This is a genomic window from Streptococcus rupicaprae (genome assembly GCF_040545225.1).
GTDB classification, from domain to species: domain Bacteria; phylum Bacillota; class Bacilli; order Lactobacillales; family Streptococcaceae; genus Streptococcus; species Streptococcus rupicaprae.
On sequence record NZ_JBEPLO010000008.1, the window covers coordinates 1 to 57,671 of the forward strand.

The following is a 57,671-nucleotide window of genomic DNA, read 5'->3' on the forward strand; positions in this document are numbered from 1 at the left end:
TAGGGATAATGGCAAGTAATACTAACGCCTCTTTAAGAGGCGAGTGACGAGTCAAAAGCGGTTAGGCTTGAACAAAGTGAAAGAGAGCAGCATAGGCGCTGGCTGGTGATATGGGCTTATAGCCCCTGTTCAAACCACCCGTCTAACGGGTGGTTATGGTTTTCGGAAGATTTGGGAAATGGTTTAATGAAATCGTGCTAGGTCTTTTAAACGTTCTAGAACAAAAACAAAGACCTAGTAAAAATTGACAAGGTTTCTGATTATTAAATGCTGTTGGAGGTTTATTGGTAATTTATAGTAAGTTGATGAAAAGTTAAGGTATTAAGTTATGGCTAATTCTAGTGATTTCACCTCACCTCAAACAGTTCAATACTACAGCAAAATATGCTATAATACTTAACAGTATGAAAGAGATAATCAAGACTAGGAAGTATGCCATTGTTGACCTAGAGGCTACCTCAACAGGTCCAGATGCCCGGATTATTCAAGTTGGTATCGTGTTGGTTCAAAATGGTCAAGTCCTTGAAACCTATGAAACAGATGTCAATCCCCACGAAGAGCTGACGCCTCATATCAAGGAGTTGACGGGGATTACGGATGAACAATTGCGCCAGGCACCAGTTTTTTCGGAAGTGGCGCGTGATATTTACGAATTGTTGAAAGATGCTGTCTTTGTGGCTCATAATGTTCGATTTGATGGCAATTTATTAGCGGAGCATCTTTTCTTAGAAGGGTTTGAATTGAGGACCCCAAGGGTAGATACGGTTGAACTCAGCCAGATCTTCTTTCCCAGTTTAGAACGCTACAGTTTGGGCCACTTGGCCGATTATTTGGGAATTGAACTTTTGGAAGCCCACACAGCGAACGCAGATGCACTGGCAACAGCCAAGTTATTTATCGCAATTCAAAACAAGATTTTAAGCCTACCCAGAGTGACTGTTCAAAAACTGTTGGCATATGCAGATCACTTGCTCTTTGAAACAGCGCAGGTCATCGAAGAGTTGCTCATCTATACGGACGATTATTTGCCAGAGGGCTATAGGCGTGTATTGGATATTGTTGTGAAGGCTCCGACTTATTATGCGAAGACTCGTCATTTAGCACCAGATTTTGCGCAAAATATTGCCCTACTAGGTTTGGAAGAAAGACAACAACAGCTTGCATTCGCATCGGTGGTTGAAAGTAGTTTGGGAGATTCTAGGGTTACCTTTATTCAAGCACAGACGGGAATAGGCAAGACTTACGGTTACCTTTTGCCTCTTTTAGCCAAAAATCAAGACCGGCAAATCATTGTGGCAGCTCCGACGAAATTGCTCCAAGACCAGATCCTGCAGACAGAAGGGAAAAGCTTAGCCGATGTGTTTCATCTGAATTGCCATAGCCTTAAAGGGTATGAGAATTATATTAAGCTGGATGCCTTTTGGACCAGTCTTTCCCTTGATGAGGATAACCGCCTCCTCAATCGGATTAAGATGCAGATTTTAGTTTGGTTGACTGAGACGGAAACTGGTGATTTAGACGAAATTAAGCAAAAATTTGGGATGTCTGCCTATTTTGATAGCCTGCGTCACGATGGTCATCTGCTGGCGGCCAGCCTTTTTAGAGAAATTGATTTTTGGAAGATTGGCCAGGACAAGGCTAAAGTCAGCCGTTTGATGATTACCAACCACGCTTACCTCCTCAACCGTCTGGTGGACGATCCCTCTTTTGTGGCCGGAAAGGTTTTGGTCATTGATGAGGCTCAGAAATTGCCGATGCAGCTGGAACATTTAAGCAGACGAAAGGCCAACCTTTCTCATTTAGAAGAAGAAATTGAGCAGCGTTTGAAAAGCAGCCCTGACCTACTGACCAGACGCTTGTTAGAAAGTACGGCTTACCATCTTGTACAATTAGCTAGCCAATCAGGTGATATTACCAAAATAGTCAAAGCCTTACGTCAAGATTTAGGCGAACTTGACGCCAGCTTTTTCCCTCAGTTGAGAGAGGTTTTAGACTTGAGGCTGAATCAATTTTGGACTAGTCAGGAAAAATGGGGTGAGGCGGTTGTCCCTTATTTGCATGGGGCCAGCTTATCTCTAGGAAATTTCTATCAATTGTTGCCAGAAGGTACCCAAGTGATGGCGATCAGTGCGACCTTGACCATTAGTCAGCGGGTTGATTTGGCGCAGTTGCTCGGTTTTCCGAAACAAGCTGTGACCTATCATTACTTGCCTCAAGAACTTTCGAGGAATCAGACGGTTTTTATACCAGAAGACTTGCCGGATATCTCTAGTCTTACGGCTGAGTCCTATGCCAAGGTGATCTACCAGCAAATCCTAAGGCTAAGCCAGCTGAACCAGCCCTTGATCGTCCTCTTTACGGCTAATCAGACCTTGTTAGAAGTAGCGGCGCATTTAGAAATGAGCAAGCTGCCATACTTGGCCCAGCATCAGCATGGGACAGCTAGTCAAGTGAAGCGGCGTTTTGAACGCGGGGAGGCTAATATTTTACTAGGTTCTGGTAGCTTCTGGGAGGGAGCGGACTTTGTCCAGCAAGATCAATTGATTCTCTTGGTGACCCGTCTACCATTTGAGAACCCGAACAACCCCTATATCCAAAAACTTAACCAGTATTTAAGAGCAGAAGGACTGAAACCCTTTGATGATTATCATCTTCCCCTGACCATGCTTAAGCTTAAGCAGGCCTTGGGACGGACCCAGCGCCGCAAGGATCAGCAGTCAGCAGTTGTCCTTATGGATAGAAGGGTCTTAACCAAAGCTTACGGTCAGTCAATACAATCCTTCTTAGAAGCTATTTGCCCCTTAGAAGTGTTACCGTCAAGTGACTTGCCAGAGAGAATTGGGGCTTATTTGGCATCGGAATTGGAAGAAAGGAGCTTGTCATGACGCGTTTCAGAGGATTTATTCTTTGTTTTCTAGTGGCCCTGCCAGCGTGGGTGTTAGGTCAGATGTTTCCTTTAGTGGGGGCACCCGTCATCGCCATGATACTGGGGATGGTCCTTGGCCTAATCCATAAGAACCGTCAACTGACCCAAGCAGGAATTGCCTTTACTTCGAAAACCATCTTGCAGCTGGCAGTTGTCTTATTGGGCTTTAGCCTGAATGTCAACCAGGTGCTGGTGGTGGGTAAGGCATCTTTACCTGTCATTCTAACAACGGTTTTAACGGCCTTAGGAGTGGCTTTTCTCCTTAAAACTCTTTTTAACTTGGATACGACAAAATCTATTCTAATAGGGGTAGGTTCCTCCATTTGTGGTGGCTCAGCGATTGCAGCGACTGCACCAGTCATTGAAGCCGAAGAAGCAGCAGTAGCTCAAGCTATTTCCGTGATCTTTTTCTTTAATCTTTTAGCAGCTTTGCTATTTCCAAGCTTAGGGCAAGTATTGGGGCTTTCAAATGAAGGCTTTGCCTTGTTTGCGGGAACAGCAGTTAATGACACGTCATCTGTTACAGCGACAGCCTCTGCTTGGGATGCCATCCATCATAGTCAGATTTTGGAGCAGGCAACGATTGTGAAATTGACGCGAACCTTGGCCATTATTCCCATAACCCTCGGCCTGTCTTTCTACCATAATCGCCAAAAAGATCGTGCGAGTTCCAAGGTCCAGTTCAAACGGATTGTCCCATCTTTCTTACTTTATTTTCTAGCTGCGTCCTTAGTAGTGACCTTGTGGAGTAGTTTAGGGCTGGATCTTAGTTTTTTTCAATCCTTGAAAACCTTGTCTAAATTTTTTATTGTCATGGCTATGGCAGGCATTGGCTTAAACACTGATCTTAGAAAATTGTTAAAAACTGGAGGCCAGGCCTTCGGTTTAGGTGCTACCTGTTGGCTTGCGGTTATCTTGACTACTTTGGTCATGCAGTCTTTGTTGGGAATGTGGTAGGAGACCGAATTGTTAGATCGCAGAATAACGGGATTGATATCCCCTTGCCTTCACGAAATAGAAAAAATGCTTATGACTAGAAGTTGGTTATAGGCCTTTTTTCATGCGTTTGGCGTGGATTAGAGTCGGGCAAAATAGACTGGATCTTCACAATCTGTTATAATAAAAGGTATTGAAAACAGCGCTTGGGCAGTTGGTCTAAGCCCTAAAAAGGAAAGTAAGTATGATTTATCTTGATAACAGTGCTACGACAAAACCTTTTCCAGAAGTTCTCAAGACCTATCGGGAAGTTTCGGAAAAAATTTGGGGAAATCCCAGTTCCCTGCACCATCTAGGAACCCAAGCTAGCCGTATCTTAGAAGCTTCTCGGAAACAAATAGCAGAACTGATTGGAAAACTGCCTGAAGAAATTTTCTTCACCTCTGGTGGTACAGAAGGCAATAACTGGGTTTTAAAGGGCGTTGCCTTTGAAAAACAGGCTCATGGCAATCACATCATCATCTCAGCTATTGAACATCCCTCTGTCAAAGAAACGGCCCAGTGGCTGAGTCAGCAGGGCTTTGTGGTAGATCTTGCTCCAGTGACTAAAGCGGGTTTTGTTGATGTGGAGGAATTGGCCAAGCTAATCAAGCCAGAGACGATTCTAGTTTCTATCATGGCGGTCAATAATGAAATTGGCGCCATCCAGCCTATTGAGGCTATTTCATCCCTGTTAATGGATAAACCGACCATCAGTTTTCATGTGGATGGGGTTCAGGCCTTGGGCAAGATTCCAACGGAGACTTACTTGACTGAGCGCGTCGATTTTGCAACCTTCTCCAGTCATAAATTCCATGGGGTTCGCGGAGTTGGTTTTATCTATAAGAAGCGCGGGAAGAAAATTGCTCCCCTCCTTCATGGAGGTGGCCAGGAGGCTGATTTACGGTCGACTACAGAAAATGTCGCTGGCATCGCAGCAACAGCCAAGGCTCTTCGTCTCACCATGCAAGAGTCAGAGCGGGTCAGTCAAGGGCAACAGGCCCTTAGAGACAGCTTGATAACTGCTTTAAAAACCTATCCAGACCTACTACTATTTTCTGGTCAAGAAGGTTTTGCCCCTCATATCCTAACCTTTGGCTTGAAAAATATCCGTGGGGAAGTAGTTGTCCATGCCTTTGAAAGCCACCAAATCTATATATCAACAACAAGTGCCTGTTCGTCACGAGCTGGCCATGCAGCAGGTACCTTGATTGCCATGGGAGTTCCGACTAAGGAAGCTCAGACAGCTGTCCGTCTTAGCCTGGGTTCAGAGACGGATGCTAGTCAGATCGAGCAGTTCTTGACCATTCTTAAGCAAATTGATAAGCAAACACAGAAAGTGAGATAAGATGCAGTACTCAGAAATTTTAATTCGCTACGGAGAGTTGTCCACCAAGGGAAAGAACCGCATGCGCTTTATCGGTCGCCTTCGACGCAACATCGAAGCTGTCTTGGAGACCTTTCCGCAAGTCAACATCTATACAGACCGTGACCGTGGCCATGTTTACCTTAATGGCGCAGATTATCGCGAGGTTTCCGCAGCCCTTGCCAAGGTTTTTGGGATCCAGACGTATTCCCCCTCCTATAAGATTGAAAAATCAATCCCAGCTCTGAAAGAAGCTGTTCAGACCATCATGCGTGGCGTATACCAAGAAGGGATGACCTTCAAAGTCGTGACCAAGCGCAGCGACCATCGCTTCGAAATGGATTCGGTCGAGCTCAACCATTTCCTAGGAGATGCTGTCTTTCAGGTTTTACCTGGGATTAAGGCCCAGATGAAGGGAGCAGATGTTGTTCTGCGAGTGGAAATCCGTGAAGATGCGGCCTATATTTCCCATGAAACACTTAGAGGAGCGGGCGGTCTACCGGTTGGGATTTCTGGCAAGGGAATGTTAATGTTGTCCGGCGGAATCGATTCTCCAGTTGCTGGCTATCTGGCGCTCAAACGTGGGGTCGATATTGAGGCGGTGCATTTTGCCAGTCCACCTTACACGAGCCCAGGAGCTCTTAAAAAGGCCCATGATTTAACCCGTAAGTTAACCCGGTTTGGTGGCAATATTCAATTTATCGAAGTGCCCTTCACAGAGATTCAAGAAGAAATTAAGGATAAGGCGCCTGAAGCCTATTTGATGACCTTGACTCGCCGCTTTATGATGCGGATTACTGATCGGATTCGTGAGATCCGTGGTGGCCTCGTTATCATCAATGGGGAAAGTCTGGGCCAGGTCGCTAGTCAGACCTTGGAGTCTATGCAGGCCATCAATGCCGTTACCCATACGCCTGTTATCCGTCCTGTTGTGACCATGGATAAGTTGGAAATCATTGATATTGCCCAAGAAATTGACACTTTTGACATTTCAATCCAGCCTTTCGAAGATTGTTGTACCATCTTTGCGCCGGATCGTCCAAAAACCAATCCGAAAATCAAGAATGTCGAGCAGTACGAAGCACGTCTGGATGTGGAAGGCTTGGTGGAACGCGCAGTAGCAGGTATTATGGTCACAGAAATTACGCCAATAGATACAGAAAATGATGAAGTGGACCAGTTGATTGAGGATTTGTTATAAAAGATACTAGTAGGGAAGGAGACGGAATGCAAAAAGAGATATTTCACTCAAAGAAGGTAGTGCCTGGAACTCTCTTATATATTGAGACCAAGACCTTGTACGAAAGCAGTTTTCCAGCTATCGAACAGGTGGATTTTGACTGGATGACCGATCAAGCCAGCAAGGGCTTAGCAGAGCACAGGGCCTATTTTGACGGAGAGGCCTTTTGTGGTTTTACCATTAGCCTCGTATCTGAAAGGGCTGTCTACCTCCTCTTTTTAGCGGTAGATCCTCATCACCACTCCAAGGGCTATGGCTCTAAGATTTTAAGGGAAATGGCAGAGCAGGCAAAAGGACGCCCCTTGTATCTATCCATTGAGCCCTTAGATGTAACGGCCAGCAATTATGCCCAGCGGATGAGACGGCTATCCTTTTATGAGCGGAATGCCTACAGTCTGACAGACTATCTTTACTATGAAGACCAAGAAGCCTACCAAGTCATGACCACTCAACCTCAAGCACCGATTGAGGATTTTGTAGAGCTAGCCATGAGAGTAGAAGGCTCGGGCATGGCCATCCGTGTTGCCCAACAAGAAAAATGAGAATCCACGAATTTCACCTACCCTAAAAACAACCTTCCCGTCAGTAAAAAAATAAAAGAGTATGAGAAAAATCACGGTAAATTCTCAAACTAAGTTCCGTAGACTCTGACAGTGGAAGTTAGTTTGATAAAAATGGTCAACACCAGTGGAAATCCGTGTCAGGGTAAGTTCCACTGATTTTTATAAGGGTTGATTTTATCGCTTTTTTGTCCCAATTTAGTTGACAAAAAGGGCGCACAAAATCGTCTCATCTGAAAGCGTTTCAGATTAAGTCCCGCTATGGTGGAAGTTAGTCTGAGACGTTTGAAAGGTTTCCCCGCGCTCTAATCCCAGTTGAATATCATTGCGGTCTGATAGGGTAAGGTGTTTGTGTTTTGTCATAGTAAGGACTCGTTTCTAACGCAAACGTCTCAGACTTAATTCCACCATAAAAATCCGTTTTAGACCAACTTCCGCTTCGGAAACGAAAGTGGAACTTACTTTGGGAAATTACCTGAGAAAATCAAAGTGGTTTTTACTTGCTATTTGCCAGAAAAAGTAGTAAAATAGTGGAGTTGACTTAATGCACTTCTGTGCAACCGCACGAAAATCGTTTTAAGCAGTCTATGACTCACGATACAAGGCGAGTCTTCACAAGAGGATTTCCTCTAAAAAATATTAAATAGGAGGTGCATCATGAGCACATACGCAATTATCAAAACTGGCGGTAAACAAGTTAAAGTTGAAGCTGGTCAAGCAATCTACGTTGAAAAATTGGACCTCGAAGCTGGACAAGAAGTCACTTTTGATGAAGTAGTTCTTGTTGGTGGTGACAAAACAGTTGTGGGTACACCACTTGTTTCAGGTGCAACAGTAGTTGGTACGGTTGAAAAACAAGGCAAGCAAAAGAAAGTTGTTACTTTCAAGTACAAGCCTAAAAAAGGTAGCCACCGCAAACAAGGTCACCGTCAACCATACACTAAAGTTGTCATCAACGCTATCAACGCTTAATTGGGCTTAGCACATGATTCTGGCCCAATTTACTCGCAAGGCCGATGGCCAATTGCAGAGCGTTCAAGTGAGCGGTCATGCAGGGAGTGGACCTTATGGCTACGATATTGTGTGTGCAGCAGTTTCGACACTGGCGATCAATTTTATCAATTCTTTGGTAGAACTGGCTAGGGTAGAAGCAGACGTCCAACTAGACGAGCTAGATGGTGGATTTCTTAGGGTGACGCTTCCAAGTCACCTGGAAGAACCAACTAGTCAGAAGGTTCAACTCTTGTTCGAATCATTCTTACTAGGCATGTCAAACCTGAGCGACCATTCATCTGAATTTGTGAAAACTCAGGTTACAGAAACACTCAACGGAGGAAAAACTAATGATTCAATTAAATCTTGCTAACTTGCAATTGTTCGCCCACAAAAAAGGTGGCGGTTCAACATCAAACGGTCGTGATTCACAAGCAAAACGTCTTGGCGCTAAAGCAGCAGACGGTCAAACAGTATCTGGTGGTTCAATTCTTTACCGCCAACGTGGTACTAAAATCCATCCAGGTCTTAACGTAGGCCGTGGTGGTGACGATACTCTCTTTGCAAAAGTTGAAGGTGTTGTACGTTTTGAACGCAAAGGTCGCGACAAGAAACAAGTATCTGTTTACCCAATTGCGAAATAATCATGAAAAAAGGCCTGCTTATGGAGGCTTTTTTGATAGTTTGAAGTTATTTTGATATATTTATAGGTATATCATGGGGTTACAAAACGAGGGGAGTGATGTTCTATAATCAGCCGATAGGAGAGGCGTTGCTGGATGATTATGTCGGAAAACCTATCGACCTAAGGTTTTTAACAGGTCAATATTGTTTTAACAGGTCAATATTGTAGGGTAGAAAAATTGCAGGCCAAGGATCATTTGGAGGATCTGCAGCCTTTTATGTTTATGAACCTGTAGAGGAGGATTTGACCTATTTATCTCTATCGCCTTTTGAAAATCTTGAGGATTTTAAAACTTATCTGGAGAAGTGCCAAGAATCTGAAGACCCCTATTATTTAGTAATTCGTGATACTAGTAGCCAAAAAGTGATAGGCATGTTCTCCCTCTTAAATTACCACTTGAGCAATCGATCCTTAGAGATGGGTTGAGTGGTCTATTCAAGAGCTTTGCAAGGGGCTAGAATAGCAACCGAAGCACAGTTCCTAGTCATGCAATAGGTTTTTGAAGAGCTGCATGCCCGCCATTACGAGTGGAAATGGGATAGGTATAATAATCGGTCGCAAGAGGCGGCTAAGCGATTAGGCTTTCAATACGAAGGGAGCTTTCGTCAGCATTCTATCTATAAGGGGAGAGCACGGGATACCTATTGGTTTTCACATTTACGGGGAATGGCCACTCTTAAAAAACGGTTCAAAGCTTGGTTGTCACCAAATAACTTTGACGATCATGGTCAGCAAAAACAATCTCTGGATTCGTTTTGATTAGAAAAAGCATCCATCAAAGAAGAAGACACCTCAAAAATTAGATTTTCTGTCTAACTTTTGAGGTGTCTTTTTTATGAAATTAATCATGGGAAAAAAGCTTCTAATCGATGTGTCCAAATAATGAGAATCTCAGTCATATGTTGAATATTGATATGGCAGTAATCAAAAGGTTAATGTCAAGCTGATGAATCACCTCTTTGGTGTCTGAAGATATGGTTTTGTGAGAATTTTAAAATGCTTTAACCGATTAGACTAGGCTAATAATGTATTGAAACAAAAAGAAAAAGGACTTAGCCTTGCTTGGTGCAGAACTAAATCCATTCAGCAAATGTTGTCTAACTTTTTTGGACTCAATACAAGGAATACATAGTTTGTGTCCTTTATTCTCTAGCCAATTCCCATCGCCTGCTGAGGAAGCGAGAGAAGCTCGAGATACTAAAGTTGATGACGAAGTAAATGACAGCGATAGTGATATAAAGAGTAAAGACAGCTGTTGTTTCAAAGTTCCGTCCCATTAAGATTTGACTGGCGCCAAAAAGTTCTTGAAGAGCAATGACAGAGTAAAGGAGGCTTGTATCTTTAATAACGGTAACAAATTGTGAAATCATTGCGGGAAGCATTTTGCGTAGTGCTTGTGGCAAGACAATGTATTGCAGGATTTGCAATTGTGTAAAACCTTGCGATAGACCTGCCTCTGTTTGGCCGTGATCGATTGCGTTTAAACCACCTCGAATGATTTCAGCCAGTGCTGCTGAAGTAAAGACAGTGAAAGAGGTTATACCAGCCTGAGTTGATTTTAATTGGAGAACTAAGAAAATAGTAAAGATCCAAAGAAGGTTGGGTACATTGCGGACAAATTCAATGTAGATGGAGGCAATCCATTTAAAGACTTTAGTTTTGCTATTACGCATTACCGCAAGCACTGTTCCGATAACCGTAGAAAGGATAATGATAATAAAAGAGAGTTTTAAGGTTAACCAGAGACCTTTCAACAAGAAGGCAAGATTGGTGGGTGTCAGTACATTTGAAATATCTTGGACCATAACTGACCTCCTTAATAAGCATTTTTATTCTTTTCTTCCCAACGACGGGCAAGAGTAGCTAGTGGGAAACAAAGACTGAAGTAAAGAAGGGCGGCTGTTACAAAGGGTGGCACATAATTAGCATTAACGGCTGACCAGTGTTTGGTCATAAACATAATGTCAATTCCCCCGATAATGGCAACAGTCGACGTGTTCTTGATTAGGTTAACAACCTGGTTTGCAAGCGGTGGTAAAATAGTTCGAACAGCTTGTGGAATAATGATGTAACACATACTTTCGCTATACGTAAATCCCTGAGATTGAGCGGCTTCCATCTGACCTTTGGGAACTGCTAGGATACCCGTCCGAAAGACTTCGGCGATATAGGCACCGTGGTAGAGTCCTACACAAATGACAGCTGTCCAGTAAATTGATGGCATCAGGGTGAAATTAGAAATCAAGGGAAGTCCATAATAGATAATAACAAACTGAACTAATAAAGGTGTGTTTTGATAACATTCGACATAGATTCGCGAAATAGTCCTGAGCCACTTATTTTTACTAGTAGCCATCATTGCAAAGACTATGCCCAGTAACATGGCGCACAGAAGTGCACCGATGGAAATGGCAATTGTGAAGAGAAAACCTTGGGCAAACTTTGGCCAGTCTTTAAGAAAGTCAGCCCAAAGTTCAGCTGAAAAAAGATTAGATAACATAATTGAGCTCCTTTCTAGTCACTCTCCATAGATGTAGGTTTTAGGTTATAAGTATCATAGATAGTTTGGAGAGTACCATCAGTTTCCCATTCCATGACCAAAGCATCTAGATAAGCATGTAGATCGGTATTAGACTTTTCGGTAACAATACCATACTGGGATGGGTTATAGGATAGGTCTAGAATTTCATTGCTCTTGCCAATAAATCCTGAGAGGATTGATTTATCAATAGAAAAGGCATCAACACGCTGTGCTGCCAAGCTGACAACAACCTCTGGGTTAGAACCTAGTTCGGTAAAGTTTAGTGAAATGCCCTTATCAATTGCTAGGTCTGTTAGCAACCCCTGTTGGATAGAGCCCTGAGTAACACCGATTGTTTTACCATCTAGATCTTCCCAAGAAGAGATACCACTCGATTTTTTTACTAGGAAGCCATTAGCATCTGTATAGTATGGAGTAGTGAAGTTGTAGAGCTTTTTACGTTCTTCTGTAATGGTAAAGGTTGCAATTACCATATCCAGCTGACCATTATCTAATAAGGCTCCACGAGTTTGTGCGGTAACTGGTGTCAATTCAATATCTACACCCAGTTCATCAGCTATTTTTCGTGCAATCTCAATTTCAAGACCAGTGTATTCATTGCTTTCCGGATCACGGTAACCAAAGTTTGGAACATCTTGTTTAACACCAACACGAAGGGTTCCTCGTTTCACAATAGAAGCTACCTGGTCGCTTGTTGCTAATTGAGACTTTTCAGTAGCTTGTGTAGAACTATAACTGAAGACCAGCCAACTAAAAAGACTGAATAAGGCCAAAAAAGAGAGTGACAGACGAGATAATTTCTTTTTCATAGCTTTCCCTCCTAGTCATCCAAGGAGACACGTTCGCTGGTGTGGTTAATGATCTTACTGAGGAACTGTTGCGCTCGTGGATCAGTTGGATTATCAAAAAATCCATTGACATCGGTCGTGTCAACCAGTACCTCGCCATCAGCCATGAAGATGATACGATCTGCTACTTCACGAGCAAATCCCATTTCATGGGTAACCACAATCATATTTGTGCCGTTCTTGGCCAATTTTTTCATAACGGCAAGAACATCACCGATTGTTTCAGGATCTAGGGCTGAAGTCGGTTCGTCGAAAAGAAGTAGCTCAGGCTTCATCGCCAACCCACGGGCGATAGCAATTCGCTGTTTTTGTCCCCCAGAGAGCATGGTTGGAAATGAGTCTTTACGATCCCACATATTAACATAAGTTAAGTATTTTTCGGCTCTAGCCATAGCCTCTTCCTTGCTGACACCAAGGACTTTGATGGGAGCTAACGTAACATTTTCTAAAACCGTTTTGTGTGGATAGAGATTGAAGTGTTGGAAGACCATGCTAACTTCTTTTCGTAAATCGATGAGATCTTTGCTTGATGCGCCAGAGACTTGATGCCCATTGACCACTAGGTTACCCTTGTCAATTTTTTCTAAACCATTAATCGTGCGGATAAGAGTAGATTTTCCTGACCCAGATGGCCCTAACAGAACAATGACTTGACCGTCTTCAAAAGTTAAGTTAATATTCTTTAAAGCTTGAAAATCTCCGTAATATTTATTGACCTCTTGAAATGAAACTAAACTCATAAAGATTCCTCCAAATTTCTAATGTCAGAAGATATAACATGAGAGTATTCTATCACATAAGAAATAGCTTGTCAACCAGAATTTGAATTTTCTGATATTTTTTGATCAGTTTTGTTCTGGAAAGTTTTAAAATATTTTAGCCCTTATTGTCAGTTTTAGTGGCTTTATAAGCTTTAAAATTCACTTGATTGATTATGCGGAAGTGGGCCTGAAATAAAAGAGAGAGAGGATGAAACTCGCTAACTTGTTGGAGTATTTCCCTTTATCCTTATGAGATAAGGCCATCAGAAAAGCACCCTAATTGGTAGACTTTTGTCTGACTTTTTTGGGTGCAGTTTTTGAAAGTAGGGGGACTTTATAATCCGTAAAGGTAGTCATCATCCTGCATGGCTTCAACGGTTCCTAAGAGATAACCATTTCCGACTTGACTGAAGAAGTCGTGGTTTGATGTACCGGTTGAAATACCATTCATCACGATTGGATTCACATCATTGGCAGAATCTGGGAAGAGAGGATCTTGGCCCAGGTTCATGAGGGCCTTATTGGCATTGTAACGAAGGAAGGTCTTCACTTCCTCAGTCCAGCCCACCCCATCATAAAGCGACTCGGTATAGCCTTCTTCGTTCTCATAGAGCTTGTAGAGCAGGTCATACATCCATTCTCTTAAACTTTCTTGCTCCGCTTCTGGAAGCTCGTTAAAGGCCAGCTGGAACTTGTAGCCGATGTAGGTACCGTGGACAGACTCATCACGAATGATGAGTTTAATAATTTCCGCAACGTTGGCCAACTTATTATTTCCCAAGTAATAGAGCGGGGTAAAGAAGCCAGAGTAGAAGAGGAAGGTCTCCAAATAAACAGAGGCAACTTTCTTTTCAAGAGCTGTTCCATTCAAATAGATTTCGTTAATGATTTCAGCCTTGCGTTGCAAAAATTCATTGCTGTTGGTCCAGTCGAAGATTTCTTCGATTTCTGTTTTGGTATTGAGGGTTGAAAAGATCGAGGAGTAGGACTTGGCATGAACAGACTCCATAAACTGGATGTTGTTCAAAACAGCTTCTTCATGAGGGGTACGCACATCTTGACGGATGGCTTGGACACCTGTTTCAGATTGCATGGTATCTAAAAGGGTTAGTCCACCAAAGACTTTCCCAACGAGGTCTTTTTCTTGGTCAGATAGGCCACGCCAGTCGTCTAAGTCATTAGAAAGCGGAATGCGTGTGTCTAGCCAAAATTGCTCAGTCAATTTTTCCCAAGTTGACTTATCGATGGCATCTTCGATCGCATTCCAGTTAATGGCTTTATAATAAGTTGTCATAGGATCTCCTATTTTTGTTGAAGTATGGTATTATTATATCATAAAATGATAGGTCAGGCGGCAAAACATGGATTTTATTCTAGAGTTGCTTTTTAGCGGTTTGGTTATCGGTGCAGATGCTCTGATGGAGAAGCCCCAGGAGAGCTGGTTAGCCAGAAGCTTCCAGATTCTCGTTTGGTTATTATTTGCTGTTGCCAGCATAGGCTTTTTCAGTCTGATGATCTGGCTTAGTTTTCATAGCGCAATGTCTGTGAAAAAACTTGGTTTGCTAGTTTTGGTAATCGCCATGCTCAGTTTAGGGATAGCTGTTTATTTCTTGTTTAAGCGACTGTTGAAGTATAGCCAACTATTGTTCAAGCATTATGTTAAGAAAAGAGAGTGGGACAAAAATCGGTAACCCGAAGGGTTTGATTTTGTCGTCCCACCTCCACACAGTTGAGTAGGGCTGTAAAAGCTGGTAAAATCAGCGAATTAGAGCCCACTCAACCACTGCGTCTTACTTGATAATCCAAAATGAATTGAGAGGTTAGGACTTTTGTCCCAGCCTCTTTTTCTGATCTGTATTAGATAACACAACTTTCGCATTGGTTAGCGCCAACTTCATCGCCGTCATCCGTAAAGGTACGGACGTAGTAGATGGACTTAATACCTTTGTTGAAGGCATAGTTCCGAAGAATAGACAGGTCACGTGTGGTTTGCTTGCGTTCTGTTTTCCATTCGTAGATGCCTTCTGGAATTTCACTACGGATAAAGAGGGTCAAGGAAAGGCCTTGATCAACGTGCTCAGTTGCTGCAGCATAGACATCGATGACCTTGCGCATATCCATATCGTAGGCAGAAGTGTAGTAAGGGATAGTCTCGGTTGACAAACCAGCTGCTGGATAATAAATCTTGCCGATTTTCTTTTCCTGGCGCTCTTCAATCCGTTGAGTAATCGGATGAATCGAAGCAGACACATCATTGATGTAGCTGATAGAGCCATTTGGCGCAACGGCAAGGCGGTTTTGGTGGTAAAGACCATCTGCCATAACCTTGGTTTTAAGTTCTTCCCAATCTTGAGCTGACGGGATAAAGATGTCTTTGAAGAGTTCCTTAACCTTGTCAGAAGTCGGCTGGTATTTGCCTGTGGTGTATTTGTCAAAATAGCTACCGTTAGCATAGTCTGATTTTTCAAAGTTATGGAAGGTGGTGCCACGTTCACGAGCAATGTTATTGGATTCAACCAAGGTCCAGTAGTTCATGAGCATGAAATAGATGCTGGTAAATTCAATTGACTCAGGACTGCCATATTCCATGAGGTTTTGGGCCAGGTAGGAATGGAGGCCCATAGCGCCCAGGCCAAAGGTGTGGGCAAGATCATTCCCGTTTCTGACGGTTGGTACCGCATCAATCTTAGAGGAATCAGTCACAAAGGTCAGGGCGCGCGTCATGGTACGGATAGACAAGCCAAAATCAGGGGATTCCATCATGTTAACCACGTTGGTTGAACCTAAGTTACAAGAAATATCTGTCCCCATCTTAACGAATTCTTGCTTGTCATTGATGAAGCTTGGTTCTTGAACCTGTAAAATTTCGGAACAGAGGTTAGACATGATAACCTTGCCATCGATTGGATTGCTCTTGTTGGCGGTGTCAATATTGATAACATAAGGATAACCAGATTCCTGCTGTAATTTTGAAATTTCTGTTTCCAAGTCACGCGCCTTAATCTTGGTTTTACGAATCCGTGGATTAGCAACCAATTCATCGTATTTTTCGGTGATGTCAAGGTAGCTGAATGGTACGCCGTATTCCAATTCAACCGAATAAGGACTGAAGAGGTACATGTCTTCATTTTTACGAACCAGCTCGTAGAACTTATCTGGAATAGTCACACCGAGCGAGAGGGTCTTGACCCGCACTTTTTCATCAGCATTTTCCTTTTTGGTGGAAAGGAAAGCGATAATGTCAGGGTGAAAGACGCTGAGGTAGACCACACCAGCCCCCTGGCGTTGCCCAAGTTGGTTGGAGTAGGAGAAGCTGTCTTCAAAAAGTTTCATGACAGGAACAACTCCGGAAGCTGCCCCCTCGTAACCTTTAATAGGAGCACCGGCTTCGCGCAAGTTATTAAGCGAGATACCGACCCCACCACCGATACGGGACAATTGCAGAGCTGAGTTAATGGACCGTCCGATGGAGTTCATGTCGTCTGTCACCTGAATGAGGAAACAAGAGACCAATTCCCCACGTCTAGAACGGCCAGCGTTCAAAAAGCTTGGCGTAGCTGGTTGGTAACGCAGGTGAATCATTTCATTGGCAATGTTTTTGGCAAGAGCCTCATCGCCATTCGCAAAGTAGAGGGCGTTAAACATAACTCGGTCTTCAATTGATTCCAAGTAGTATCGACCATCGTTGGTTTTCAAGGCGTACTGGTTATAGAATTTATAAGCAGCCATAAAAGACTTGAACTGGAAGTTCTGGGCCTTGATGAAGTCAGCCAACTCTGTCAGAAATTCTGGACGGTAAAGCGACAAGAATTCTTTCTCTAAGTAGTTTTCAGCAATCAGATAATCAATCTTATCATTGATACTGTTGAAAACTTTAGTGTTTGGAATGACATTTTCCCTAAAGAAGGCGTCAAGGGCTTCCTTGTCCTTGTGAAGGGGGATTTGACCGTTGACTGGCCGATTGATTTCATTGTTGAGACGGAAGTAGGACACATCTCCGAGATCTTTTAAGCTCATAATTTACCTTTATTTCTATTTGCTGGTTTAGGTTTAAGCAAGGGCTTTGAGTTTTGAGGGTTGGAAACCAGCCCAAACGTCTGTTTCTGTCTGGATAACAGGTGCTGCTGTAAAGCCTAGATCCTTGACATGAGAAATGAATTCTGGTTGTTCATCAAGATTGATTTCCATGAATTCAACACCTAATTTAGCCAATTCTTTTTTGGTCATATTGCACTGCATGCAGTTATTTTTAGAGTAAACAGTTACCATAAAGGACACCTCAATTACAATTTTTGATACCTATCTAGTATATCACTTCTAAAATAAAAGTCAATCACAAAACACTAGATGTAGTGTTTTAATGAAAGACAAATTACTATATTTTGTGTTTTTTAAATTGAAGAAAACCAGTCATAGCAAGTCTTTCCTGACTTTTGACGACATTGAATCCTATGTTTTTTCCACTAGAAGCCAGGTGTTCTAAAGTTGTTCCTGATATTTTGTAGTGTAGTCCTAACTTTAAAAACGCTTCCTAATATGTTATACTAGTTAATAAAGCCAATAAGTTGCTCTTTATCCCATCATTCCTTTTAAGAAAGAGAGGTTGTTTTGCTGAGAAGAAAATTCAAAGAAGTGACACTGTCTGTCTTACCACTTAGCTTACTAATTCTGGTCTTGCATTTTACGCTGACACCCTTACCAAATGCTGTCATCTGGCGCTTTGTGATTGCTAATCTTTGGATAGTACTTGGTTTGACCTTCTTTTTGATTGGGGTAGATATCGGAATTACACCCTTTGGAGGATTGACGGGTACGTCGTTAGCTAAGTCCAATCGTCTTTGGATTGTCTTAGTTTCAGGTGTTTTTCTAGGTTTTTTGATTTCAATTGCAGAACCAGGATTGATGGTTTTGGCTAGTCAAGTGAGCCTGGTTACAGGAGGAGTAATCGGGGCCAATGTCATGCTAGTGGTCGTTTCTCTAGGCTTGGCAGTGACCATAGGCTTGGGATTTCTGAGGATTTTCTTCAACCTGCCCCTTTATAAATTATTGCTGATCCTTTACTTGTCAATCTTTGTCTTGTCCTATTTTGTAGCCCCGGAATTTTTAGCCATTGCTTTTGATGCTTCAGGATCAACGACGGGCATTATGGCTGTCCCCTTTATTTTGGCTCTGTCAACAGGCATCTCCAAATTAAAGAAGGACAGTAAAGCATCTGAGAAGGACAGTTTTGGCTTGGTTGCCATTGCGTCAACAGGACCTATCTTGACCGTTTTACTGTTGGATGTTTTTTCAAAGACCAAAACCTTTCATGCCGATTTGGAGTTGGCACAGGTTGATGGACAAGCCATTTGGTCGGTGTTTATGCGTTTAATGCCGACTTATGCCAAAGAAACAGTCATTGTTATTGCCCCCTTATTAATCCTGTTGTTGCTCTTGCAGCGGAAGGTTTTCAAACTCAATCCCAGGACCTTACGTAAACTATTGACAGGGTTTGCCTTTGCCTTTCTGGGGCTCTTTCTCTTTATGGTTGGGATCAATGCAGGTTTTATGGATGTTGGAATGATTGTCGGCCAAACCTTAGTGCTCATGGAAAATAAAATCCCTATTGTGGTGGTTGGTTTTATCTTTGGGGTTTTGACCATCTTAGCAGAGCCAGCGGTTTATGTCCTGACCCACCAGATTGAACAGGTCACCAGTGGTTATATCAAACGGCTGGCAGTCTTAATCCCTCTGGCGCTTGGAGTTGGAGGGGCAGTTGCCCTTTCAGTGGTTCGTGTCGTGATTCCTGAAATTCAACTCTGGCATTATCTCTTGCCAGGTTATATCCTTTGTATCTTGTTAATGTTTTGGACTCCAAAACTCTTTATCGGGATTGCCTTTGATGCTGGTGGTGTCGCGACAGGACCTATGACAGCAACCCTCATTCTGGCCTTTATCCAAGGAGCAGCCTTCACGTTTGAAGGAGCTGACTTGCTTGTTGATGGCTTTGGGATGATTGCCATGGTTGCCATGATGCCCATTATAACTTTGCAGGTTTTGGGGTATATCTTTAAATTAAAAACACAAAAGAAGGAGAGACTAGGTGAAGGTCAATCAAATTAATTCAAGTTCTTACACCATGCTCTATGTCATTGTCAATTACGGCTCGGGCAGTAAGGTAATGCACTGCTTGAAGAAAGTAGGAATCCCTGGGGGAACCATTATTCCTGGTTTAGGGACCGTTAAGCATGGCCTCTTAAATTTTTTATCCTTGTACGAGGAAGAAAAAGAGATTGTGGCCATCGGGACAGATAATCAGACAGCAGAAGAAGTGACAGATTATCTTGATAAGATCTTTCAGTTTGACAAACCTCATCATGGTTTGGTCATGACGGTGCCACTGCGAGCTATCGTAGGTTCCAGGCGCTATCTGAGCAAGAAAGAGATTCAAATGAAGGAGAAGGAAACCATGTACCAATTAATCACTACCATTGTCGAGCGTGGTAGGGCAGAAGAAGTGATTGAAGCCGCCCAAAGTCAGGGTTCTAGAGGTGGCACTATTCTAAACGGCCGAGGAGCTGGTATTCATGAAACCAGCACTCTGTTTCAAATGGCCATCGAACCTGAAAAGGAAGTGGTTTGGATTATTACAGAGACTGAAAAAACAGAGCCTATTGTTAATGCTATTGAGTCTGTTTTAGCTATCGATCAACCTGGCCAGGGAATTATTTTCGTACAGGATATTTCAGATGTCCGAGGTCTCTATCGGCAAAAAGGTTAGTGTCCTCATCCCTCCTTCAAGTTAGATTGTGACTAGCCCAAGATATTTTTTAAAACAGGAGCTTCATTTTATGGTACAATAGGGTAGGAGGAGTTTATGAAATGGTAAAGAGAGATTTAATCACTAATCTAGTCCTGGTTATCTTGCTCATAGGAGCCTTGATTGGCCTTCGACTATATGTTTTTGAACCGTATAAGGTGACTCGCACAGATGCTAATGACTTTATTGCCCAAGATCAATGGGTACTGGCTCTAAAAACAGCTAAACCAGCTTATAGAGATTTGGTCCTATATCAAGTAGATGGCAAGGATTATGTCGGGCGTGTGATTGCTAAGCCAGGGGACTCTGTTACCTATATGGCGGATGTCTTGTATTTAAACAATGTCAGCAAGGAGGAACCTTACCTTGAGCGGTTTAAAAATGCCTACCAGAAGCGCTTGCCGGGTGAATATTTCACTGAGGACTTTACCATTGAGAGTTTGACTCAGACAGTTGATGGGGTCATCCCGTCAAAAGACTATTTGATCCTCAATGATGACCGCACAAATACTGCAGACAGTCGCACGTTTGGCCTCATTTCCAAGAAGCAGATAAAAGGGGTTATCTATTTCAGGATTTCACCCTTGTCAGAATTTGGTTTTGTAGATAGTTATTAAGATAAATAAAAAGCATTCCCCAGTGATTCGATCTCTTTGGTTGCGAATCACGGCGGATGCTTTTTGATTTTCAAAGAGCATAAAGACTCCCTGCAAAGCCTTCACAAGAAATAGGCTCTACGGGAGTCTTTCAAGTTGGATATTGGTTTTCTCTTGCTTAATAGCCATTCTCAGGCTATTGTTCTGTCTGGAGTTTGCCTTTCAAAACAGCCAAGGACATGGCAGACACTGTGATAGCAGCAGGAGAGCTTTCTAAAGCTTGTGTCAAATGAATTTCTGGGGCCTGAATATGGAGATCTAAGCCTTGGGTATTTTCAAAACAGTAATCGCTGGTGCCAAGGTTAAGGACGACTTGGAGGATTTCCTCTTGATCGACAAGACTGTATTTGAGAACGGTGTCACTCAGCCAATAACAGTCCAGTTGCTCCTGCATTTCTTGAGCAGTCAAAAGGCTAAGGACAGGATGCTCCTTGCGGAACTGAATCAACTGGCTGATAAACTCAATCTGCTGATAGTTCTCGACAATCCTAGTCCAGTCTAAGCGGTTGATGCTGTCAGGCTGGTTGTAAGTGTTGTCGATAAGATCCTTGGTTCGAAAAGCCTCTTGACCAGAATGGATAAAGGCAACACCTTGTGACAACAAGACGAGCTGTAGCGCTAGGCTTGCTCTGGCTTTTTTTTCAGACTGGCTTAGACCAGGATGGTGAATCGACAAGTAATCGTAGAAGGTCGCATTATCATGGCACTCAATATAGTTGATGGTTTGGCTAGGATGCTTGTAGCGACCATTGGCTTCAATCATTCCGAAACTTCCTGTCAATAATTCTTCCAGTACCGCTTGTTTTTGTTTGGCAACAAGCAACTGTGGGTGACAGATGATTTTCTTGAATTCATCACGAAAACGGTCGTTGAAGAAGCCGATACCAGGCATTTGATAGCTGTTGAATTGATGAGCTAAGAGCTCTGTCTCTAGCCCTGTCCCCATTTGCCAACCTTCTCCGTAGAGATAGATATTTGGATAAACCTCGCGAAGTGCAGCTTCAGCCTCCAGCATGGTTTGGATATCAAGAATACCCATCAAATCGAAGCGGAAGCCATCAATACCATAATAATTGACCCAAAGAAGTAAGGAATCAATAATGAATTTACGGACCATCAGACGTTCGCTGGCCATGTCATTGCCACAACCTGTTCCATTATAGCGCCTCTGGTTTAAATCAAACCGAGAGCAATAGCCTGGAACGATTTTCTCAAGGACAAAATGGTCCACATCGTAAACGTGGTTATAGACCACATCCATAATGACCCCAATTCCTGCCTGATGGTAAGCCTCAACGGTCTTTTGTAGTTCAACAATGCGGGCGTAAGGATCGTTTGGATCCGTGGCAAAACTGCCATCAGGAACATTGTAGAACATAGGGTCATAGCCCCAATTATAAACGGCGTCCACCTTGTTTTCATCAACACTGCCAAAGTCATAGATTGGCATTAGCTGAATATGGGTGATTCCTAGATTCTTGATGTAGTCAAATCCAAGCTTTTGCCCTTGGTAGGTAGGCGACTCTGTCAATCCTAGAAATGTTTTCGGATGTTTGAAGGGCACCTTGGGATCGGCTGAAAAATCACGGACACTCATTTCATAGATAATAGCGTCATTGATTGGCTTGGGATTTTGGAAAGAAGCCAATGGTTTGCTGAGTTTGTCAGGATTGATTACCACACTTCGGCCTGTGTTTGACAAGCAAGAAAGAGCGTAGGGGTCCTGGGTTTCTTGCCATTGGCCATTTACCAGATGTAGGTAATAGTAGGCTTGACCGTCTAAATCACCGGTTACAGTAGCTTCCCAGACACCAGTGGCAGAGCGTGCCATACTTTGAGGTTGCTCGCCAACAACGACCAAAACTTGTTCAGAAATGGGGGCCCAGAGTTTGAAAGTGGTTTGTGTTTGGGCATATTGAGGGCCTAAATCATTGCCACTGTAATAGAAGTGTTGATCAAATTCGGAGGTTCTAACAATAGCTCCCCACTGAAGTGGTGCTTGATTGCGATCAGAGTCATAGATGACATAATGTTTATCTAAATCAATCGCTTGCATTAAATGAAGCATATAGACATGCCTACCATTGGCCTGATAGTATTCGCTCGCGATAAGGGGAATCTCGACAGGGAAGTTAGTATTTTTTTCGACTAGGTAAAAGCGTAGTGATTGAGCGTAGAAACGATTTTCTAAGCTTATTTTGATCGTTTGTAAATCTTCTAGATAGGCTGATAATTGTCTAAAAGCCATGAGAATCTCCTTTGTAAATAGTAGTCTCCCTATTATACCGTAAAAAAAGGAATAATCAAGGACTTGCAATCTTGAATCTTTTTTAGTATAATCAATTTAACGCAAACGATTGCGTTGAATAATTGCCTTTTCACACGATTGGTTAAAGAGCTTCATATGTGGGAGAAACAATACACTCCACCCTGGTCTCTTTTTACTGGTACATAAAGTGGCAATAGTTAGTAAAACATGCTATAATGGTTGGGGTTACACCTTTTGGAGAACCTTTAGTAAAATGATTAGCATTATATTAAGATGATTAAAAAATAGGAGTTTAAACATGTTTAACTTGCAACAGTTTGTCCAAGAACTTTATGCGAAACGCATTGAAGATTGCACAAATGAGGAATTGTACTATGCGCTTTTGAGTCTGACCCAACGTTTTAGTGGTGCCTTGACAACAAATACGCAGAAGAAAAAAGTGTATTATATTTCAGCTGAGTTTTTGATCGGAAAACTCTTGTCTAATAACATGATCAACCTGGGGATCTACGAAGATGTTAAGCAACAACTGGCGGATGCTGGTAAAGACTTGATTAAAATCGAGGATGTAGAATTGGAACCATCGCTTGGTAATGGTGGTTTGGGCCGCTTGGCAGCTTGTTTCCTTGACTCTATCGCAACTCTTGGCCTGAACGGTGACGGTGTTGGTCTAAACTACCACTTCGGTCTCTTCCAACAACTCTTTGAAGACAATCAGCAAAAAGCGGTGCCAAATGCTTGGATTACTCCAGAATCTTGGTTGAAACCATCTAAGATTTCCTACGAAGTGCCTTTTGCAAACTTTACCTTGACGTCTAAGTTGTACGATATTGATGTGCCAGGCTACAAGACAGCTACAAAGAACCGCTTGCGCCTCTTTGATTTGGGATCTGTTGATGACAACATCATTTACGATGGCATCGAGTTTGACAAGCAGGACATTTTCCGTAATTTGACCCTCTTCCTGTATCCAGATGATTCAAACCGCGAAGGGGAATTGTTGCGTATTTTCCAACAGTACTTCATGGTATCTAACGCTGCACAACTCTTGATTGATGAAGCGATCGCCAAAGGTTCTAACCTTTATGACTTGGCGGATTATGCCGTTGTTCAGATCAATGACACCCACCCATCTCTCGTTATCCCAGAATTGATTCGCCTTTTGACAGAGCGCGGAATCAACTTCGATCAAGCGGTTGAGATCGTATCTAGCATGACAGCCTATACCAACCATACTATCTTGGCAGAAGCTTTGGAAAAATGGCCACTTAACTTCTTGGAAGAAGTTGTCCCTCATCTGGTACCAATCATCAAGGCCTTGGATGCCCGCGTTAAGGAACAATACCCTGATCCAGCTTTAGCCATTATTGATGAAAACGAGCGTGTTCACATGGCTCATATGGACATGCACTATGGCTTCTCTGTTAATGGTGTGGCTGCCCTCCATACAGACATTCTCAAATCATCTGAACTCAAAGCTTTCTATGACATCTACCCAGAGAAATTCAACAACAAGACCAATGGGATTACTTTCCGTCGTTGGCTCATGCATGCCAACCCACGTTTGGCCAAGTATTTAGATGAATTGCTAGGTCATGGTTACCACCATGAAGCGACAGAACTGGAAGGATTCTTAAACTTCAAAGGAAATGCGGATGTCAAGGCTAAATTGGAAGACATCAAACGCCACAATAAGCGTAAATTACAGGCCCATCTGGAAGCAACTCAAGGAATCACGATCAATCCTGACGCTATTTTTGACATCCAAATCAAACGGATGCATGAGTACAAACGCCAACAGATGAATGTTCTTTACGTGATTCACAAGTATCTGGACATTAAGGCTGGAAATATCCCAACGACACCGATCACTGTCTTCTTTGGTGGTAAGGCGGCGCCAGCCTACACCATTGCTCAGGATATTATCCACTTGATTTTAGCGCTGTCACAAGTGATTGCTAACGATCCAGCTGTAGCGCCGCACCTACAATTGGTCATGATCGAAAACTACAATGTCACAGCAGCTAGTTTCTTGATCCCAGCTGCCGATATTTCAGAGCAAATTTCCCTAGCGTCTAAGGAAGCTTCTGGAACTGGTAATATGAAATTCATGCTTAACGGTGCCTTGACCTTGGGAACAGACGATGGCGCCAACGTTGAAATCCATGAATTGGTTGGCGATGAGAACATCTATATCTTCGGCGAAGATAGCCAAACGGTTATTGACCACTATGCGAATGGTGACTATAGTGCACGTGCTTTTTACGAGCGTCCAGCTATTAAACCGCTCATTGACTTTATCGTCAGCGAGGATGTCCTTCAATATGGTAACGAAGAACGCCTCTATCGTCTTCATAACGAACTCATCAACAAAGACTGGTTTATGACCTTGCTTGATTTAGAAGCCTATATTGACACTAAAGAAACTATGCTTAAGGATTACGAAGACCGTGATACTTGGCTAGATAAGGTAATTGTCAATATTGCCAAGGCAGGTTTCTTCTCATCAGACCGGACCATCGCAGATTACAACCGCGATATCTGGCGCCTAGAACCAGCTCAGTAATCCGTAAAATACTAAAACCTAGTGATGCAAAATGTCACTAGGTTTTTTGGCTTAAGAGCAGGCAGTTTTCTAAAAAGAGCTAGCTACAATTCAAAGAAAATTATACTCATTCAAAATCAAAAATAGAATAGAAGGGTAAAGGGTTCGTTTACTTGATCTTAGCATGTCTAGCTTACTGCCACCACGTTTTCTAGTTCTATAGCACGCTTCTCTAACAGTCCCGTGAACTACTGAAGCGGTTTTATCTAATTGCGACGTTTGGAAATCAAGCAATACTGTTTTATTTGAGAATCAGTCGGTAATGCACTAAATTATCTATTTTTGAATTTTATTTAGTATTAATCTAGCCTAGGGAAGGAAACTGATGCTAGAACTGGAATTCATCGAGGCGAGTTAGCAACGCTATCTTTTCAAAGTTTATAAATTTACTTACCAAATAAGAAATAGCTTACAGTTCTATCCTCAGGGTATTCACTGTAAGCTATTTTCAGAGTTTTGGTCTATCTAGCCTTTTTGCGACGTTTTTTAACGGTCACTTTTTCAAGATAGTAGGTTGTATAACGCGGGATAGTCAGCTCTACCTGGCCGTCAGTCGCCTCTATCTCAAAGGAGTCAATCGGCAATTCATTTGAGGAAAAGAGCAGTTTATAACGATTGCCTTCAGGAAGGTCTAGCTTGACATTGTAAAGATTTTGGTCATTAAAGTTATTGACAATGAGAAGTTCTTGATCCTTGCTGAAGCGCCTGAAGGCGTAGAAGTTAGCCTGTGGATCGATTTTAGCCCATTCAAACCCATCTTCGTCAAAATCTCTCTCCCAGAAGGCACTGTTGTGACAGTAGATATTGGTCAGGGTTACCATCATGTCGTGAAAGCCCTTGTGGATCGGATAATCTAGCAAGAACCAATCCATTTGGCGATACTCGTGCCATTCACGGATATGTCCCCATTCATTGCCCATAAAGAGGTGGTTTTTGCCTGGGTGGGCGTAGAAATAAGCATAGTAGGCCCTGGCTTGATGGAACTGATCTTCATAAGAACCCTGCATCTTCTCGATAATGGAGTGTTTGCCGTGGACCACTTCATCGTGAGAAAGAGGAAGAACAAATTGTTCATTATGGTTGTAAAACATGCCGAAGGTGATTTCATTGCTGTGATAAGGGCGATGAATGGCTTGACGCTCAAAATAGGAGAGTGTGTCATTCATCCATCCCAGATCCCACTTGAGGTCGAAGCCTAAGCCACCTTCTTCCAGGGAATGCGTGACCTTAGGATAACTGGAGGAATCCTCTGCAATCATCATGACGCCCTTGTATTCGGTATGGACTAAGGCGTTGACACGCTTGATAAAGGCTAAGGCAGGATGATTGAGTTTATCTTCCTCAGTCTCTCCCCTCCAGTAGATAAGGTAGGACAGGGCGTCCACTCGGATACCATCGAAGTGGAAGTGTTCTAGCCAGTATTTGATATTAGAGAGGAGAAAGCTCTGCGTTGACCCTTTGGCTAAATCAAAGTTAGCTGTTCCCCACTGATGGTTTTCTCTGTCGTGCTCCTGAGCATACTCAAAGAGGGGACTACCATCGAACAGGTAGAGTCCATGACTGTCTTTACAGAAGTGAAGAGGAACCCAATCCAGGATGACACCGATTCCAGCTTGGTGGCATTGATCAATGAAATATTTCAAATCATCTGGTTTACCGTAACGGCTTGTAACGCTGTAATAACCTGTTACTTGATAGCCCCAAGAAGCGTCTAAAGGATGTTCCATAATGGGCATGAGTTCAATGTGAGTAAATCCATGTTTTTGCACATGCTCAATCACTAGGGGAGCTAGTTCTTTATAAGAATAAAAGTAATCTAGCGGTTTATCCTCGTCCTTTTGCTCATCTTTCTTACGCTTCCAGGATCCCAGGTGCAATTCATAGATGGACACAGGCGATTTTTTAAAATCATAGTCAACGCGCTGGTACATCCAATCCGCATCCTTAAAGCGATAGCGTGAATTGTAAGTCGAAGAAGCAGTACCTGGTCTTGATTCGCTATAGAAGGCATAAGGATCCGCTTTAACAAGCTCTTGGCCATCATGGGTCAGAATCTGGTACTTATAGAGCACGAGCGATTTGACATCAGGGATATAAAGTTCAAAGATACCTTGGCCTTTATCTTCCATCGGATGCGTCGTTTGCCATTGATTAAACTCACCAATGACATATACGGTCCTGGCATTAGGGGCAAAGACTCGAAACTGTGTGCCAAGGATTTTATTGCGCTCCTTGATGATGTGAGATCCCATAGTCTCATAGAGATTGGTATGCTGTCCAGTTCTGAGGTAGTAGAGGTCTTGTTCTCCAAATGGTTTCATCTCATCCTCCTTTCTAAGCTTAGCGGGTAATGCTACGATAAAGGTCTTGATAAGCCAAGGCTGATGCTTCCCAGCTGACATCTTTGGTCATCGCATTGGCTACAAGTGCCTGCCAATCTTGGGGACGATTGTAGTAGGTGTCTAAGGCATAATCGTAAACCATCCGCATGGCATTGGCAGATTTTCCTGTAAAGACAAAGCCTGTCCCTTCTTGGGTAAATTGGTTGTAAGGAGTGACCGTATCTTTCAAGCCGCCAGTCTCACGCACCAAGGGCAAGCTACCGTAGTGCATTGCGATCAATTGGCTGATGCCGCAGGGTTCAAACATAGAAGGCATGAAGAAGAGGTCACTTCCTGCATAAATTTGATGGGCCAGAGCTTCATTGTAACCTTGATAGAAGGCAAATTTATCTGGATAGGCCTCCTTGTAATAGTTAAAGGCATTTTCGATATTGGCTTCGCCATTGCCTAGGATGACAAATTGAACTCTGGCTTGGAGCATTTCTGGCAATTTTTCAACCATGAGGTAGAAGCCTTTTTGCCAGGTCAGGCGAGAAACGACACCGACTAGGATAGTGTCTCCATCTTGAGGCAGACCAAATTGAGCTTGAAGGGCTAGCTTGTTCTTAACCTTGTCTTTTAAAGTAGACAGTCCATAAGGCGTGTTGAGGCTTTCGTCCGTCTCGCTGTTCCATACATCGTAGTCTATTCCATTGACAATACCTGATAAATCATAGTAGCGAAGACCAAGGACATGCTGCATGTTTTCACCGAATTCTTCTGTCAAGATTTCTTGGGCGTAGGTGTTGGAAACGGTTGTCACCTTATCTGCATAAAGAATTCCAAGTTTCATATAGCTGATCTGATCATGGTAAAAACGTGCTGTTCCATCTAAGAAGTAGCTGTAGTCCATGCCGAGGCTGGCCCACAATTCATGTTCAGGAAAAACTCCCTGGAAAGCCAGGTTGTGGATGGTTAAGACATGCTTGATCCGTCGAAATTCTTCCTTGTAGCTGTAGAAGGTCCGACAGAGGAAAGGAATGGCAGCAGTGTGCCAATCGTGGGTATGGATTACTTCAGGATAGAAATTTAAGGCTTCTAAAAGGCGGCAGGTGGCATGCTGGAAAAAACCGAAGCGATAGGCATCATCGCCATAACCATAGAGTTCATCACGTTCAAAAATGTCTCGATGTTCAATAAAATAAAAAGTAACACCGTCACGAATTTCCTGATAGACATTAGCCATGGTATGGATGTTACCAGCATTGACATCATAACTGACAAGATACTCAAACCGCTGATGGTCGTTAATGGCCATCTTTTTGTATAGTGGCAGGACAACACGGACGTCCTCTCCTTTTTTGACTAATTCCTTTGGCAACGAGCCAATAACATCAGCTAGACCTCCGCTTTTGATATAGGGTAGCCCTTCTGAAGCAACGAATAAAATAGATTGTGACACGGTAGTCTCCTCTCATATAAAAATAAGCATCCTCTTTCAAAAGAAGAAGTGGACAGCCTGGAATATCAAACCAGAGTCCACTCCTTGACAGTATTTCCCTTAAATAATTTCGCGCGGCTTAATATATACTGGAATATCAGGTGTTCCTTTGATATCGATAGGGTGTTTGATTTCGGTTTCCTTGTCGATGATGGCATTTTCGATGTTAGCACCACGGCGGATAGTAACACCGTTCAGAATGATAGAATTCTTGATTACAACGCCTTCTTCGATGACAACGTCACGGTCGATGACGGAATTTTCTACCTGACCATCAATAGAACTGCCGTTTGAAATTAAGCTACCACGAACTTCTGCCAAAGGCCCATAAAGAGTAGGGGAGCTATCTGTGGTCTGCGTATGAATCGGCCATTTTGGCTTAAAGAGGAGCTTGCGATTATCGGCATCGATCAGGTCAATCTGTGTCTTGAAGTAAGCATCAATGGTGTTGATACATGCCACATAGTCACGGTGGGCATAGCCCATGACCTTGTAATCATTGACAACATCTGCTAAAATCTCCTTGAACCAATAGAGAGAAGATACTTTATTAGCACGCTTAATCAATTCGATAAAGAGTGAACGCTTCAGGAGATAGGCTTCTAGAGAGATTTGACGGTTCTTATACTTGCCATGGTTCTCTTCAAAACCGATAATCCGCTTGTTATTGTCAAATTTTAAGGTATCGCAGCCAATAAAAGATTCCTTAGCGTCACTGATGTTTTTGTAAAGAACAGTAATATCGGCCCCTGTTTCCAGATGGTTGTCCATCACTTTATTGAAATCTTGGCTGTAAACAAAATAACTTGGTGCTAGCAGGACGTATTCTGCCTTTGAATTTTCAATATAGCGTAAGTTGTCCGTGAAGGCTTTGACATCGTGCTGATAGATAGAGGTTGCGCTGGATTCGCTGTTGAGCAATCTTAGCTTACCGCGTTTACTGTTAATATTATACTGGTCCCCAGTACCAACATGCTGGATGGTTGAACGCATCTTGTTTGGCATGTAGACATGGAATTCTGAGATGCCTGAGTTGGACATATTGGACAAAACAAAGTCGATCATGCGGAAGCGGCCCAAGAAACCATAGGCTTGGGTGCCACGATGTGGCATGAATTCAGCGCCAAAATCAACGTTTTTTCCATCGATATTGACAATTCCTAATGTATTTCTGAGCATTTTAATCCTCCTTGTTGTGTGCGATGTCTTTGTCAATCAATAAAATCTGATCTGGACTTCCAGCCAGAGTAACGCCAGGTCCAACTTTGACATTTTCAGCCACAATCACATAGTCTAGTTCAGTGTCGTCTGCAATCTGAGCTCCTGGCAAGAGAACAGAGTTCTTCACAACAGCACCTCTAGAAACCTGAACATCCGTAGAAATGACCGAGTGTTCAACATGGCCTTCGATGATAGCACCTTTATCAACATAAGCACTCTTGACAACGGCTTGTTTGCCAATAACTTGGGCTGGAGAGCCTGAATCTTGTGAGTAAATCCGCCAAGAGGAGTCAAAGAGGTCGAGGTCGTTTTTAGTGTCTAGCAAGTCCATGTTGGACTCCCAGAGGCTATTAACTGTTCCAACATCCTTCCAGTAGCCTTTATAAGGATGCGCATAAAGTTTTAGACCGTCTGCCAGATACTTTGGAATAATATCGTGGCCGAAGTCGTGGGTTGACCCTTCCAATCCTTCATCTTCCAAGAGATACTTTTTGAGTGTCTTCCAGTTGAAAATGTAAATCCCCATGGAAGCCAAATTGCTCTTTGGATTAGCTGGCTTTTCTTCAAACTCTTCGATACGGTAATCTTCATCCGTATTCATAATTCCGAAGCGAGAGGCTTCTTTGATTGGAACTTCGATAACAGCGATAGTGGCATCGGCTTTATTTTTCTCGTGAGTCTCCAAGAGTTTGTCGTAATTCATCTTGTAGATGTGATCCCCTGAAAGAATTAGGACATGCTCTGGTTCGTTGAGGTCGATAAAATCAATGTTTTGGGTAATGGCATCAGCAGTCCCCTTGTAGAGACCAAAACCACCGATTTTTTCTCGTGGCGGGAGCACAAAAATCCCAGAATCTTTTACATCCAGGCCCCAACGTTGAGATTTAGCAACGTAAGAGTTCAACTGGACAGACTCATACTGGGTCAGGACTCCGACGACTTCGATACCAGAGTTTGCACAGTTACTGAGGGGGAAATCAATGATACGATACTTGCCACCGAATGCGACTGCAGGTTTTGCGACCTTTTTTGTCAGTCCCTCCAAGCGCGTGCCACGGCCACCAGCAAGGATCATTGCTAACATTTTGTTGTTTGCCAAATCAACCAACTCCTTTATTTTTAATACACGTTTAGTATATCATAATTTTCTAAAAATAGAAAACGTTTTCTGCTAATTTTTAAAAAATTTTTAAAAAAATTGCAAGATGATCACGAAAGGCTGTCATTCCCGACCAATAAAGCTGTTTAGACCGTTTAACCAGTTAATGACAATCTCTTCGTTTTCAAAATAAAATTCCTATGATGAAAACCGTGATAAGGTTTTCATGGTAAACGTTTGACAGATTAGCTCGTCAGAAAAACCAGGTAAGCACTGCTGATTAAAGCAGGGTTATACCTGGTTTTCGACTATTCTTAACTTACGAAGGCATTGATATCGGCTTCGATGGCTGCAATTTTTTCCTCAGCTTCTGCTAAGGTTTCCCCTACGGTTGCAATGTAGAATTTGATCTTTGGTTCAGTACCAGAAGGACGAACTGCAAACCAAGAATCATCAACCAAGTGATATTTAAGCACATTGCTCGGTGGTGTTGTCAAAGCAGTGATTTGGCCAGCAGCAGTAGTGGAAGTCAACTCTTGGAAGTCTTCGGTCACTGCAATAGCAATCTTTCCGAAAGTAGCAGGCGCTGCTTGACGGAATTTGTCCATGATTTTCTTGATTTCGGCAGCCCCATCGACACCTGAAAGAGTGACTGAAATCGTCTTTTCAGCAAAATAGCCATATTCCTGGTAAATTTCCTCGATACCATCTGCCAAGGTCAGGCCACGAGAGCGGTAGTAGGCAGCAATCTCTGCGATAAGCAGGAGGGCTTGAATGGCATCCTTATCACGCACAAACGGTTTGATGAGGTAACCAAAGCTTTCTTCAAACCCAAACATATAAGTATGGTTGTTGGTGTCCTCGAATTCTTGGATCTTCTCAGCAATAAATTTAAAGCCTGTCAAGACATTAAACATAGTGGCGCCATAACTTTCAGCAATTTTGGTTACAAGCTCTGTTGAAACGATTGATTTAGCGAGGGCGGCATTCGCTGGCAGTGTACCAGCAGTCTTGTGGGCTTCAAGAATGTATTTGGCTAAGATCGCTCCGATTTGGTTCCCTGAAAGATTAGTGTAAGACCCATCTGCTTGGCGGATTTCAACGCCGAGACGGTCTGCATCAGGGTCAGTAGCTACTAAGACGTCAGCGCCAACTTGGCGTCCAAGTTCTTCAGCCATAGCAAAAGCAGCTTGACTCTCAGGATTAGGCGACTTGACGGTTGAAAAGTTTGGATCAGCTATTGCTTGTGCTTCAACAACTTCGACAGAAGCAAAACCTGCCTGCTCCAGAGCACGACGAGCTAGCATTTCACCAGTTCCATGAAGCGGGGTGTAGACAATCTTCATGTCTCGGCCATAAGTATCGATCAGGCCTTGGTTAATATTGACAGATTTGACTTCTTTCAAGTATTCGGAATCAACCGTTTCACCGATGATTTCAACAACACCATCTGCTTTAACCTGCTCCAGATCAGCAACTGCGATGGAGAAAGGATCTTCAATCTCACGAATGAAGGCTGTCAGGGCATCGGCATCAGCAGGTGGCATCTGTCCACCGTCTTCGCCATAAACCTTATATCCATTAAACGGGGCCGGGTTGTGGCTAGCGGTAATCATGATACCAGCCCAAGTGTTGAGGTGGCGAACAGCAAAAGATAACTCAGGAGTTGGGCGAAGGCTTTCAAAGACATAGGTCTTGATGCCGTGTTGTGCTAAAACCGCTGCAGATTCATCAGCGAATTCAGGAGAGAAGTGACGGCTGTCATAAGCAATGACAACCCCGCGTCTTTTCGCATCTTGTCCTTTGCTTTCGATCAACTTAGCCAGACCTTCGGCGGCCTGACGGACAACGTAAATATTGATTCGATTAATCCCTGCACCAATCAACCCCCGCATCCCTGCAGTGCCAAATTCCAACGGAGTGTAGAAGGCGTCTTCTTTTGTTTTTTCATCCATTGATAATAAGTCATCACGAAGGTAATCTGGAAGGTATTCAAAATTAAGCCAAGTTTGGTAGTTTTCTTGATAAGACATGGAAGAACTCCTTTTTTATTTAATCGCTTTCATTATACCATGATTTCGGCAAAATAACAGTTAAAAAATGAAAATAATGGTAAATTTTAAGAAAATATTTTCCTGATAAGCATCAGTAGCCAAAAAAGAAAGAGACTGGCATAGACCAGTCTCAATAGTTAACGTGCCTTAAGTTTCAGTAAGACTGGTACGATAGCCGTGGTTAAGATAGCGGAGATGACCATTTCTGCTAGAGCATTGGCCCCAAAGACAGTTGCTAGCATGGCCTTTATATCGCCAGAGTAGACCTGGGCGAAGAGAATAAAAATCCCTCCTAACACAAAAATAGTATTAGTCATTGAGCCAAGTGCTCCTGAAAGGACGAGACCTGTACGATTTTTAAAAAGTTTATAAATGAAATAAGGGGTAATACCAATTAAGGTCCGTGGCACAAGTGCAATAATGAGAGAGTAAGCATTCCCTCCCTGGACAAAAGGACTAAAGAGGTAACTCGTTGGGATTTGGAAAATAGTGTTGTGAATCACGCTGATAATCCCCATCAAAAACCCTAAAGTTAGCCCAATTTTCGGGCCATAAACAATTGAAGCCACAATGACTGGGATGTGAATGATAGTAGGTTTAATGGGCAAGGGAAGAACGTTAAAGATAAGGGATGTGATCAGATGCAAGACCAACATGGTTGCAAAAAACATGGTAATAACAGCTAATCTGCTGGAAGGACGGTTAGTATTCATTGAAAGTCTCCGTAATGGTAGTGATAATATCTGATAGTTCTGCCAAGGCACCTGGCCCATAATCACCACAGGCTAGCAAGGCTTCACGAGGAAGAATCTCTTGGTAACCATAGGTTTTTAATTTGGCCAGATTGTCTTGAGTGATCGGATTGAGATACATTTGTGTATTCATAGCTGGTGCGACAAACTTGGGTACATCTGGTGTCAAGGCAAGGGCAGTGCAAGAAACGATATCGTCGGCCAAGCCGTTAGCTAATTTGGAGATTGTATTGGCTGAAGCTGGCGCAACGATAAAAAGATCTGTCTGCTTGGCTAACTCAATGTGGTTAACTTTATCAGGTTGAGGCTCCTCCATAATGTCCAAGTGGACAAGATTTTTCGAAAGCACCTGTAGAGTCAGCGGTGTAATAAAGCGAGTGGCAGAAGCTGTCATCAAGACTGTAATCTCAAATCCTAGCTTGGTCAGCTGGCTAGTCAAATCGGCAGCCTTGTAAGCGGAGATAGAGCCTGTAACGGCTAAAGTGATTCGTCTAGTCATTTTGTCCCCTCTCTAGATGCTCCAGAATCAATTGGGCAATTTCTTGCTTGGTGCTAGCCATCTTTTCTTCATCACTGAGCACCATATAAGCCAAATGCTGGTCTCCAGCGATATCTAGTAAGTCGTTAGCGACGATGGCTGAAGCCTGATTTTTTTTCAGGCTATCACGCGCCACTTCGATCAAGTGGTCCTTGGTCACATCAACCAATAACTTAAAACCGATCAACTGTATGGCAGGATTCCACTCTTTGACTAAACTGATTACCTTTGGTGTCTTTTTGAGAAAGAGAACTTGGTGTTCCGATCGCGATGAAATCTTGGTTTCTTGATTGCTTTTTTGAAGAAATTCAGTTAGATCAGAACTTTTTGCGACCGTTTCAAAATCAGTCATATAAAGAGGTGTGTAGTCAGATACCGCCATAGCATGAACGATGGCATCGTGATTTTTTACCAATGGCTCTAAAGTATCTAGGAGATCTTGGACATTCGTGATTGGGTAGGTGGTTAATTTGGGGTGTGCTTGCGGGACCAATCCATGTTTACTGGTCACAAAACTAACCTCATGCCCCATGGCTAATAAGTACTCAGCCATGACTTGACCAAGGCGGCCGGTTGCTTTGTTGGTAATATCGCGAACCTGATCAATTTTTTCAGCGGTTCCGCCCGATGTAATTAGTATTTTCATAAACTTCATTTTATCATTTACAGGCCTCTTTCGTCTACTGTTTGACTTGGTCTGATGTCTTTATTCCTTTTAAGGTCCAAATGATAAAAAAGGAACTGTAAGGAAATTGATACAGAATTGTCATAAAGAATCGTTGAACTGTTACCTGATTCTGTTAGACTGATGGAGGTAATAAAGAACTAGAGGAGATTTTTAAGATGGCAAAGAAGAAAAAGTATTTGGCTATGATTAGTATAGCTACAGCAGTTATTGGGTCTGCTTTAACTGGCCAATTATTTAAAACAGGGGATACCAATGGCCGTGTAGAGGCGCAGGACTTTTACGGAGACCCTGCAACCTATGAGTTTATTTCTATTATTGGTGAGCGTGCTCGTCAGATTGGCCAAGAGCGTGGCATCTATGCTTCTGTCATGATTGCGCAGGCTATCCACGAATCAAACAGTGGCCGTTCGGGCTTGAGTATCGGCCCTTACTATAACCTTTTTGGCATCAAAGGACAATACCAAGGAAATTCTGTGACGATGAGAACTTGGGAGGACGATGGTACAGGTCGAGCTTACTACATCAACGATGCCTTTCGCGCCTACCCGAGCTGGGCAGCCTCCATGTATGATTACGCCGATCTCTTGTCTTGGGACTATTACGCAGGTGTCCGAAAGGCTTATGCCCCTAATTATTGGGATGCAACGGCAGCTTTGACCGGAACCTATGCGACAGATACCAGTTATGCAGCCAAGATCAATGCGATTATTGAGTTTTATGGCTTGACTGCTTATGACACACCACTTGGCTATGAAACGGTAACTCTACCGGTCCAAGACAGTGTCTGGAATGCTTTCCGAGGCAGTTATACCACATCGCAAATCCTGGCAGAAGACCAAGCCTGGAACCAGTATGTCAATGGCTACTATGGTCGCTAATCAACTACTGTAAAACAAGAGGAGTCTGCCTACTCTTGTTTTTATGTTGCCTTGCTTATATCAAATCACTGAAAATGACATTACAGAGAAGAGTGATTTCATTAATGAAAGTTGGCTAATAATAGTGTAAAAATATTCAAAAATCCTTGACAAGGGTTTGGCTAGTGTGCTAGACTGAACTCGTTGATATAATCTCGTTTGTCTTCAGCTGTAGGTGCTGAAGGAAACAGGATAGATAAAAAGAAAGGAGACGATCATGACAACATTTTTCAATTCACCCGTTCGATATCATTCTCCTTTCCAGATAATGTATAAAGGCTAGCCTACGTTCATAGGCTACTATTGTGCCATGTGCTGCTGAGGAGTAAATGTTTCTAGCAGCGCATGGCTTTTTGTATTTAAGCATAGAAATGGAGAGCAAAAATGGAAGAGAAAAGTGTCCAACAGTCCATGAAAGGAGCAATCTGGGACTTTATCAAGTCTCACTGGAAGAGTTATACACTGGTCAGCATCGGCCTCTTAATCAGTTACGGCCTTTTTGTGGTGCCGACCATGATGACCCAGCGGGTTATTAACCAAATCAGTCAAGGAACCCTGACAGCTAAAGATCTAGGCTTTGCAATCCTAACGGTCGTCTTGGCCTGTAGCGTCACCTATGCGGCTGATTATATCTGGGTCAAGCAATTGTTTGGCAGGGCCAGTGACTATCGGTTTCAAATGCGGAGGACCCTATTTGCCAAGTTGATTCACATGAGAAGGCCTTTTTATGATAAATTTCGCTCAGGCGATATGCTGACGCGGTTTACCAATGATACCAATGACTATTCTGAGTTGCTCGGCTTTGGTGTCATGAGTATTTTTACTGCTCTGGGGACAATCTTATTTGTTTTGCCAGCCATGATTGCCATTTCATGGCAGATTACTATCTTGGCGGCCTTGCCTCTCTTGGTTTTAGGTAGTATTATCTACTGGGTCAGCGCCAAGCAAGAAATGGTTTCTGAAGAAGTCCGAGAAGCTGTGGCTAATTTAAGCAATGAGGTCTTGGAGGTTGTCGAAGGTATTCGAGTGACTAGGGCTTATGGGAAAAAGGAGTTAGGAGCAGCTAAGTTCCGTCAAAAGACAGCAGCTTTGGTGAAGCGCAATGACCGTTTAATGGTTTATCAAGCGGCTTATGGCCGACTAGCTCTCACTCTCTTAGCCCTCAGCACGGCTATTGTTATGGGCCTAGGTGGCTCTTATATGCAAGCAGGTCGTTTGCAGTTAGGAGACGTCGTGGCACTACAACTCTATACGGGTATGCTGATGGACCCTATGTGGGTTTTGTCAGATGTGGTTCTGATCTATCAGATTGGTAAAGTGGCTTTCGGGAAACTGACAGAACTGATTGAGACCAGTGATGACATGGAAGCTGACGGGCAAATTGAGGCCCAAGAACTGGCCCATATTGTATTTGATCATTATTCTTTTTCCTATCCAGAGCACCAAGAGCCGGTGTTAAAGGATATTTCGTTTGAATTGTCCAAAGGACAGACACTAGGAATAGTTGGTAAAACAGGGAGTGGAAAAACGACTCTGGTCCGACAATTTTTGCGCCAATACCCTCTAGGACAAGGGTTCTTGTCATTGAACGGGGAGCATATGTCTGTGTTTAACCGAAGAAGCATTGAGGAAAAGATTGGCTATGTCCCACAAGAGCACATTTTGTTTTCTAAAAGTGTTTTGGACAATATCCGCCTCAGCCAACCTGATGCCACACCAGATTCTGTTTCAGCGGCTATTGACGCAGCGGCTTTTACAAAAGACCTGACTCGTATGAGTCAGGGGCTAGATACCATGGTCGGTGAAAAAGGAGTGTCTATTTCCGGTGGTCAAAAGCAACGTCTATCGATTGCCAGAGCATTGCTCAAGCAACCTGAACTGCTCATTTTAGATGACTCTCTCTCAGCAGTAGATGCCAAGACTGAACGCTCAATTATTGATAATATTCAAGCCTTAAGGCAGGGCAAGACCAATGTCATCGTCTCCCATCGCCTATCTGCCGTCAGCCATGCGGACCAGGTCTTGGTCCTAGATCAGGGTAAAATTGTCGAATCAGGGACACCAGCGGAGTTATTGGCCAACCAAGGCTGGTACTATGAGCAGTATCTGCGCCAGCAAAGTGAAGAAGGAGGAGCACAATGATTATCTTAAAGAGATTACTGTCCGAGATCAAGGCATTTTGGAAGCTTTTCCTAGTCGGCATGCTTCTTATGATCTTGTCTAGCTTATTGGCACAAGTTGCTCCCCTCTATGTCCAAAAAGCTATTGATCTTGTACTGACGCCGATGGGCCAGGGGCAGACGATCCAACTTGGTCTCTTATGGCAATTGCTGGCCTACTTTCTAGGCTTCACTGCACTAGGGAGTATTCTGGGCTACATGTCAAGTCGTCTTTTGAGGCACGTTGCTAACCGTGTCGGAGAGCTCCTGCAAAATAGGGCTTACGATACCATGCAAGGGTTGCCTGTCTCTTATTTTGATGACAAGCCTGCAGGTAAAATTTCCGCTCGTATTGTGAACGACACTGAAACCCTGCGGGCACAATTTTACGGTACCATGTTGTCGCAGGTCTTAATCAATCTGCTTTGGGTGGTTACCATTTATGGAATTCTCATCTACCTCAATCTCTGGTTAGGCCTAGCACTTTTGGTCTTAATTCCGATCTTTATTCTCTGGCATCGGCTCTATGCCAAACAGACTGAGCAGGCTATGACAGACTTTTACGAAGCTCAAAGCGAGTTAAACAGCCAGGTTAACGAAGCTATGAACGGGGCTAGTATTATTCAGATTTTTGGCCAAGAGGAGCTAATGGCTAAACAGTTTGAGGGGACGGCAGCAAAAATGCTTAGCTCAGATCTTCAAATTACTCATGTAGAAGCCACCATGTCCTGGTCTCTGGTAGAATTGCTGAAGCGTCTGGTGTTAGCTTTGATTCTATCCGTTATCGGCCATGCCTTTCTGGGAAATCGTTTAGGCGTTTCAGTCGGTTTGATCTTTTCATATGTCAATTATACCGAGCGCTTGTTCAATGCTCTAGGAGCCTTGGTCAGAATGCTCCCAAATATGCAACGGTCTTTAACTACTGGAAGGCGGGTTTACGACCTCTTAGACCAGCCACTAGAAAGAGACAGCGACCAGAAACTAGCAGTAAGGAGAGGCGATGTTCGCTTTGATCGTGTTTCCTTCGCTTACGAGGAAGCAGAGTGGGTCTTAAAAGATATTTCTCTCCATGCCCGTCCAGGCGAAACCATCGCCCTGGTAGGTCACACAGGTTCTGGGAAAAGCTCCATTATGAATTTGCTTTTTCGCTTTTACGATCCTCAAAAAGGCCAAATTCTCATCGATGACCAAGTCATCCAAAATTATCAGCGGGAAAGTGTCCGTGCTGAAATGGGCATCGTCCTGCAAGACCCCTATCTGTTTACAGGAACGATTGCCAGCAATGTCGCCATGGATAATGATCAGATAAGCTCTGATCAAGTAATAGAAGCTCTGGAGAAGGTTGGAGCCGGTCCTATGATCAAACGCCTTTCTAAGGGCATTAACGAGCCTGTCGTGGAGAAGGGCAATGCGTTTTCCAGTGGTGAGCGGCAATTGATTGCCTTTGCCAGAACCCTGGCCTCAGATCCCAAAATTTTGATTTTAGACGAGGCGACCTCCCACATTGACACTGAAACAGAGGAAATTATCCAAAGAGCCATGGATGTTGTCAAAGAAGGGCGAACAACCTTTATCATCGCTCACCGTTTATCTACCATTCAAAACGCTGATCAGATTCTCGTTTTGCATGAAGGCCAGATTGTTGAACGTGGTAATCATCAGGAATTATTGGCTCAAAATGGTCGATATGCCGATATGTACCACTTACAACAAGTAGTCTAATTAGCTATACTGAATTCATTCAGGAGGAAATATGAACACTTTAAAACGAAACAGCTTATTATTGATTTGCTTGCTATCTATCAGTCTACTAGGCGGTTGCCAAAGCATTCAAAATTGGTTTAGCAATTTTAAGGCCGAATGGATTGGCCTAGAGATGACCGTTAGGACCTATGATGAAAATTCGCAGCTCATCGATCAGATGTCTGGTAAATCCCTGTCTATTTCAAGAAATCAGGAATTTGATTCGGTCAACTCTGACGGTGCCTCAATCGCTGATAGTACTGTATTGAAGATCACTCTAGGTAATTACGAGATTGACCATGTTGGTTCGTCACTGATTGCAGCAGAAGAAGGACTGGAGGACATCTTTAGCAAGTACCAGAAGACAGTGACCATCGATGAAAATAGCCGTACGGTTCCTGTCTTGAATCGAATGGTTTCCAGCTTAAAAAATGATTTCACAGGCAAGAGAAAAGTCATTTTGATTCGGTCGCAGAACGGCACACCACTAGCTACCTATGTCGGCAACAAGGTGTCTCTCTATGCTTCGGACGCTCCGCAGACTAGTGAGCTCCTGATTGATGGCAAACGCCTGGTGATTTATCGGTGTGATTACACCATCTATGATAGAGAATTATTAGAATAAACGAAATCCCCTCGCTAGCTAGTAGTGAGGGGATTCCTTCAAGGCTTTTTTAAAATAGCATAAGCAAAGGCTATCAAGGAGACCAAGCAAAGCCAGAAGCCATAAGCGAGATTGGTCAAGTTCTTAACAAAGGCCAGACCTATGAGCTCCATCTGACTGACGGGCAGTGTGCTGGGAAAGAGGAGAGGACACAACACCAGCAGATGGAGGAGGAGACTGATATAGAGAGCCCACTTTTTCTTGAAAAGTAGAGCTAAAAAGAGCAAGACCAGAGTGGCAACAAAGGTCAGTCCCTGCCAGTGATAGACATACTCAAAACCTGTTTGAACTTTCTCTATCCTTTCCCCGTCAATCGTTTCCGTCAAGTGGTAAAAGGGGAAGGTATAAGCTAGCAGGTAGGCAGTCAGCCAGAAGCGTGAAAATGATTTTGTTACACTCAGTCTCTTTTCCATAATAAAATTCCTCTTCTGTTACAATTAAAATGTGCGAGCCATGTCCTAATCAACGCTAAATAAACGCAAATACTCCCCATAACCTTCTTTTTCCAAATCCGCTAAGGGAATGAAGCGTAGAGCGGCAGAATTGATGCAGTAGCGCAGACCACCTTGATCACTTGGCCCATCCGAAAAGACATGACCCAGATGAGAATCCGCCTCCTGGCTCCGCACTTCGATACGGTGCATCCCGTAACTGTAATCAGCAAGATTCTTTAATTTGGTTATGGGTCTTGTAAAAGCTGGCCAACCACAACCTGCATCATATTTATCTTTTGAAGAGAAGAGCGGTTCTCCACTGACGATATCGACGTAAATCCCCTCTTCGTAGAAATCATCGTAAATTCCAGTAAAGGGAGCTTCTGTTGCGCTGTTTTGAGTTACTTCAAATTGCAAGTCTGTCAAGCGTTCCCGTAATTGTTCTTTATCTTCCATTGTTAATCTCCAAATTTTTCTTCTATTATACCTCACACCATCCCATTTGTCCTAAATCTAGGCAAGATTCTTGCTAATATTTTGGGGATATGTTATGATGTTACCATGCGATGAGCCGAATTTGGCATTAGCCATATTTGCGCATGGGAGGTCATAACGCAGGAGCGGACCTTGATAAATTGTGTGAACCTTTTTATCACACTAACTTTAGTGCCCATTTCCCCTACATTTTGTGGGGGATTTTTTATTTTTCAAAACGATCTCACTGAATCAATTAGTATATTACATCTATTGTTTTACATAATTATTTTTACGATAACAATATAAGGTTTTTCATAACATAATTATGATTATGTAAATATATAAACAGGGACCTTTCTAGAAGTATTATCATTTTTATCAGAGTCAATAGAATAGACTTCTAAACTGGGGATTTTTTTGGTATAATAACATCTATGGAAATAGAAAAAACCAATCGTATGAATGCTCTGTTTGAGTTCTACGCAGCGCTTTTGACAGACAAGCAGATGAACTATATTGAACTTTACTATGCAGACGACTATAGTCTGGCAGAAATTGCAGAAGAATTTTCAGTTAGCCGCCAAGCCGTTTACGACAATATTAAGCGTACAGAGAAAATCCTTGAGGACTACGAGATGAAACTGCACATGTATTCAGATTATATTGTCCGCAATGAAATTTTTGAAGAATTGGCTGAGCGCTATAAAGGAGATAGCTTCCTGGAGGAGCGATTGGAGATTTTAACCTCCATTGACAATCGAGAGTAGCAGGACGTTTCCAGTTGGTTTATGAAACAAATTTTCAGTAACTTAATGACTAATTGATAAAAGTTTAAGGAGTTATCACATCATGGCATTTGAAAGTTTAACAGAACGTTTGCAGGGGGTATTTAAAAACCTGCGTGGCAAGAAAAAGATTTCTGAGGCAGATATCCAAGAGGTGACTAAAGAGATTCGTCTAGCCCTCTTAGAGGCTGACGTAGCCCTTCCTGTCGTCAAGGAGTTTGTCCGTAATATTCGGACCCGTGCCTTGGGGCAAGAGGTCATTGATACCCTCAATCCAGCCCAACAAGTGGTCAAAATCGTTAACGAGGAATTGACGACAATCTTGGGATCTGACACAGCCGAGATCATTAAATCTCCTAAGATTCCGACAGTCATTATGATGGTCGGTTTGCAAGGTGCTGGTAAGACGACATTTGCAGGTAAGTTAGCCAATAAGCTGATCAAAGAAGAGAAGGCTCGTCCGCTCATGATCGCAGCGGATATATACCGACCAGCCGCTATCGATCAGCTCAAAACCCTTGGACAGCAAATCAATGTGCCGGTCTTTGATATGGGAACAGAAGTCTCTGCTGTTGAAATCGTTCGTCAAGGTTTAGAAGAAGCGCGTAAAAATCATAACGATTATGTCTTGATTGATACGGCTGGACGTTTGCAGATCGACGAACGTCTGATGGCTGAATTGCGGGACATCAAATCTCTAGCTCAACCGAATGAAATCCTCCTTGTTGTTGATGCTATGATTGGTCAGGAAGCTGCTAATGTTGCTCGTGAATTCAACGACCAATTAGCCATCACTGGGGTTATCCTAACCAAGATTGACGGGGATACCCGTGGTGGTGCAGCCCTTTCCGTTCGTCAGATTACCGGTCAGCCGATTAAGTTTACCGGGACAGGCGAGAAAATTACTGACATCGAAACCTTCCACCCTGATCGTATGGCTAGCCGTATCTTGGGGATGGGGGACCTTCTGACCTTGATTGAAAAGGCATCTGCCGAGTACGATGAGAAGAAATCTCTGGAACTGGCAGAAAAAATGCGAGAAAACACCTTTGATTTCAACGACTTTATCGAGCAGTTGGACCAGGTGCAGAATATGGGACCGATGGAAGACCTCCTCAAAATGCTGCCTGGCATGGCTGGCAATCCAGCTCTGGCCAATTTAAAGGTCGATGAGAGAGAAATTGCCCGCAAACGTGCCATCGTCTCGTCAATGACCCCTGCAGAAAGGGAAAATCCAGACCTTCTGACCCCTAGCCGCCGACGCCGGATTGCGGCTGGTTCTGGAAATAGCTTTGTTGATGTCAATAAATTCATCAAAGACTTCAACCAAGCGAAAACCATGATGCAAGGTGTCATGAGTGGTGACATGCAAAAGATGATGCGGCAAATGGGCATCAATCCCAATAACTTGCCTAAAAATATGCCGGGAATGCCTGACTTAGGAGGCATGGACATGGCTGGCCTCAGTGATATGATGGGCGGAGCTAGCATGCCGAACATGGCCGACATGTTTGGAGGAGGCCTCAAAGGTAAAATTGGTGCTTTTGCAGCGGAACAGAGCATGAAGCGGATGGCTAATAAGCTCAAAAAAGCTAAGAAAAAGCGTAAATAAGCAGAAGTAACAAGGTGTTTGAGATGGTCATATAACCTCACGGAGCACCTTGTTCTTTTCAATGGAGTTTTGAATGGAGTTTTAAAATGATGACAAATTATTTGTTTCTGATACTGTTTACCATTATGGCTTACGGTATCGTCCGTTATTTTGCCTATCTCACAAAGGATAGAGAGAACCATGAAGATGGCGGGCTATTGAGCAGTCTTTTTTTCGGTCGACTCTTATTCTTCCTGGGTTTGCCTATTTTAGGAATTTTTATCTATGACATCTTTCAAATCCATTTTGCCGCAGACCAAGGCAGCGGGCTGATCGGATTGGTTATCATGCTGGGATCCGTATTGGTCTTGATCATAGGCGAGGTGATTTATAAGAAAGGCCAGAAAGGTTCCTCTCATAGATAATTCCTATCACTATCTTAAAAAAGTTATAATTTACCTCATTTGCAACTCATGATAGACTAAGATATATCACTATGTAAACGAGGTATTTTTCATGGCTCTTAAGCTAAATCAGCTTATTTTAGGAACACTTGCTCTATCTACTCTCGGACTTGCGGCCTGTCAGGCCAAATCTGACACACCTGCAGCTTCAGACGCATCCAATAAATCAGTAGTGGTCGCTACGGCAGGCGATATTAAGCCTTTTTCATACGAAGAAGAGGGAGAACTGACAGGTTATGATATCGAAGTGATTAAGGCTGCCAGTCAATATATTGATGGTTATGATATTTCCTTCAAAACCACTGCATGGGAATCGATCTTTGTCGGTATGGACAGCGGAAAATTTCAATTAGCAGCAAACAACCTTTCCTATACCGATGAACGCGCGGCTAAATATTTGTATTCTTATCCGATTGCGACTAATCCCTTGGTCTTGGTCGTTGCAAAAGACTCTGATATCAAGTCATTAGAAGATATCGGCGGCAAGACCACACAGGATGATACTGGAACCTCAACTGCTAAACTGGTTGAGGATTGGAATGCAGAACATGGTGATAATCCATCAATCATCGAGTATTCTGGTGAAGATGTCGCCAAACGCCTGTTAGACCTGTCAAATGCTGAATTTGACTACCTAGTCTTTGATAAAATTTCTGTCGAAACCATTGTCCAACAAAATGGTTATGATTTTGAGATCATCGAGCTAGAAACAGGTTCAAATCCTAATAACTACATCGTTTTCTCAGATGACAGCCAAGACCTTCAAAAGCAATTCAACGAAGCTGTTTTAAAACTCTACGAAGATGGTACCCTGGAAAAATTAAGCCAAGATTACCTTGGCGGTTCATACTTGCCAGATAAAAACGAATTGAACTAATCATAGAATTTCCCTTGGATCAGTCTGAGGGAGATTTTTCATAGCTAAGAAACAATTGAGTATCGACCTTCTATAGAGTTATCAGCAATTGCTCGAGAGTGTTTCAAAATAAGTCTATAACATCTTTCCGAAAAACTATAATTTTCTTGAAAAACAGATAAGGGTATGTTATACTCCTATTATAGAAAAAATGGAGTTTAAGAATGAAACGTGACTTATTGCTGGAAAAGATTGATCAACTAAAAGGACGGATGCCCTGGTTTGTCCTGGATTACTACCAGTCCAAATTGGCTGTGCCTTATTCCTTTACAACCTTGTATGAATACCTCAAGGAATATGATCGATTCTTTAATTGGTTGATGGACTCTGGGCTTGCTGATGTCGCTCAAATGTCTGAGATTGAGTTATCCCTCCTGGAGCATTTAAGTAAAAAAGATATGGAGGCATTCATTTTATATTTGCGTGAGCGGCCTTTGCTGAATGCTAATACGACCAAGCAAGGGGTCTCGCAAACGACCATCAATCGAACCTTGTCAGCCTTGTCTAGTCTTTATAAGTATTTGACTGAAGAGGTGGAAAATGAGCAAGGGGAGCCCTATTTTTACCGAAATGTCATGAAAAAGGTATCGACCAAAAAGCAAAAAGAAACCCTGGCTGCTCGGGCGGAAAATATTAAGCAGAAACTCTTTTTAGGAGATGAAACCCAAGGCTTTTTAGACTATATCGCAGAGGAATACCCTGCTCAATTGTCTAACCGTGCCTTGTCCTCCTTCATGAAAAATAAGGAAAGAGATTTAGCCGTCATTGCGCTCCTTCTTGCTTCAGGTGTCCGTCTTTCCGAAGCCGTTAATCTGGATCTCAAAGACTTGAATCTAAGAATGATGCTGATTGAGGTGACGCGAAAAGGAGGTAAGCGAGATGCTGTCAATGTCGCGAGTTTTGCCAAGCCCTATTTGGAAGCCTATTTAGCCATTCGGAGCAAGCGTTATAAGGCAGAAAAGACAGATCAAGCGCTCTTTTTGACAGAATACCGTGGCCTTCCTAATCGGATTGATGCTTCTTCTGTTGAAAAGATGGTTGCCAAGTATTCCGAAGGCTTTAAAATCCGTGTCACGCCACATAAATTGAGACATACCTTGGCAACTAGGCTCTACGATGCCACCAAATCTCAAGTGCTTGTCAGTCATCAATTGGGACATGCCAATACCCAGGTGACGGATCTTTACACTCATATCGTAAATGATGAGCAAAAGAATGCTCTGGATAAGTTGTAAAAATACGTAAATTAAATTATGTAAACAATAACCCCTCTGACTATTAAAACTCAGAGGGGTGTTACTTTAGTTAAGGTTGTTAAAACGCTTGTAGACATCAATAAACTCTTGGGCCACAATCTTGAATCCTTCTGCACTCATGAGTTGGTCCTCTGCATGCATTAGCAAGAGTTTGATTTCTACAGCTTCTTGGTTAGCTTCTTTTTCGATCAATTCAGCATGGGCATGATGGCCTACTAAGAATAAGTAGTCCCCTTCGTCAATTAACTCTTGGGCTCTTTCAAAATCGTCAGTCTTGGCCAGCTTGCATGGAATCCATAAATGACATGTTCTTCTCCTCGTTTCTAAGTTCAATCCAAAACTATACAACCATTGATTTTGAGTCTTTTGAGAATCTAGCTCCCTCCTTTTGAGTCTCATCTAAGATCAAATGTCAGATGAGTTCTGATCTTAGATGAGAGGCGCTTAATGTTTTTAATGAAGTCTTTACAACGATTATTATAGCGCTTTAAAAGAGAATATGACTGCTCTTTCTTGATGAAAAAGTGGCGTCAACTGACATTCAGCATTTCATTTGCTTTGAGCGTTCAACCATTCAAAGACAGTTTGATAACTTTTCCCCTTGAATTGTGCTGTCTGAGTGCCACCTAAGGTTTGGTTGTCGGGCTTGAAGCCAGTTCCATCTGCCTTGGCTAAAATTTCCTCAGGATTTTGAACACCATTGGCCTGGTTGTTGAAGTAATAAATCCAAGACCAGTGTCCCATGTAAGTCGTATCGGCTTGGTCCTTGCCTGAAACAGATGCATAATAAGAGAACCAGGCGTTGTCAGCGCCAACTTCTAAAAGCGCCTTGTATACAGGAAGTGGGTAATTTTCAGGAGCTACAGTTGTATCGTCCGCAGAATGGATGAACCACATCGGGATATTCTTGATTTTGTCAACTTTTGCTTGATCAAACCAAACGGTGTCAAGACGGACAGCTTCATCAAAGCCTGTCTCCTCATTTTTCACCTTTTTATAGGTGCCGTTAGGATTTTTTTCATAGTTGTAGTAAGCATAGGCTGGAGCATTTGGGACCAGGGCCGCGAAGTAATCTGGGTAATGAATGGCCATATTGAGGGTCATATAACCACCATTTGAACAGCCAGACAGGTAGATACGGTTGGGATCGATATCTGGATTGGAAGCGACATAGTCTGCAATGGCATCCATTAGAATTTCCGTGTACCGAGAGACTCCTGCACCTGCTCCGTTTGTTCCATCTCCTTCATCCATCCAGTAGGTTGGCGTTTGAACAGCTAGTACATAAGCACCCACTTCGTCACCGCTGGTAAACTGCTCTTGGATTTCAGGTCGAGCCAGGGCTGTGACTTCGTTGCCTAGAAGAGTAATGGCAATGTCTGTTCCCCCTTCTCCTTGACCATGGAGCCAGATCAGCAAGGGATTTTTCTCACCTTCTTTGATTGTTTCTGGCTCAAAAGCAGCGTAATTTAAAGCGACTACTTCTTCTGCTTTGGTCAGCGGATTCAGGTAATTGCCTTCGACAGTCTTTCTGATACTAAATTGGTCCACTTCAGGAATCACCTTATTGGCGATGGCATCTTCTTCTTTGGACAGAAGGTCTTCGCCTATCTTTAAATCATTGATTTTAACCGGATATTCGCCTACCCATTCATTCATAAACGTGTTGAAATTAAAGGTAAAGGGGCTGGCAAGGCCGGAGAAGGTTTCTTGAGAGTAGGCTACTTCTAAATCTAATGTAATATACTGGCTCTCTTTTTCAGTGCTGGGATTGCCCTTGTCATCAGATAAGTAAGCGTCAGCTACCTTTCGCTCCTTAGTTGCCGTTTCAACGCTCAATTGATCTATGTCAATAGAACTGGCGGGTGCTTCAAGTTCGATAATGAGTTTATTGACTGCTGGGCCGAATTCATAACCTTGAATTCCCAGAGAGATTTTTTCAATGGTATTGCTTTGTTGGGACACAGGTGTTTCTCCTTTCTTTGCACAAGCCTGCAGACAAAGTGCAGACCCAAGTGCCGCAACTGTCAGATACTGAATACTTTTCTTTGGCGATAAACTTTTAAACATAAGGTCTCCTTTATAAAGTGCTGGAAATTCAAGCATAGGAATTGCTGAAATCATCGCTTTTTTTGATTCCAAAATCCATCGAGAGTTTCCTTGAGCGTGACAAACAATCTTCTGAGATCTGTCAAAAGGCCTCGCTAGCATAAGGTCTCCGTCAGACATCCAAAAGTTTGTTATGCCGTTTTCTTGTATTATATCTCAATAAATCTCTTAAAACAGGTCAAAAAATAGCTAAAAAAAGGCGCTTATTGACATGTTTTTGAGGAAGAAAGCCTACCTCTCTAAAAAGCTCCAAAGGTATCAAAAAAAGGCCAGAGCATCTGCTCCAGCCTATGTCAGTCTATTGAGTGGTTAAAAGTGTGTAGAGGGCTCCAACCAAATTTGCCTCGTTTTTAAGCGTTGTTGGCAGAATAGTCAGTTCCGGAAGGTTCATTTTAAGGACAGGATTAGCTTCTAAGATGGCCAGGTACTGGCGCTCTATTTCTTCAATGACAATCGGTTGCGAGCTAATGCCACCACCGATGGCATAGGTGGTCAAATCCAAAAAGGCCTGCAAATTCAAAATGAGATAGGCAATCTGCTGGCAATAGTCTCTAAAGATAGTAAGAGCCTGCTCGTTTCCAGATAGAATTGCATCAAACGCTAATCGTCCATCTTTGATATCTTGATTACCCAAGGTTTTATTGATTGTTTCGATCATTCTAACGGCAGAACCAGCCATACCTATCATTTTCTCAAAACCAGGCTTACTCAGATCGAGGGTTCCAAGACTAAGTTCGCCGGCTTGAAAGTGTGGCCCCATGCGGAGTTTGCCGTCTAAGACAACACCTCCTCCGACACCTGTACCTAAGACAATGACTGCCCCATCGCTAACCCCCTTAAGGCTACCTAGCCAAACCTCTGCGAGTGCTGCTGCCTTGGCATCATTTTGTAGGGAGGTTTTGAGACCATAGCGCTCCTCGATAATTACCTTCAAAGGAAGCTGATCCAGATAAGTCAGGGCTCCTCCGAAATAAATAACTCCTGCTTCAGTGTCCACCTTGCCTGGAATACTAAAGGCCACCCCCTGAATGTCAGTTTTAACAGGCTCTATGATGGCAAAAATGGTATCCAAAAATGCCTCTAAGGAGTCCTGAGGGGTTGGACGACTACTGGTATTTTCAATGGTGCCGTCTTTATGAATCAGAGCATATTTGATCTGTGTGCCACCAACATCGATGGTTAGATAGTGAGACATAGGCTACTCCTTTAATTGTTCTTTTCTTCATTTTACCATAAATGGAATGCTAAAAATAACCTCTTTTGAGCATTATTTTGGCGCTGATTGATCTTTTTGAGTTTTTAGTTGCTTGGAGGTCTGACCGTAATATTTTACCAAGGCCCTATCTAGCGTTCTTAGGCCACTAAAACCGCACTCTAAGGCAATCTGAGTTGCAGTCATTTTTCCGTCCTTTAATAGCGGTAAAGCATGCTTGGAGCGAACATAGTTGAGGTATTGCACAACGGTCATGTTCATATACTCCTTGAAAAAACGACTGAGATGCTCCTTGGAGAGGTAAAAATGATCTGCAATAGACTGTAAATCCAACTCCACTTGATAATGCTCCTCAATGTAAAATTTGATTTCTCTAAGCCGCTCTTTTTGCTTATCGTCATGTTTGTCTGTCAAATGGAGTTGACGTTTTACCATAAAATGGTTGATCAAAATTTCTAATATCTCCAATAAGACAATCGTCTTCCGTAAATTCTGATCTGTTTTATGAAGGCAGGCAATGGAGGTTAGCTTTTCTTGTAAGAGTTGATAAGCAGGGTGGTCCTTGACCTCCAAATCATTCAAGACAAATTTATACTGATTAATGGTTGGGACATAGGTTTGAATGAGGTGATAGGGAAAAATAATCGTCAAGGCACAGGAATCTTTGCCAGGTTCATGAAAGGTTTGGATGCTGTGAATTTCCGTAGAATTGACAACTAAAATCTGGCCAGGACAAGTCTTGTAGGACTTCCCTGCAATGAAAAAATTAGCAATCTGCCCACAAATTGTATAACTTAATTCCACGGACGAATGCCAGTGAGGCTCTATATAGGCGTATTGATTCTCCTCATGCAAGTAAACCCAAGCTGGGAGGTTGTTGTCAGGAACAACAATTTCGTGCTTTAGTTTGACCACTGTTATACCCCTCACTTTGATTTAGCTACTCCTATTATAGCATGGAAAACTCAGAAAATAATATTTATCTTAGCAGAAGTTAATCCAATATTCTTTAGCTTAATTGTCACCGCTCATATCAAAAAACAGAGATGTCCCCTCTAAGAGTTTCATCTCTGTTTTTCATTAAGAACTTCTAAGGCCACTTTAACAATATTCTACTCATTCCTTTTCTTGCGAAAAAGACTGGTTAAGCTAGCCATAAGGAAGCCTAAACTGATTGGGAGTAGACGAGGGGTATCACCTGTTTTAGGAAGTGAGTTAGCATTTGCTTTAGTTTCCATTTTTAGACTGGTTTCCTCACTAAATGGAGAAACCTGGTTTGGTAGCATGCTAGCAGAAGCGCTTTCGTTCTGTTGCAACATGACTTGTTTTAAGGTTTTTGGATTAACAGCACTATCTCTCAATGGCTCTGAGTCTTGTTTCTCAAGAGCTCTTGTCTCAGATTTCGTTTTCTTCAGAGGAGTTTCCTTTATTCTTTCTGGCGTCCTGATATGGTCTCCCACTTCGGGGCTCTGGTCATGTTTAACCTTGTCTGAAGTCCATTTGAGATTAAAGTACTGGTAACGATTTTCTTTTTGAACTAGCAACTGTGCCATATGCACACCATCTTGCTGATTTGCCAAGGATAACTCTAAAAGCTGAATACTGTATCCTGGAGTCAGGCGTGTTAGTTCCTTCATCAGATCCAATTCGCTCACAATGCCTTCCCCCTTAAAATTCTCAAAGAGAGAACGAACATCAAGATCATTGGTAAATGTATGGTCAACCTTTTTAGGCATTTCAGCTGGTGGGGATTGTCTCTGGTCTGAACTTTCCATTTTAATAGATGGATCTACTTTGACTCTAAAGGTATAGGTCTGGGTATTTTTAAGATGATCAGATACTTTAATTTTAACATAATCACCATCTTCAAGTTGTTTTTCGTAATTCCACTGGCGTTTATTGTGATGATAGAAATCCCCGAATTCTCCAGGCTTGAGTACACTGTCTACCATATCACCGTTAATATAGAGCTTCCACCCCTCTTGTCCGTCTTCTATGGTTCCGGATAACTTGACCTTGCCATCTGGGGTAAAAATGGTACCGTCTCGGTCATTGTCAGTTGGGAGGGTTAGGTTTTGATTATCAAAGGTGACTGTGGGAATCTGACTATCCAACTTCACAGCATAACCACGAGAAAAAATTCTTTTATCCCCGTTATAGACGGTCACGTTTATCTGATTTGAACCTTCAAAGACTGGAACCTTAACCTCTCTACGATAGCCCGGTTGTTTTTGATCATATTCGTAAGTCTTAGTCCAAGTGGGTTCTGTAAATCCGATTCCCTTAGCGACGTTATGTAGAGGATTAGTATTAGTGACATGAACGCGCTGGCCTTTTTTGACATGAAGTCTGTAGATCCGATAATATCGTCCATCTTCTTCATGCCAAATTTTACCACTTCGATTTCCTTCTAAATAACCGAGTGTATTATCGTCGTCATGGAAATCAGAACCACTCTCGAATTCGTTCGGGTTTTCTTGCTCTACTTCCTCTTCGAATTCGTCCTCCTCTTCAAAGTCAAGATCGTCTTCTAAATCGTTATCTTCCTTTTTATCTAGACTAGCAAGGCCATATCGACGTCTACGCCATTTCCTTGGTTTAGAAGGTTTCCTAATATTTTCTTTATCATCTTCAGCTGTTGTGCTATAAGATACTTCCAACTTTGTCAAGTCAAAGAGTGTTTTATTGTCACCATAATCAACAGCAGCCAATTCGACGTCGTCACTAATATCACTTTTTTCTATATGGTAATAGCCATCTGAAGAAGGTTCAATTACTTTAATGGTATCCCCATCTTTCTCTAAGGTCACTCGGTGAAGATTCGGATCCGTGATTTTCAAAATCACTTTATCTTTTATGTCTTCTTTAATAGCAACGGCAACAGTTGGTGAAGTGTTATCAATCTTAAACGGTATGTAAGTATACTGCCAAGGTCGACCTTCTTCCAAACGTGCTCGGATACGAATGTAATATTGTCCTTCTCCCAGAGGAACTTCGTCATTTATTTTAGGATCAAATACCGTCCCCGTCCACTCTAAATCAGGATCAGGCTCATTATAAGGCTCTAAGTAGTGTTGGAGCTTTTCCTTATGGGCACTGTTCAAGAATTTTAGTGGGTAGTGACTCCTTTTTAAAACTTTCAATATCTTAGCTGAGGACTCGTCATTGGAATCTACCACCTCAACAACAGTCTCTTGTGCATGGCGCATAGCCATTAATCTCAGACGCATTTTAGCATGATCACTGATACCGCCTCGCGACTGTAGGACATAGAGCTTAGGATTTGAAGTAATTTGAGAGGGATCTTTTTTCCATTGCTCATAATCTGTTCCCCAAGGCACATAATCAAAGACCTCGTGGCGGCCTGTTGGATGACCTTTGACAAAACCAGTCATCTTAGTTTTACTATCTTTTTCCCAAGCCGGAGGATCAATGATTTTTTCATCGTTCCAATTGCCATAAAATCCTGTATAAGGAATATTGAGATTAGGTTGGTCTGAATTTAGGGATTGGAAATAGATATATCCCTCAACAAATTCATTTTTTTCTGCTTTGCCAACTTCTAGAGTCATTGGTAAGGTTACCTGACTATTTGGAGCGATTGTAACCATTCTAGCCGTTTTGAGATTGGCTCCCTCAATCTTACGTGAATGAATTGTTTCTATTGCTTGCGTTTGACCATACATTTGACGATTATGAGGATAAAGAACACTTCCTAGAACATAACCTGGTTTGATAAGGAAAGTCTGTGTCTCATTAGACAAATTTTTCATGACTATAGAGAAGTCTTTTTTAGCTGTTTCAAAGTCTTTTAGAGAAATTGCGCCTTTATTATTGTCAAACGTGACTAGAACGTTGGTTTTGAGAGCTTTTTCCACATTGACAGCTCCCGCACCTTGGCGTCTTGGTGAGTATTCCAAGATGTCCTTTCCTTCTGGGACAGTATAATCTTGAAGGACATCTGTTGTGTTCTGGAATAAAATTTTATTTAATTCTGGTAAGGATAGACCTTCAACTAGTTGACCGCCAGTCTTTAGTAAGGTTTTGGTATGAGGAAGTAACATAGCGCTGGCTCCAGCAACATAAGGGGAAGACATGGATGTGCCACTAAGATTAAAGTAACTATTCCCGTTACCAGTTGAGTAAATATTTTCGCCAGGAGCAACCACATCTGGTTTCATCTCCAGCGTCCCAGCCACTCCCCATGAGCTAAATCCGGAAATACCTGGATGGTCGAATACTTTTGTAAGAACGGGTTGTGTCTGGAAAATCAGTTCTTCTTTTTTCGGCTGTTCCTGTTTTTTAAGGTAATCTTTTAAAAGGGCTCCATCTTTTTCAGAGATACTCACTGCCCATGTTTTTTGAAATTGTCCCTTATAGTCATCTAGAAGAGTACTCCTGATTTCGGGAACAGTCTGATAGTTCCCCAGAGTGGTTGGGCTAGCTGCATTAATTAGAATAATGCCTTTAACATTTTTGCGCATCAAATCAGTTAGCTTGGTGAATAAATTCTCCTGATCCCTCCGAACGATAACAATTTTATCGGCTAGGTCTGGGAGGTTTGGAGATGCTTCTAAATCATATAATTCTTCTTGAATTTTAAATGCCTTGCTTTTCTTTTTGTCGAATAAGCTATAGTTATGCCAATTAATATCTTCATAAGGAAGATCTAAATGGCCAACTTTTAAATGAGGGAGATGCATATGGGTGTGATAATATGAGCCGACACCAATGACATGAGGGTTTGCTGCTACGGCAACAATGGCAGAATCATCTTTTTGTGGATAGGCAGAATCAACACGTCTATCAAAGGTATTGCTTGTATTAGATGATCCTGCATTTCCCATTGATGCTGTGATAATAATTCCTTTCTCCGCAGCTCTTTTAAAGGCTTCATACCAAACATCGTCTTTTTGTCCGGTACCATCGCTACCGATACTTAGACTAACAATGTCAGCTCCTCTTTTAATAGCATCTTCTAAAGCAAAAAATTGATGATCTTCTTGAAAACCTTCAACATTAGAGTAACTCCAAGTTCTGTACGCTAAAAGTTGAGCGTTAGGTGCCATTCCTTTAAAACCATCCAGTTTGTTCCCAGCAAGTATGCCCGCAATGTGCATCCCATGCTCAGATGAATTATCTAATAAGTCATTGTCTCCGCCCATAAAGTCAAAGGCAAAGGGGACCTTACGGTTAAACCCAGGTGCTACTTCTTTTATCTTTAAGTCTTGATCAGTGACATCATCGTCTAGTCGCATGATTTCATGATTTTGATCAATCCCAGTATCAATTGTTGCAATCACAACACCACGTCCATCCAAAGGAAAAGTTCCTTCGACGGCTTGCTGCTGACGAATCGTTTGAGCTTGATCATTCAAATGTTTAAGCTCTTTTGTAATCAGAGCGTCATCCTTCATCCCATTAGGGGATTCAGAAGAGAGTCCATCTTTGAATGAATTTCCCTCAGATGATGATAACTTACCGGCTTCATAATATTTTTCATCTGATGATACTACTTCACTCGTTTTAGAAGAAGCTGCATCCTCAATCATAGATGAATTTACTTTGTTAACGTCTGCAATCTCTGTCGAAGTATTATTGTAGCTAACCACAATCTCTGATTCTTCATTTAAACCATCAGCCTGAACGTGATGTTCTGTTAAAGCACTGGTCAATAAGACCATTGCAGAAGTTGTTAATATCAATGTTTGTTTTCTGTTTTTTGGGATCTTTTCGTCCATAATTCCTCCTTGTGTTTCTTATTAATGATCATTTTCGACTCTTTCTTTACTGTTTCTTACGCTTCCTCCTCGTCTAATCACTAAAAGTTAACAGCTAGAAAATGCCAATTCATCTAGCTCTTAATCTATCATATCGCGAACTTTCTAAAATTTCAAGAAAAAATTAACTTAGATTAAAAAATAAATTAATCAACCATAACAAATAAGATGGTTAAATTTTACAGATTTATGGATAGAAAAAAGCCTTGCCAAATGGCAAAGCTTTTAAAGCTGCTACGGATGGACTTGATTGGCCACTGCTTCTTCTGCAGGGGCAGTTAGATCGGTCTGACTAGGAGCTGTTGCACCACCTGCTGGTGTCTGTTGATTAACAGTGGTTGGCACATGGCTGGCCCAAGCTCCATTACTTACACCCAGATAGACATGGTAGGCCATTGGGATAGGTGTCTCGTACTCGCTTTGTTCAACGACTGTCCCGCGCGGCTGGGCAGAATCCACCCAATAGGTCTCATAAGTCACTTCGGCTGAACGCGATTGGAATTCGTCAAAGAAATATTTGGCTAATTCACTGGCATTTTTCCCGCGCAGGTCTTTGAGATAAGGCATGCCCTGAGAGTAAATCACAACGACATTTTTACTTTCTTTTTCTGTCAGTTGTTTTCCTGCCTCAATGCTCTGTGAAATCAAGGTTCCGTAGCGGAGGTTGGGGTTGAACTGGTATTTGACCGTGACGGTCAAACCAGGTGCGCTGCCAGCAACATCTGGTGATAATGTGGCAAAGTCAGGCACTGCAACCCCCTTGCCTGCTGAAATAAAGACTTCAAAGGCATCTTTTTTAGAAATCTTGTCACCTGGCTTCAGAGACTGAGACAAGACATTGCCGATAGGAGTCGTCTCATTGGCCTGATCGGTGTAAGTGACTTTGAGCTCATTTTTCTTGGCCCAAGCTTCGACATCCGTCTTAGTCTTACCTGCAAAGTCTGGGATCTCGATATTTTTCTCTAGCTTTTCTTGACCACGCGAGTAATAAAGGGTTGCCTTATTGCCTCGTTTATAGTCCTGGCTAGTCACACCTGATGAGGTGATATCTAGGCGGATAAAGCGATCAGCCGCTACCGTCTCATCAAATTCACGCTTGAGAATCAGATTTTCAGCCTTGTGGTCTGCAATCCATTTTTCAGCCTGGGCAGTGGTCATCTTAGAGAAATCTGGCAAGGCAAGGACCTCATCAGGATCAGCCCCAAGTGAGACGACTAAGTTGACCGTGCTGCCTTTTTTGACGGATTTGCCAGGTTTCACGGCTTGGGAAATAACCTGATTGACGTCTTGGTCCAGACTAAATTCTTGCTCCAAGGCAAAATCAAGGTTGTGCTTGACACCCCAAGCTCTAGCTTCTGTTACAGGCTTACCAGTAAAATCAGGCATGGTCACACGTGTTAGTTTGAAATAAAGAAAGATGCAGGCTAAGAGCCCCAATAACCCCAATCCACTCCAAATCAGATACTTCTTCTTCTGCCGTTTGTGGTAGGTTGGATCAACCTCATAATCGTCACTAACTTCATACCGTTTGGTTGTCCGTGTCGGACGGGATGTCCTGCGTGAATGGAGGTGAGCTGGCTGATCAGAAACGGATGGCTCTGCTTCCATTTCAACGCTATCAGGTGTCTCACTGACGGAAGGAGTTGGTTCTGTTACCTGAGCTTCTGGTCTCCTTTCTGGCTCTGCCATCGGAGGCTCCTTTGACATTAGGGACTTAGCTTCTTGTTTAGAGGGGATTTTTTGATCGTTTTCTAGCAGCTCATC

The 57,671-nt window shown here is 42.7% G+C and carries 46 protein-coding genes, 3 pseudogenes and 1 other annotated feature; of the genes and pseudogenes, 23 read left to right on the forward strand and 26 right to left on the reverse strand.

Translation table 11 applies throughout. The features are described from left to right. Positions 1-404: 404 nt before the first annotated feature. The 5 genes from ABID29_RS04465 (at position 405) to ABID29_RS04485 (ending at position 7,049) form a co-directional block, all read left to right on the forward strand. Positions 405-2,885 (forward strand): bifunctional DnaQ family exonuclease/ATP-dependent helicase, encoded by a 2,481-nt coding sequence (locus ABID29_RS04465; RefSeq protein ID WP_354364682.1) that lies wholly within the window; start codon positions 405-407, stop codon positions 2,883-2,885. Next, positions 2,882-3,883 (forward strand): YeiH family protein, encoded by a 1,002-nt coding sequence (locus ABID29_RS04470; protein ID WP_354364683.1) that lies wholly within the window; start codon positions 2,882-2,884, stop codon positions 3,881-3,883. The genes ABID29_RS04465 and ABID29_RS04470 overlap by 4 nt, the downstream gene beginning before the upstream one ends. 223 nt (positions 3,884-4,106) lie before the next feature. Continuing rightward, complete coding sequence (locus ABID29_RS04475) at positions 4,107-5,249, forward strand: cysteine desulfurase family protein (protein ID WP_354364684.1); 1,143 nt, start codon at positions 4,107-4,109, stop codon at positions 5,247-5,249. A 1-nt stretch (position 5,250) separates the two neighbouring features. Next, positions 5,251-6,468: a tRNA uracil 4-sulfurtransferase ThiI gene (thiI, locus tag ABID29_RS04480; protein WP_354364685.1), complete on the forward strand. Its 1,218-nt coding sequence runs from the start codon at positions 5,251-5,253 to the stop codon at positions 6,466-6,468. A 26-nt stretch (positions 6,469-6,494) separates the two neighbouring features. Further along, positions 6,495-7,049, forward strand: coding sequence for a GNAT family N-acetyltransferase (locus ABID29_RS04485; RefSeq protein WP_354364686.1), 555 nt, complete (start codon positions 6,495-6,497; stop codon positions 7,047-7,049). Between the two features lie 303 nt (positions 7,050-7,352). Here ABID29_RS04485 and ABID29_RS04490 read toward each other — a convergent pair. Then, positions 7,353-7,430 (reverse strand): annotated as a pseudogene (locus ABID29_RS04490) (helix-turn-helix domain-containing protein); the annotation flags it as partial. A gap of 185 nt (positions 7,431-7,615) precedes the next feature. Beyond that, positions 7,616-7,689 (forward strand) — a sequence feature (ribosomal protein L21 leader region). A gap of 35 nt (positions 7,690-7,724) precedes the next feature. Between ABID29_RS04490 and rplU the strand changes: the two are divergent. From rplU to rpmA, 3 genes are read left to right on the forward strand one after another with little or no spacing between them, the layout of a single operon-like run. Continuing rightward, positions 7,725-8,039, forward strand: a complete 315-nt coding sequence (rplU, locus tag ABID29_RS04495; RefSeq protein WP_168550104.1) for a 50S ribosomal protein L21 — start codon at positions 7,725-7,727, stop codon at positions 8,037-8,039. A gap of 13 nt (positions 8,040-8,052) precedes the next feature. Beyond that, a complete protein-coding gene (locus ABID29_RS04500; protein ID WP_354364688.1) occupies positions 8,053-8,433 on the forward strand; it encodes a ribosomal-processing cysteine protease Prp in 381 nt (126 codons plus the stop codon). Then, entirely contained in the window at positions 8,411-8,704 is a 294-nt protein-coding gene (rpmA, locus tag ABID29_RS04505; protein WP_168550106.1) for a 50S ribosomal protein L27, read from the forward strand. Before ABID29_RS04500 ends, rpmA begins: the two co-directional genes overlap by 23 nt. 1,183 nt (positions 8,705-9,887) lie before the next feature. Here the strand turns inward: rpmA and ABID29_RS04510 are convergent. The 5 genes from ABID29_RS04510 to nrdF all read right to left on the reverse strand — a co-directional run bounded on the left by ABID29_RS04510 (position 9,888) and on the right by nrdF (position 14,190). Next, positions 9,888-10,538, reverse strand: coding sequence for an amino acid ABC transporter permease (locus tag ABID29_RS04510; RefSeq protein WP_354364807.1), 651 nt, complete (start codon positions 10,536-10,538; stop codon positions 9,888-9,890). Between the two features lie 23 nt (positions 10,539-10,561). Then, positions 10,562-11,245: an amino acid ABC transporter permease gene (locus ABID29_RS04515; RefSeq protein WP_354364689.1), complete on the reverse strand. Its 684-nt coding sequence runs from the start codon at positions 11,243-11,245 to the stop codon at positions 10,562-10,564. Positions 11,246-11,259: 14 nt separating this feature from the next. Next, entirely contained in the window at positions 11,260-12,096 is an 837-nt protein-coding gene (locus tag ABID29_RS04520; protein WP_354364691.1) for a transporter substrate-binding domain-containing protein, read from the reverse strand. An 11-nt stretch (positions 12,097-12,107) separates the two neighbouring features. Beyond that, entirely contained in the window at positions 12,108-12,875 is a 768-nt protein-coding gene (locus ABID29_RS04525; protein ID WP_354364692.1) for an amino acid ABC transporter ATP-binding protein, read from the reverse strand. A gap of 355 nt (positions 12,876-13,230) precedes the next feature. Beyond that, positions 13,231-14,190, reverse strand: coding sequence for a class 1b ribonucleoside-diphosphate reductase subunit beta (gene nrdF, locus ABID29_RS04530; protein ID WP_354364693.1), 960 nt, complete (start codon positions 14,188-14,190; stop codon positions 13,231-13,233). Positions 14,191-14,257: 67 nt separating this feature from the next. On the opposite strand from nrdF, the gene ABID29_RS04535 reads away from it, so the two are divergent. Then, the gene (locus ABID29_RS04535) at positions 14,258-14,587 is read left to right on the forward strand and encodes a hypothetical protein (RefSeq protein WP_354364811.1); all 330 of its coding nucleotides are present in this window, start codon (positions 14,258-14,260) and stop codon (positions 14,585-14,587) included. Positions 14,588-14,753: 166 nt separating this feature from the next. On the opposite strand, the gene nrdE is transcribed toward ABID29_RS04535, so the two are convergent. After that, positions 14,754-16,913: a class 1b ribonucleoside-diphosphate reductase subunit alpha gene (nrdE, locus tag ABID29_RS04540; protein ID WP_354364694.1), complete on the reverse strand. Its 2,160-nt coding sequence runs from the start codon at positions 16,911-16,913 to the stop codon at positions 14,754-14,756. A 33-nt stretch (positions 16,914-16,946) separates the two neighbouring features. Next, on the reverse strand, positions 16,947-17,165 hold the full coding sequence (gene nrdH, locus ABID29_RS04545; protein ID WP_354364696.1) for a glutaredoxin-like protein NrdH: 219 nt from the start codon (positions 17,163-17,165) through the stop codon (positions 16,947-16,949). A 339-nt stretch (positions 17,166-17,504) separates the two neighbouring features. On the opposite strand from nrdH, the gene ABID29_RS04550 reads away from it, so the two are divergent. The 3 genes from ABID29_RS04550 (at position 17,505) to lepB (ending at position 20,312) form a co-directional block, all read left to right on the forward strand. After that, entirely contained in the window at positions 17,505-18,998 is a 1,494-nt protein-coding gene (locus ABID29_RS04550; protein ID WP_354364697.1) for a DUF1538 domain-containing protein, read from the forward strand. Further along, complete coding sequence (locus ABID29_RS04555) at positions 18,979-19,656, forward strand: P-II family nitrogen regulator (RefSeq protein WP_354364699.1); 678 nt, start codon at positions 18,979-18,981, stop codon at positions 19,654-19,656. Before ABID29_RS04550 ends, ABID29_RS04555 begins: the two co-directional genes overlap by 20 nt. 101 nt (positions 19,657-19,757) lie before the next feature. Further along, positions 19,758-20,312: a signal peptidase I gene (gene lepB / locus ABID29_RS04560; protein ID WP_354364700.1), complete on the forward strand. Its 555-nt coding sequence runs from the start codon at positions 19,758-19,760 to the stop codon at positions 20,310-20,312. A 175-nt stretch (positions 20,313-20,487) separates the two neighbouring features. On the opposite strand, the gene pulA is transcribed toward lepB, so the two are convergent. Next, positions 20,488-22,599 (reverse strand): type I pullulanase, encoded by a 2,112-nt coding sequence (gene pulA, locus ABID29_RS04565; RefSeq protein WP_354364702.1) that lies wholly within the window; start codon positions 22,597-22,599, stop codon positions 20,488-20,490. A 319-nt stretch (positions 22,600-22,918) separates the two neighbouring features. Between pulA and ABID29_RS04570 the strand changes: the two genes are divergently transcribed. After that, positions 22,919-25,186, forward strand: a complete 2,268-nt coding sequence (locus tag ABID29_RS04570; protein ID WP_354364704.1) for a glycogen/starch/alpha-glucan phosphorylase — start codon at positions 22,919-22,921, stop codon at positions 25,184-25,186. A gap of 500 nt (positions 25,187-25,686) precedes the next feature. On the opposite strand, the gene glgB is transcribed toward ABID29_RS04570, so the two are convergent. The 8 genes from glgB to ABID29_RS04610 form a co-directional block, all read right to left on the reverse strand. After that, positions 25,687-27,546, reverse strand: a complete 1,860-nt coding sequence (gene glgB / locus ABID29_RS04575; RefSeq protein ID WP_354364705.1) for a 1,4-alpha-glucan branching protein GlgB — start codon at positions 27,544-27,546, stop codon at positions 25,687-25,689. A 19-nt stretch (positions 27,547-27,565) separates the two neighbouring features. Next, the gene (locus ABID29_RS04580) at positions 27,566-29,008 is read right to left on the reverse strand and encodes a glycogen synthase (protein ID WP_354364706.1); all 1,443 of its coding nucleotides are present in this window, start codon (positions 29,006-29,008) and stop codon (positions 27,566-27,568) included. Positions 29,009-29,107: 99 nt separating this feature from the next. Next, positions 29,108-30,226, reverse strand: a complete 1,119-nt coding sequence (gene glgD / locus ABID29_RS04585; RefSeq protein WP_354364707.1) for a glucose-1-phosphate adenylyltransferase subunit GlgD — start codon at positions 30,224-30,226, stop codon at positions 29,108-29,110. 1 nt (position 30,227) lies between these two features. Continuing rightward, positions 30,228-31,367 carry a glucose-1-phosphate adenylyltransferase gene (locus tag ABID29_RS04590; RefSeq protein WP_354364708.1) on the reverse strand — a complete coding sequence of 380 codons (1,140 nt, stop codon included), beginning with the start codon at positions 31,365-31,367 and terminating at the stop codon, positions 30,228-30,230. A 314-nt stretch (positions 31,368-31,681) separates the two neighbouring features. Beyond that, positions 31,682-33,400, reverse strand: a complete 1,719-nt coding sequence (locus ABID29_RS04595; RefSeq protein ID WP_354364709.1) for a phospho-sugar mutase — start codon at positions 33,398-33,400, stop codon at positions 31,682-31,684. Between the two features lie 158 nt (positions 33,401-33,558). After that, on the reverse strand, positions 33,559-34,134 hold the full coding sequence (locus ABID29_RS04600; protein ID WP_354364710.1) for an ECF transporter S component: 576 nt from the start codon (positions 34,132-34,134) through the stop codon (positions 33,559-33,561). Next, complete coding sequence (coaC, locus tag ABID29_RS04605; RefSeq protein WP_354364711.1) at positions 34,124-34,672, reverse strand: phosphopantothenoylcysteine decarboxylase; 549 nt, start codon at positions 34,670-34,672, stop codon at positions 34,124-34,126. Before coaC ends, ABID29_RS04600 begins: the two co-directional genes overlap by 11 nt. Then, positions 34,665-35,357 carry a phosphopantothenate--cysteine ligase gene (locus tag ABID29_RS04610; RefSeq protein ID WP_354364713.1) on the reverse strand — a complete coding sequence of 231 codons (693 nt, stop codon included), beginning with the start codon at positions 35,355-35,357 and terminating at the stop codon, positions 34,665-34,667. Before ABID29_RS04610 ends, coaC begins: the two co-directional genes overlap by 8 nt. Positions 35,358-35,554: 197 nt before the next feature. Here ABID29_RS04610 and ABID29_RS04615 point away from each other — a divergent pair, with 197 nt between their 5' ends. From ABID29_RS04615 to ABID29_RS04630, 4 genes are all read left to right on the forward strand, one after another. Further along, the gene (locus ABID29_RS04615; RefSeq protein ID WP_354364715.1) at positions 35,555-36,277 is read left to right on the forward strand and encodes a glucosaminidase domain-containing protein; all 723 of its coding nucleotides are present in this window, start codon (positions 35,555-35,557) and stop codon (positions 36,275-36,277) included. 423 nt (positions 36,278-36,700) lie between these two features. Further along, a complete protein-coding gene (locus tag ABID29_RS04620; RefSeq protein ID WP_435533149.1) occupies positions 36,701-38,458 on the forward strand; it encodes an ABC transporter ATP-binding protein in 1,758 nt (585 codons plus the stop codon). Next, the gene (locus ABID29_RS04625) at positions 38,455-40,197 is read left to right on the forward strand and encodes an ABC transporter ATP-binding protein (protein WP_354364717.1); all 1,743 of its coding nucleotides are present in this window, start codon (positions 38,455-38,457) and stop codon (positions 40,195-40,197) included. The genes ABID29_RS04620 and ABID29_RS04625 overlap by 4 nt, the downstream gene beginning before the upstream one ends. A 31-nt stretch (positions 40,198-40,228) precedes the next feature. Next, positions 40,229-40,843: a DUF5052 family protein gene (locus ABID29_RS04630; RefSeq protein WP_354364718.1), complete on the forward strand. Its 615-nt coding sequence runs from the start codon at positions 40,229-40,231 to the stop codon at positions 40,841-40,843. A 38-nt stretch (positions 40,844-40,881) separates the two neighbouring features. Here ABID29_RS04630 and ABID29_RS04635 read toward each other — a convergent pair whose 3' ends face one another. Then, positions 40,882-41,295 carry a hypothetical protein gene (locus ABID29_RS04635; RefSeq protein WP_354364719.1) on the reverse strand — a complete coding sequence of 138 codons (414 nt, stop codon included), beginning with the start codon at positions 41,293-41,295 and terminating at the stop codon, positions 40,882-40,884. Positions 41,296-41,340: 45 nt separating this feature from the next. Further along, a complete protein-coding gene (gene msrB, locus ABID29_RS04640) occupies positions 41,341-41,772 on the reverse strand; it encodes a peptide-methionine (R)-S-oxide reductase MsrB (RefSeq protein WP_354364721.1) in 432 nt (143 codons plus the stop codon). 455 nt (positions 41,773-42,227) lie between these two features. Here msrB and ABID29_RS04645 point away from each other — a divergent pair, with 455 nt between their 5' ends. The 5 genes from ABID29_RS04645 to xerS all read left to right on the forward strand — a co-directional run bounded on the left by ABID29_RS04645 (position 42,228) and on the right by xerS (position 46,784). Next, positions 42,228-42,560: a putative DNA-binding protein gene (locus ABID29_RS04645; RefSeq protein ID WP_354364722.1), complete on the forward strand. Its 333-nt coding sequence runs from the start codon at positions 42,228-42,230 to the stop codon at positions 42,558-42,560. Between the two features lie 82 nt (positions 42,561-42,642). Beyond that, positions 42,643-44,190 (forward strand): signal recognition particle protein, encoded by a 1,548-nt coding sequence (gene ffh, locus ABID29_RS04650; protein ID WP_354364724.1) that lies wholly within the window; start codon positions 42,643-42,645, stop codon positions 44,188-44,190. Between the two features lie 86 nt (positions 44,191-44,276). Next, positions 44,277-44,594, forward strand: coding sequence for a hypothetical protein (locus ABID29_RS04655; protein WP_354364725.1), 318 nt, complete (start codon positions 44,277-44,279; stop codon positions 44,592-44,594). A 91-nt stretch (positions 44,595-44,685) separates the two neighbouring features. Next, positions 44,686-45,510 (forward strand): amino acid ABC transporter substrate-binding protein, encoded by an 825-nt coding sequence (locus ABID29_RS04660; protein WP_354364727.1) that lies wholly within the window; start codon positions 44,686-44,688, stop codon positions 45,508-45,510. A gap of 203 nt (positions 45,511-45,713) precedes the next feature. After that, positions 45,714-46,784: a tyrosine recombinase XerS gene (xerS, locus tag ABID29_RS04665; RefSeq protein ID WP_354364728.1), complete on the forward strand. Its 1,071-nt coding sequence runs from the start codon at positions 45,714-45,716 to the stop codon at positions 46,782-46,784. 66 nt (positions 46,785-46,850) lie between these two features. Here the strand turns inward: xerS and ABID29_RS04670 are convergent, their stop codons facing one another. The 5 genes from ABID29_RS04670 to ABID29_RS12325 all read right to left on the reverse strand — a co-directional run bounded on the left by ABID29_RS04670 (position 46,851) and on the right by ABID29_RS12325 (position 52,079). Further along, positions 46,851-47,138 carry a PTS lactose/cellobiose transporter subunit IIA gene (locus ABID29_RS04670; RefSeq protein WP_354364729.1) on the reverse strand — a complete coding sequence of 96 codons (288 nt, stop codon included), beginning with the start codon at positions 47,136-47,138 and terminating at the stop codon, positions 46,851-46,853. Between the two features lie 216 nt (positions 47,139-47,354). Then, on the reverse strand, positions 47,355-48,875 hold the full coding sequence (locus ABID29_RS04675; protein ID WP_354364731.1) for a prolyl oligopeptidase family serine peptidase: 1,521 nt from the start codon (positions 48,873-48,875) through the stop codon (positions 47,355-47,357). Positions 48,876-49,212: 337 nt separating this feature from the next. Further along, positions 49,213-50,109, reverse strand: a complete 897-nt coding sequence (locus ABID29_RS04680; RefSeq protein ID WP_354364732.1) for an ROK family protein — start codon at positions 50,107-50,109, stop codon at positions 49,213-49,215. Between the two features lie 72 nt (positions 50,110-50,181). Continuing rightward, complete coding sequence (locus ABID29_RS04685) at positions 50,182-51,042, reverse strand: AraC family transcriptional regulator (RefSeq protein ID WP_354364734.1); 861 nt, start codon at positions 51,040-51,042, stop codon at positions 50,182-50,184. A gap of 197 nt (positions 51,043-51,239) precedes the next feature. Beyond that, positions 51,240-52,079: an LPXTG cell wall anchor domain-containing protein gene (locus ABID29_RS12325; RefSeq protein WP_435533150.1), complete on the reverse strand. Its 840-nt coding sequence runs from the start codon at positions 52,077-52,079 to the stop codon at positions 51,240-51,242. Positions 52,080-52,584: 505 nt separating this feature from the next. On the opposite strand from ABID29_RS12325, the pseudogene ABID29_RS12330 reads away from it, so the two are divergent. Next, positions 52,585-52,776, forward strand: a pseudogene (locus ABID29_RS12330) (hypothetical protein); the annotation flags it as partial. 830 nt (positions 52,777-53,606) lie between these two features. Here the strand turns inward: ABID29_RS12330 and ABID29_RS12335 are convergent. After that, positions 53,607-55,868, reverse strand: a pseudogene (locus tag ABID29_RS12335) (S8 family serine peptidase); the annotation flags it as partial. A 273-nt stretch (positions 55,869-56,141) separates the two neighbouring features. Then, positions 56,142-57,596 carry a PASTA domain-containing protein gene (locus tag ABID29_RS04695; protein ID WP_354364737.1) on the reverse strand — a complete coding sequence of 485 codons (1,455 nt, stop codon included), beginning with the start codon at positions 57,594-57,596 and terminating at the stop codon, positions 56,142-56,144. Between the last annotated feature and the right edge of the window lie 75 nt (positions 57,597-57,671).

Coding starts and splice junctions, on each gene's coding strand:
- ABID29_RS04600 (WP_354364710.1), bottom strand. CDS start 34,134: ATGAATACTAACCGTCCTTCCAGCAGATTAGCTGTTATTACCATGTTT.
- nrdE (WP_354364694.1), bottom strand. CDS start 16,913: ATGAGCTTAAAAGATCTCGGAGATGTGTCCTACTTCCGTCTCAACAAT.
- ABID29_RS04695 (WP_354364737.1), bottom strand. CDS start 57,596: ATGGCAGAGCCAGAAAGGAGACCAGAAGCTCAGGTAACAGAACCAACT.
- nrdH (WP_354364696.1), bottom strand. CDS start 17,165: ATGGTAACTGTTTACTCTAAAAATAACTGCATGCAGTGCAATATGACC.
- ABID29_RS04485 (WP_354364686.1), top strand. CDS start 6,495: ATGCAAAAAGAGATATTTCACTCAAAGAAGGTAGTGCCTGGAACTCTC.
- ABID29_RS04595 (WP_354364709.1), bottom strand. CDS start 33,400: ATGTCTTATCAAGAAAACTACCAAACTTGGCTTAATTTTGAATACCTT.
- ABID29_RS04660 (WP_354364727.1), top strand. CDS start 44,686: ATGGCTCTTAAGCTAAATCAGCTTATTTTAGGAACACTTGCTCTATCT.
- ABID29_RS04620 (WP_435533149.1), top strand. CDS start 36,701: ATGGAAGAGAAAAGTGTCCAACAGTCCATGAAAGGAGCAATCTGGGAC.
- glgB (WP_354364705.1), bottom strand. CDS start 27,546: ATGAAACCATTTGGAGAACAAGACCTCTACTACCTCAGAACTGGACAG.
- ABID29_RS04610 (WP_354364713.1), bottom strand. CDS start 35,357: ATGAAAATACTAATTACATCGGGCGGAACCGCTGAAAAAATTGATCAG.
- ABID29_RS04615 (WP_354364715.1), top strand. CDS start 35,555: ATGGCAAAGAAGAAAAAGTATTTGGCTATGATTAGTATAGCTACAGCA.
- ABID29_RS04625 (WP_354364717.1), top strand. CDS start 38,455: ATGATTATCTTAAAGAGATTACTGTCCGAGATCAAGGCATTTTGGAAG.
- thiI (WP_354364685.1), top strand. CDS start 5,251: ATGCAGTACTCAGAAATTTTAATTCGCTACGGAGAGTTGTCCACCAAG.
- ABID29_RS04520 (WP_354364691.1), bottom strand. CDS start 12,096: ATGAAAAAGAAATTATCTCGTCTGTCACTCTCTTTTTTGGCCTTATTC.
- ABID29_RS04475 (WP_354364684.1), top strand. CDS start 4,107: ATGATTTATCTTGATAACAGTGCTACGACAAAACCTTTTCCAGAAGTT.
- ffh (WP_354364724.1), top strand. CDS start 42,643: ATGGCATTTGAAAGTTTAACAGAACGTTTGCAGGGGGTATTTAAAAAC.
- ABID29_RS04515 (WP_354364689.1), bottom strand. CDS start 11,245: ATGTTATCTAATCTTTTTTCAGCTGAACTTTGGGCTGACTTTCTTAAA.
- glgD (WP_354364707.1), bottom strand. CDS start 30,226: ATGCTCAGAAATACATTAGGAATTGTCAATATCGATGGAAAAAACGTT.
- coaC (WP_354364711.1), bottom strand. CDS start 34,672: ATGACTAGACGAATCACTTTAGCCGTTACAGGCTCTATCTCCGCTTAC.
- ABID29_RS04465 (WP_354364682.1), top strand. CDS start 405: ATGAAAGAGATAATCAAGACTAGGAAGTATGCCATTGTTGACCTAGAG.
- lepB (WP_354364700.1), top strand. CDS start 19,758: ATGGTAAAGAGAGATTTAATCACTAATCTAGTCCTGGTTATCTTGCTC.
- rplU (WP_168550104.1), top strand. CDS start 7,725: ATGAGCACATACGCAATTATCAAAACTGGCGGTAAACAAGTTAAAGTT.
- ABID29_RS04680 (WP_354364732.1), bottom strand. CDS start 50,109: ATGTCTCACTATCTAACCATCGATGTTGGTGGCACACAGATCAAATAT.
- ABID29_RS04655 (WP_354364725.1), top strand. CDS start 44,277: ATGATGACAAATTATTTGTTTCTGATACTGTTTACCATTATGGCTTAC.
- ABID29_RS04470 (WP_354364683.1), top strand. CDS start 2,882: ATGACGCGTTTCAGAGGATTTATTCTTTGTTTTCTAGTGGCCCTGCCA.
- pulA (WP_354364702.1), bottom strand. CDS start 22,599: ATGGCTTTTAGACAATTATCAGCCTATCTAGAAGATTTACAAACGATC.
- ABID29_RS04525 (WP_354364692.1), bottom strand. CDS start 12,875: ATGAGTTTAGTTTCATTTCAAGAGGTCAATAAATATTACGGAGATTTT.
- rpmA (WP_168550106.1), top strand. CDS start 8,411: ATGATTCAATTAAATCTTGCTAACTTGCAATTGTTCGCCCACAAAAAA.
- nrdF (WP_354364693.1), bottom strand. CDS start 14,190: ATGACAACTTATTATAAAGCCATTAACTGGAATGCGATCGAAGATGCC.
- ABID29_RS04500 (WP_354364688.1), top strand. CDS start 8,053: ATGATTCTGGCCCAATTTACTCGCAAGGCCGATGGCCAATTGCAGAGC.
- ABID29_RS04635 (WP_354364719.1), bottom strand. CDS start 41,295: ATGGAAAAGAGACTGAGTGTAACAAAATCATTTTCACGCTTCTGGCTG.
- xerS (WP_354364728.1), top strand. CDS start 45,714: ATGAAACGTGACTTATTGCTGGAAAAGATTGATCAACTAAAAGGACGG.
- ABID29_RS04645 (WP_354364722.1), top strand. CDS start 42,228: ATGGAAATAGAAAAAACCAATCGTATGAATGCTCTGTTTGAGTTCTAC.
- ABID29_RS04570 (WP_354364704.1), top strand. CDS start 22,919: ATGTTTAACTTGCAACAGTTTGTCCAAGAACTTTATGCGAAACGCATT.
- ABID29_RS04630 (WP_354364718.1), top strand. CDS start 40,229: ATGAACACTTTAAAACGAAACAGCTTATTATTGATTTGCTTGCTATCT.
- msrB (WP_354364721.1), bottom strand. CDS start 41,772: ATGGAAGATAAAGAACAATTACGGGAACGCTTGACAGACTTGCAATTT.
- ABID29_RS04535 (WP_354364811.1), top strand. CDS start 14,258: ATGGATTTTATTCTAGAGTTGCTTTTTAGCGGTTTGGTTATCGGTGCA.
- ABID29_RS04675 (WP_354364731.1), bottom strand. CDS start 48,875: ATGTTTAAAAGTTTATCGCCAAAGAAAAGTATTCAGTATCTGACAGTT.
- ABID29_RS12325 (WP_435533150.1), bottom strand. CDS start 52,079: ATGGTAGACAGTGTACTCAAGCCTGGAGAATTCGGGGATTTCTATCAT.